The 57,671-nt window shown below is 32.5% G+C and carries 55 protein-coding genes and 1 tRNA gene (2 of these 56 running past the window's edge); 34 read left to right on the top strand and 22 right to left on the bottom strand.

The window, feature by feature from the left end; genetic code table 11:
- From ACFELY_RS07040 to ACFELY_RS07025, 4 genes are all read right to left on the bottom strand, one after another.
- Nucleotides 1–234, bottom strand: partial view of a hypothetical protein gene (locus ACFELY_RS07040; protein ID WP_341758987.1) — the 5' portion only. 312 nt of this gene lie to the left of the window's left edge; the window shows 234 of its 546 coding nt (coding positions 1–234); the start codon lies at nt 232–234; the stop codon falls past the left edge of the window.
- 10 nt (nt 235–244) lie between these two features.
- On the bottom strand, nt 245–712 hold the full coding sequence (locus ACFELY_RS07035; RefSeq protein WP_375329691.1) for an NfeD family protein: 468 nt from the start codon (nt 710–712) through the stop codon (nt 245–247).
- A gap of 229 nt (nt 713–941) precedes the next feature.
- Nucleotides 942–1,469 carry a cytochrome c family protein gene (locus ACFELY_RS07030; protein WP_341753146.1) on the bottom strand — a complete coding sequence of 176 codons (528 nt, stop codon included), beginning with the start codon at nt 1,467–1,469 and terminating at the stop codon, nt 942–944.
- A gap of 56 nt (nt 1,470–1,525) precedes the next feature.
- Nucleotides 1,526–1,600, bottom strand: a tRNA-Gly gene (locus ACFELY_RS07025).
- Between the two features lie 281 nt (nt 1,601–1,881).
- Here ACFELY_RS07025 and ACFELY_RS07020 point away from each other — a divergent pair.
- From ACFELY_RS07020 to ACFELY_RS07005, 4 genes are read left to right on the top strand one after another with little or no spacing between them, the layout of a single operon-like run.
- Nucleotides 1,882–3,504, top strand: coding sequence for a methyltransferase regulatory domain-containing protein (locus ACFELY_RS07020; protein WP_375334035.1), 1,623 nt, complete (start codon nt 1,882–1,884; stop codon nt 3,502–3,504).
- A 4-nt stretch (nt 3,505–3,508) separates the two neighbouring features.
- Complete coding sequence (gene ppa / locus ACFELY_RS07015) at nt 3,509–4,033, top strand: inorganic diphosphatase (RefSeq protein WP_375334034.1); 525 nt, start codon at nt 3,509–3,511, stop codon at nt 4,031–4,033.
- Nucleotides 4,034–4,072: 39 nt separating this feature from the next.
- The gene (gene murJ, locus ACFELY_RS07010; protein WP_375334033.1) at nt 4,073–5,617 is read left to right on the top strand and encodes a murein biosynthesis integral membrane protein MurJ; all 1,545 of its coding nucleotides are present in this window, start codon (nt 4,073–4,075) and stop codon (nt 5,615–5,617) included.
- The gene (locus ACFELY_RS07005) at nt 5,604–6,302 is read left to right on the top strand and encodes a TraX family protein (RefSeq protein WP_375334032.1); all 699 of its coding nucleotides are present in this window, start codon (nt 5,604–5,606) and stop codon (nt 6,300–6,302) included. Before murJ ends, ACFELY_RS07005 begins: the two co-directional genes overlap by 14 nt.
- A 300-nt stretch (nt 6,303–6,602) precedes the next feature.
- On the opposite strand, the gene nuoE is transcribed toward ACFELY_RS07005, so the two are convergent.
- The 11 genes from nuoE to ACFELY_RS06950 form a co-directional block, all read right to left on the bottom strand.
- Nucleotides 6,603–7,100 (bottom strand): NADH-quinone oxidoreductase subunit NuoE, encoded by a 498-nt coding sequence (nuoE, locus tag ACFELY_RS07000; protein ID WP_094649218.1) that lies wholly within the window; start codon nt 7,098–7,100, stop codon nt 6,603–6,605.
- A complete protein-coding gene (gene nuoD / locus ACFELY_RS06995) occupies nt 7,097–8,296 on the bottom strand; it encodes an NADH dehydrogenase (quinone) subunit D (protein ID WP_410521669.1) in 1,200 nt (399 codons plus the stop codon). Before nuoD ends, nuoE begins: the two co-directional genes overlap by 4 nt.
- 224 nt (nt 8,297–8,520) lie before the next feature.
- Complete coding sequence (locus ACFELY_RS06990) at nt 8,521–8,772, bottom strand: DUF3035 domain-containing protein (RefSeq protein WP_341758995.1); 252 nt, start codon at nt 8,770–8,772, stop codon at nt 8,521–8,523.
- Nucleotides 8,773–9,378: a signal peptidase II gene (gene lspA / locus ACFELY_RS06985; protein WP_375334030.1), complete on the bottom strand. Its 606-nt coding sequence runs from the start codon at nt 9,376–9,378 to the stop codon at nt 8,773–8,775.
- Nucleotides 9,379–9,386: 8 nt separating this feature from the next.
- Nucleotides 9,387–10,118: a peptide deformylase gene (locus ACFELY_RS06980; RefSeq protein WP_375334029.1), complete on the bottom strand. Its 732-nt coding sequence runs from the start codon at nt 10,116–10,118 to the stop codon at nt 9,387–9,389.
- 203 nt (nt 10,119–10,321) lie between these two features.
- The gene (locus tag ACFELY_RS06975; RefSeq protein ID WP_375334028.1) at nt 10,322–11,251 is read right to left on the bottom strand and encodes an Rpn family recombination-promoting nuclease/putative transposase; all 930 of its coding nucleotides are present in this window, start codon (nt 11,249–11,251) and stop codon (nt 10,322–10,324) included.
- A gap of 12 nt (nt 11,252–11,263) precedes the next feature.
- Entirely contained in the window at nt 11,264–11,878 is a 615-nt protein-coding gene (locus ACFELY_RS06970; protein ID WP_375334027.1) for an NADH-quinone oxidoreductase subunit C, read from the bottom strand.
- 1 nt (nt 11,879) lies between these two features.
- The gene (locus ACFELY_RS06965) at nt 11,880–12,407 is read right to left on the bottom strand and encodes a NuoB/complex I 20 kDa subunit family protein (protein WP_341758998.1); all 528 of its coding nucleotides are present in this window, start codon (nt 12,405–12,407) and stop codon (nt 11,880–11,882) included.
- Between the two features lie 4 nt (nt 12,408–12,411).
- Nucleotides 12,412–12,786 carry an NADH-quinone oxidoreductase subunit A gene (locus tag ACFELY_RS06960; protein WP_250310787.1) on the bottom strand — a complete coding sequence of 125 codons (375 nt, stop codon included), beginning with the start codon at nt 12,784–12,786 and terminating at the stop codon, nt 12,412–12,414.
- Between the two features lie 19 nt (nt 12,787–12,805).
- Entirely contained in the window at nt 12,806–14,098 is a 1,293-nt protein-coding gene (locus ACFELY_RS06955) for an O-antigen ligase family protein (RefSeq protein WP_375334026.1), read from the bottom strand.
- A gap of 12 nt (nt 14,099–14,110) precedes the next feature.
- Complete coding sequence (locus ACFELY_RS06950) at nt 14,111–14,635, bottom strand: DUF2155 domain-containing protein (protein WP_239832714.1); 525 nt, start codon at nt 14,633–14,635, stop codon at nt 14,111–14,113.
- Nucleotides 14,636–14,927: 292 nt separating this feature from the next.
- Here ACFELY_RS06950 and ACFELY_RS06945 point away from each other — a divergent pair, with 292 nt between their 5' ends.
- Genes ACFELY_RS06945 through murG form a run of 6 tightly spaced genes read left to right on the top strand, consistent with a single transcriptional unit; the run spans nt 14,928 to nt 22,053 of the window.
- Entirely contained in the window at nt 14,928–16,292 is a 1,365-nt protein-coding gene (locus tag ACFELY_RS06945) for a M23 family metallopeptidase (protein WP_375329756.1), read from the top strand.
- 35 nt (nt 16,293–16,327) lie between these two features.
- Complete coding sequence (locus tag ACFELY_RS06940; RefSeq protein ID WP_375334025.1) at nt 16,328–17,389, top strand: Rpn family recombination-promoting nuclease/putative transposase; 1,062 nt, start codon at nt 16,328–16,330, stop codon at nt 17,387–17,389.
- Nucleotides 17,390–17,429: 40 nt separating this feature from the next.
- Nucleotides 17,430–18,422 (top strand): Rpn family recombination-promoting nuclease/putative transposase, encoded by a 993-nt coding sequence (locus tag ACFELY_RS06935; protein WP_375334024.1) that lies wholly within the window; start codon nt 17,430–17,432, stop codon nt 18,420–18,422.
- A gap of 25 nt (nt 18,423–18,447) precedes the next feature.
- Nucleotides 18,448–19,839 carry a UDP-N-acetylmuramoyl-L-alanine--D-glutamate ligase gene (gene murD, locus ACFELY_RS06930; RefSeq protein WP_375334023.1) on the top strand — a complete coding sequence of 464 codons (1,392 nt, stop codon included), beginning with the start codon at nt 18,448–18,450 and terminating at the stop codon, nt 19,837–19,839.
- Nucleotides 19,832–20,980: a putative lipid II flippase FtsW gene (ftsW, locus tag ACFELY_RS06925; RefSeq protein WP_094648599.1), complete on the top strand. Its 1,149-nt coding sequence runs from the start codon at nt 19,832–19,834 to the stop codon at nt 20,978–20,980. The genes murD and ftsW overlap by 8 nt, the downstream gene beginning before the upstream one ends.
- Nucleotides 20,977–22,053 carry an undecaprenyldiphospho-muramoylpentapeptide beta-N-acetylglucosaminyltransferase gene (murG, locus tag ACFELY_RS06920; protein WP_375334022.1) on the top strand — a complete coding sequence of 359 codons (1,077 nt, stop codon included), beginning with the start codon at nt 20,977–20,979 and terminating at the stop codon, nt 22,051–22,053. The genes ftsW and murG overlap by 4 nt, the downstream gene beginning before the upstream one ends.
- A 97-nt stretch (nt 22,054–22,150) precedes the next feature.
- On the opposite strand, the gene ACFELY_RS06915 is transcribed toward murG, so the two are convergent.
- On the bottom strand, nt 22,151–22,987 hold the full coding sequence (locus tag ACFELY_RS06915) for a hypothetical protein (protein ID WP_375334021.1): 837 nt from the start codon (nt 22,985–22,987) through the stop codon (nt 22,151–22,153).
- Nucleotides 22,988–23,167: 180 nt separating this feature from the next.
- On the opposite strand from ACFELY_RS06915, the gene ACFELY_RS06910 reads away from it, so the two are divergent.
- Nucleotides 23,168–23,845, top strand: coding sequence for a hypothetical protein (locus ACFELY_RS06910; RefSeq protein ID WP_375334020.1), 678 nt, complete (start codon nt 23,168–23,170; stop codon nt 23,843–23,845).
- 198 nt (nt 23,846–24,043) lie between these two features.
- Here ACFELY_RS06910 and ACFELY_RS06905 read toward each other — a convergent pair whose 3' ends face one another.
- Nucleotides 24,044–25,558: a peptide MFS transporter gene (locus ACFELY_RS06905; RefSeq protein ID WP_375334019.1), complete on the bottom strand. Its 1,515-nt coding sequence runs from the start codon at nt 25,556–25,558 to the stop codon at nt 24,044–24,046.
- Between the two features lie 716 nt (nt 25,559–26,274).
- Between ACFELY_RS06905 and ffh the strand changes: the two genes are divergently transcribed.
- Together ffh and ACFELY_RS06895 are read left to right on the top strand one after the other, a co-directional pair.
- Nucleotides 26,275–27,627, top strand: coding sequence for a signal recognition particle protein (gene ffh, locus ACFELY_RS06900; protein WP_375334018.1), 1,353 nt, complete (start codon nt 26,275–26,277; stop codon nt 27,625–27,627).
- Between the two features lie 197 nt (nt 27,628–27,824).
- On the top strand, nt 27,825–30,074 hold the full coding sequence (locus ACFELY_RS06895; protein WP_375334017.1) for a tetratricopeptide repeat protein: 2,250 nt from the start codon (nt 27,825–27,827) through the stop codon (nt 30,072–30,074).
- Between the two features lie 55 nt (nt 30,075–30,129).
- Here ACFELY_RS06895 and ACFELY_RS06890 read toward each other — a convergent pair whose 3' ends face one another.
- Nucleotides 30,130–31,296, bottom strand: a complete 1,167-nt coding sequence (locus ACFELY_RS06890; RefSeq protein WP_341759009.1) for a glycosyltransferase family 4 protein — start codon at nt 31,294–31,296, stop codon at nt 30,130–30,132.
- Between the two features lie 16 nt (nt 31,297–31,312).
- On the opposite strand from ACFELY_RS06890, the gene ACFELY_RS06885 reads away from it, so the two are divergent.
- The 5 genes from ACFELY_RS06885 (at nt 31,313) to ACFELY_RS06865 (ending at nt 36,619) form a co-directional block, all read left to right on the top strand.
- Nucleotides 31,313–32,071 (top strand): alpha/beta hydrolase, encoded by a 759-nt coding sequence (locus ACFELY_RS06885; RefSeq protein WP_375334016.1) that lies wholly within the window; start codon nt 31,313–31,315, stop codon nt 32,069–32,071.
- A complete protein-coding gene (locus ACFELY_RS06880; protein WP_094648836.1) occupies nt 32,071–32,832 on the top strand; it encodes a DUF2608 domain-containing protein in 762 nt (253 codons plus the stop codon). Before ACFELY_RS06885 ends, ACFELY_RS06880 begins: the two co-directional genes overlap by 1 nt.
- 13 nt (nt 32,833–32,845) lie before the next feature.
- Entirely contained in the window at nt 32,846–33,844 is a 999-nt protein-coding gene (locus tag ACFELY_RS06875; RefSeq protein ID WP_375334015.1) for an efflux RND transporter periplasmic adaptor subunit, read from the top strand.
- A gap of 277 nt (nt 33,845–34,121) precedes the next feature.
- Nucleotides 34,122–35,108, top strand: coding sequence for an SPFH domain-containing protein (locus ACFELY_RS06870; protein WP_341759013.1), 987 nt, complete (start codon nt 34,122–34,124; stop codon nt 35,106–35,108).
- Between the two features lie 35 nt (nt 35,109–35,143).
- Complete coding sequence (locus tag ACFELY_RS06865; protein WP_375334014.1) at nt 35,144–36,619, top strand: sensor histidine kinase; 1,476 nt, start codon at nt 35,144–35,146, stop codon at nt 36,617–36,619.
- Nucleotides 36,620–36,850: 231 nt separating this feature from the next.
- Here the strand turns inward: ACFELY_RS06865 and ACFELY_RS06855 are convergent, their stop codons facing one another.
- Entirely contained in the window at nt 36,851–40,627 is a 3,777-nt protein-coding gene (locus ACFELY_RS06855; protein ID WP_375334013.1) for a hypothetical protein, read from the bottom strand.
- Nucleotides 40,628–41,138: 511 nt separating this feature from the next.
- A complete protein-coding gene (gene nuoF, locus ACFELY_RS06850) occupies nt 41,139–42,404 on the bottom strand; it encodes an NADH-quinone oxidoreductase subunit NuoF (RefSeq protein WP_375329740.1) in 1,266 nt (421 codons plus the stop codon).
- 283 nt (nt 42,405–42,687) lie between these two features.
- Between nuoF and ACFELY_RS06845 the strand changes: the two genes are divergently transcribed.
- From ACFELY_RS06845 to ACFELY_RS06775, 14 genes are all read left to right on the top strand, one after another.
- Nucleotides 42,688–44,232, top strand: coding sequence for a phage major capsid protein (locus ACFELY_RS06845; RefSeq protein WP_375334012.1), 1,545 nt, complete (start codon nt 42,688–42,690; stop codon nt 44,230–44,232).
- Nucleotides 44,233–44,250: 18 nt separating this feature from the next.
- Nucleotides 44,251–44,892: a head-tail connector protein gene (locus ACFELY_RS06840; RefSeq protein ID WP_375334011.1), complete on the top strand. Its 642-nt coding sequence runs from the start codon at nt 44,251–44,253 to the stop codon at nt 44,890–44,892.
- 19 nt (nt 44,893–44,911) lie between these two features.
- Complete coding sequence (locus tag ACFELY_RS06835; RefSeq protein ID WP_094649739.1) at nt 44,912–45,250, top strand: phage head closure protein; 339 nt, start codon at nt 44,912–44,914, stop codon at nt 45,248–45,250.
- A complete protein-coding gene (locus tag ACFELY_RS06830) occupies nt 45,240–45,674 on the top strand; it encodes a hypothetical protein (RefSeq protein WP_239832760.1) in 435 nt (144 codons plus the stop codon). The genes ACFELY_RS06835 and ACFELY_RS06830 overlap by 11 nt, the downstream gene beginning before the upstream one ends.
- A 152-nt stretch (nt 45,675–45,826) precedes the next feature.
- Entirely contained in the window at nt 45,827–46,123 is a 297-nt protein-coding gene (locus tag ACFELY_RS06820) for a type II toxin-antitoxin system Phd/YefM family antitoxin (protein ID WP_341748838.1), read from the top strand.
- A 5-nt stretch (nt 46,124–46,128) separates the two neighbouring features.
- Nucleotides 46,129–46,395 (top strand): Txe/YoeB family addiction module toxin, encoded by a 267-nt coding sequence (locus ACFELY_RS06815; RefSeq protein ID WP_375334010.1) that lies wholly within the window; start codon nt 46,129–46,131, stop codon nt 46,393–46,395.
- A 122-nt stretch (nt 46,396–46,517) separates the two neighbouring features.
- Nucleotides 46,518–46,694 (top strand): nucleotidyltransferase domain-containing protein, encoded by a 177-nt coding sequence (locus ACFELY_RS06810; protein ID WP_375334009.1) that lies wholly within the window; start codon nt 46,518–46,520, stop codon nt 46,692–46,694.
- Between the two features lie 167 nt (nt 46,695–46,861).
- Nucleotides 46,862–47,014 carry a hypothetical protein gene (locus ACFELY_RS06805; RefSeq protein ID WP_157905688.1) on the top strand — a complete coding sequence of 51 codons (153 nt, stop codon included), beginning with the start codon at nt 46,862–46,864 and terminating at the stop codon, nt 47,012–47,014.
- On the top strand, nt 47,011–47,601 hold the full coding sequence (locus ACFELY_RS06800; protein ID WP_341759021.1) for a TIGR02217 family protein: 591 nt from the start codon (nt 47,011–47,013) through the stop codon (nt 47,599–47,601). Before ACFELY_RS06805 ends, ACFELY_RS06800 begins: the two co-directional genes overlap by 4 nt.
- Nucleotides 47,598–48,371, top strand: a complete 774-nt coding sequence (locus tag ACFELY_RS06795; RefSeq protein ID WP_375334008.1) for a DUF2163 domain-containing protein — start codon at nt 47,598–47,600, stop codon at nt 48,369–48,371. The genes ACFELY_RS06800 and ACFELY_RS06795 overlap by 4 nt, the downstream gene beginning before the upstream one ends.
- A gap of 122 nt (nt 48,372–48,493) precedes the next feature.
- The gene (locus tag ACFELY_RS06790) at nt 48,494–48,667 is read left to right on the top strand and encodes a hypothetical protein (protein ID WP_250310584.1); all 174 of its coding nucleotides are present in this window, start codon (nt 48,494–48,496) and stop codon (nt 48,665–48,667) included.
- On the top strand, nt 48,654–49,100 hold the full coding sequence (locus ACFELY_RS06785) for a DUF2335 domain-containing protein (RefSeq protein ID WP_094649503.1): 447 nt from the start codon (nt 48,654–48,656) through the stop codon (nt 49,098–49,100). Before ACFELY_RS06790 ends, ACFELY_RS06785 begins: the two co-directional genes overlap by 14 nt.
- Nucleotides 49,101–49,333: 233 nt before the next feature.
- The gene (locus ACFELY_RS06780; protein WP_375334007.1) at nt 49,334–51,211 is read left to right on the top strand and encodes a patatin-like phospholipase family protein; all 1,878 of its coding nucleotides are present in this window, start codon (nt 49,334–49,336) and stop codon (nt 51,209–51,211) included.
- 95 nt (nt 51,212–51,306) lie between these two features.
- Nucleotides 51,307–51,864 carry a MepB family protein gene (locus ACFELY_RS06775; protein WP_375334006.1) on the top strand — a complete coding sequence of 186 codons (558 nt, stop codon included), beginning with the start codon at nt 51,307–51,309 and terminating at the stop codon, nt 51,862–51,864.
- A 624-nt stretch (nt 51,865–52,488) separates the two neighbouring features.
- Here ACFELY_RS06775 and ACFELY_RS06770 read toward each other — a convergent pair.
- Nucleotides 52,489–53,769, bottom strand: a complete 1,281-nt coding sequence (locus ACFELY_RS06770) for a glycosyltransferase family 4 protein (RefSeq protein ID WP_375334005.1) — start codon at nt 53,767–53,769, stop codon at nt 52,489–52,491.
- Nucleotides 53,770–53,930: 161 nt separating this feature from the next.
- Between ACFELY_RS06770 and ACFELY_RS06765 the strand changes: the two genes are divergently transcribed.
- Both ACFELY_RS06765 and ACFELY_RS06760 read left to right on the top strand, forming a co-directional pair.
- Nucleotides 53,931–54,845, top strand: coding sequence for an NAD-dependent epimerase/dehydratase family protein (locus ACFELY_RS06765; RefSeq protein WP_341749134.1), 915 nt, complete (start codon nt 53,931–53,933; stop codon nt 54,843–54,845).
- The gene (locus ACFELY_RS06760; protein ID WP_375334004.1) at nt 54,842–57,295 is read left to right on the top strand and encodes a glycosyltransferase; all 2,454 of its coding nucleotides are present in this window, start codon (nt 54,842–54,844) and stop codon (nt 57,293–57,295) included. The genes ACFELY_RS06765 and ACFELY_RS06760 overlap by 4 nt, the downstream gene beginning before the upstream one ends.
- Before the next feature lie 286 nt (nt 57,296–57,581).
- Here ACFELY_RS06760 and ACFELY_RS06755 read toward each other — a convergent pair whose 3' ends face one another.
- Nucleotides 57,582–57,671, bottom strand: partial view of a hypothetical protein gene (locus ACFELY_RS06755; RefSeq protein WP_375334003.1) — the 3' end only. 402 nt of this gene lie beyond the right edge of the window; 90 of the gene's 492 nt are visible here — the last part of the coding sequence; the start codon falls outside the window, past its right edge — the gene reads right to left on this strand; the stop codon is at nt 57,582–57,584.

The following is a 57,671-nucleotide window of genomic DNA, read 5'->3' as shown; positions in this document are numbered from 1 at the left end:
ATTATTACTAATTTCTTGGCTTAAAAAATTAAAAATACCATCTCGTATAAGTCTAATTGCATCCCAAGCAAATTCTGGAATAGGAGTTAATCCATTATAATTTAGTAGTGAAAAAATAGGATTATTGATATGTTGGTTATCACATATACTATAACCAGCCCTTGCTATTTCTTTTGCTATAGTATACTTTCCGGTTCCTGGTTTTCCTATTAGGTAGATAATAATAGTAGCCACTTTGTTGATCTCACTTCTTCAAATTTTCTGCAGTACATATAAGAACATTACCATCAATTTGTATTATGCGAAGCGTGTCTCCTTTATACGCTGATTTTACAGAATCTTTGCTGAGTTTGGCATTCATAATCGTTCCTGACCACAATACCTGTCCCTTTTCTCCTACTAAGAGTTCATTACTATATACTTGTACTTCCTGACCGAACATATCAGAATACTCGTATTTACCATATTTCTTGCCAACATAGAATTTTAATGGATACCATAAAATAATTAACCATATAAAAGAAGCAAAACCAAAAATTATATACTGGTATTTTAAAAGATTCGGATAATTACTCAATATTATTGCATTGGATATTCCACCTAAACCCAAAAATAAAAAACCAACATTTGGAATATTAGCGAATTCTATAATTATACAAATAATGCCAGCGATCAGCCACCATTCTACTATTGAAACTTCAAAGATGCTCATATGATACCTTCAATTAATCTTCGATTCTGAGGTTATTAATTAAGACAATTCCTACTATAACTCCTGGTTAAACAATTGTAAACAACCATATCCTATCTCATCAAAAACAGGAATATTATAATTATTAAAAAATAAAGAAATACACAAAATGACTAGAATAATAACGAATGGAATGATAATAAGCTAAGTTTACTTTGAAATAATTTTAGTTGGTTCAAGCAATTATCATTTAGTCATGAACAAATGTCTTTAAAAACATTATAACATTAGCTATATCTTGAGGCTTATTTAAACCAGCAAAAGACATCTTTGTTCCAGGTATATATTGGCTAGGTTTATGCAAAAAATGAAATAGACTTTCTTCATCCCATATTCCCCCTTTGCTAGATAGAGCAGTTGAATATTTATAATTCTCTGCTTTAGCTTTTTCCGTCCCAACGATATTCCATAGATGTGGTCCAACCTTATTAGCTTTACTATTGTCAAAGGAATGGCACATTAAGCATTTTTTTGCTATTTCCCTTCCCGCCTCAGCATTAGCAGTTTTCATCAATTCCTCTATATTCACTGGTGCTTCCGCAATCGCGTTCGCATCAGATCCATTAGGCGAATCTTCTGTTACTTCTACTTTGTAGCCTCGAGATTCAGGATGTAAAACTGGCTTATACAGAATATCTGTTATAAACCCTACCATCATTGCAATTAAACTTGCTAATAAAATAGAAGCAGCAATTTTATTTAACTCTATTCCAGACATATTTTTAGTGTCGTCTCCGTAGAGAGAATATGTATTACCATAAGATAGTTTTGTACTGGAGCGGGTGAAGGGATTCGAACCCTCGACTTCGACCTTGGCAAGGTAGCGCTCTACCCCTGAGCTACACCCGCTTTTAAAACACTGCAAATTGAAAAATAATTATTTTTATTCCAAATTGAGGTAAAAAGGCTCACTTGTACGAAAACAAATCATAAATATAGGATATACTATAAAAAGATCAAGAAGAAATAACATCAAAAAAAATTTAAATGTTATTCATGATCCTGCACCGAAACAGGGATGACATTAAAACCATAGATATTTATCTTAAAATAATATAAAAATATCTTGCTTAAAAACACTAAATCAACTAAAAATCATTACTTTAATATTAATTAATTTGGAACAAATTATGGGTCAAAAAAACAATCCTAATGATGGTTTGTCAGAGAATCAAACAAATGATATTAACTATGATGATTTTCCTTATGAAAGTTTTCCTTTTGCTTATACAAGACCAGAGCATTTAAGAACTATAGGTCTAGTATTTGGCATGCAACCTCCTATGGTAGAAAATGCTAGGATACTTGATATTGGTTGCGGTGAAGGCGGTAATATGATTGATTTTGCCGAAAGTTATCCAGAATCTTATTCTTTAGGGATTGACTTGTCAAAAGTACAAATTAATAACGGATTGGAAGTAGTAAAGAGTTTAGGTCTAAAGAATATTGAGCTAAAATGTTTATCGATATTGGATATTGATGAATCATTTGGTAAATTTGATTATATAATTTGTCATGGGGTAATTTCTTGGGTGCCGGATGTGGTTCGTAACAAGATTTTTGAAATATCTAGTAAATTATTAAGTCCTAATGGTATTGCCTTTATCAGCTATAATACTCTGCCAGGTTGGAATATGCAGAAAACTATTAGAGATATGATGATGTTTCATAGTGCTATCTTTACTGATAAGCATGATAAACTACAACAAGCTAAATTATTATTAGATTTTGTTAGTGATTCTCTAGAAAAATCAGAGAGTCCTTATTCTAAGTTCTTACAGCACGAAACTAACTTTCTTAAGAAGTTAGGCAATTCATATTTGTTACACGAATATCTCGGAGAAGAGAATACAGCTTTTTACTTCCAGGAATTTGTAAGTAACGCTAGAAAACATAATCTGAATTATCTTGGAGATTCCTCACTTTCTGCCATGTTTGTCGGTAATTTGCCGGAAAAGACGGCAGAAAAATTACAATCGATAAATGATATTGTAAGAACTGAACAATATATGGACTTTATTACTAATCGTAAATTTAGAACTACTTTGTTATGTCACAATAATGTCATGATCAATAGGACAATTGAACCAAGTAAATTATCTGACTTCTATACTACTTTTAATATCAGACCAGTTAGGCTTGAAAGTGAGGTGGATTTAAACAATGCAGTAGAAAATTTGGAATTTTATTATAATAATTCAGAATCCCCTGGTATTTCAACGTCTTCTTCTATAATGAAAGCTGTCTTCTATGTTTATGCCGATAATACTGGTAATCCTTTGACTTTAGATCAAGTCTCTAAACTGGCTATGAAAAAGTTAGAGAAATTCCAACTTAAAGATTTTAAGGAAGAATTAGATTCTGTAATTATAAAACTGGTGTTACAAGGGTATGTGCAAATATTCGCAACAAAACCTAGCTCAATATATGATATCTCATCAAAACCAAAAGTAAGTGAGTTAGTAAGATATCAGGCTCAAAAGTTAGGACAAACTAATTTGGTTGTGACAAATCGAATTAATGCTTTGGTTCCATTGCAATTGCATGAAAAATATATTATTGAACTATTAGATGGTACAAATTCTATCCAGCAGATTGAAGAAAAAATGTTTGAAAAATTTGCTTCTGGACTATTAGTGGCGTCTAATAAAGATGGTATAGTAAGTGATGAAAAACTTTTAAAACCATATATTACACATTGTGTAGGTATTTGCTTACAAAAATTCAAAATGAATTATTTATTAATTGGATAAAATAATGTTAGTTGAAAAAATTACTACCCTGGCTAATCCTGAAGAGATAAATGTAATTATCGAGATTCCGATGCAAAGTAATCCGGTAAAATACGAGATGGATAAAAAATCAGGGACACTATTTGTTGATAGATTCATGCAAACTGCCATGTTTTACCCTGGTAATTATGGGTTTATCCCACATACTCTGTCAGAAGATGGTGACCCAGTAGATGTATTGGTCATAGCACATTATCCTGTTGTACCTGGTTGCGTAATTAGATCACGTCCCATTGGGGTTTTAATGATGGAAGATGAATCTGGATTGGATGAAAAAATTATTGCTGTGCCTAGCTCTAAGCTAGATATTACTTTTGATTCAATAAAAGATTTAGATGATCTTTGCCCAATGTTAAGACAACGAATAGTACATTTCTTTGAACATTATAAAAATCTAGAAAAAGGTAAATGGGTAAAGGTAATTGGCTGGGAAAATGCTCAAAAAGCCAAAGGGTTAATTGATACAGGTATATCAAGGGCAAAGAGTTAGCTTTGATATAGTGGCATATACTCACAATTGGAATAACAAATGAAAGGCGAGGGATATACATTATTTCGTTCTGGAATTATAATAGCTTTATTTACCTTAATTTCTCGTATATCTGGTCTTGCTAGAGAATTATTTGTCGCTTCACTATTTGGAGCTGGTAGTGTTGCTGATAGCGTTAATGTTGCTTTTAAATTACCCAACCTATTTAGGCGTATTTTTGGCGAGGGGGCTTTATCAGTCGTTTTTGTCCCTATTTTTAATACAAAAATCATAGAATCTCGTGAGGCGGCACGCCATTTCACCGGCGTTATATTTACTATTTTACTAATTACTTTAGTAATGGTAGTAGTACTAATGCAACTTATGATGCCTTCCTTAATGTTTATTATTGCTCCTGGTTTTCATGAAGATCCAGAGAAATTTAATTTAACAATTGCTCTGTGCCGTATCACTATGCCATATTTGGTTTTTATTTCGATAGCGGCGATGCTTGGGGGTATTCTAAATTCAGTAAAGAGGTTCGCAGCTTTTGCTTTTTCTCCGATTATTTTAAATATTCTTGTGATTATTACAACGGTAGCATTACAAGAACGTATATCTGCCCCTATATCGATTAGTTTATCTCTGGTGATTGCTGGCTTATTACAAATCATTTTTATGTTTTATTGTGTCATTAGAGTTGGTTTATCGTTTCCACTAGTTTTTGATCCATATAATAGAGATGTCAAAAAGTTTTTGTCCAATATGGGACCGGCGGTTGTTAGCTCAGGATTTCAGCAGCTTAGCTTATTTATCTCGCAATCAATAGCTAGCTTCATCGAAGGGGCAATTTCAATATTATCTTATGCAGATAGAATATACCAATTTCCTTTATCAATAATAGGGGTAACTTTTGGTACTATATTATTACCAGAATTATCGAAAACCTATCAAATGAATGATTTAAAGAAAGCGGCAAATATCCAGAATAATGCTATTAAAATTGGGCTTTTATTATCTTTACCAGCTGCCTTTGGTATTATTGTGCTATCAGAACCAATCATTCATATAATATATCAACGGGGAGCTTTTACCTATGTTGATACCATTAAAACTGCTGAGGCTATTTCGGCTTTTGCTCTTGGTTTGCCAGCTTTTATACTTGCCAAAATTTTGACCCCGATTTTTTATGCTAATCATGATACAAAAACTCCTTTAAAAATAACCTTATATTCCCTTACAGTGAATACTATATTAAATATTGTTATGATGAGGCAATTTGGTCATCTTGGTATAGCTCTTGCCTGTTCTATTACCGCTTGGTATAATGTTTGGTTGTTATACGTACACACAAAGAAATATGGTCTTTCTTTTATTGATGCAAAATTATACACATTTTTTGGCAAGATTTTATTAAGCTGCATAATAATGACACTAGTAATTTGGGTAATTAAACATTATTATGCCCAATATTATTATGCCGAATTCTTATTAGTAAAAGCTTTTATGCTAGCAGCAACAATTATAGTTGGAGTAGCAACGTTTTTTCTAATGGTTTTTTGTTTTAAGCTTTATCCAAAGAAATGTATTAATGATGAAAACTGAGTCTAATTATCAAGATTTTTTGAAGACTATAGCCATGATAACTATGGTAATAGATCATTTGGGGTTATATTTTTTTCCTGAGTACGAAATAATGCGAGTTATTGGTCGTACTACTATGCCGATTTTTTGTTTTTTTGCTGGCTATAATTTTCATACAAAACCAAAAATTAGAATTTTGGTAGTTGGAGTTCTGCTATATATTTTTACTACCATATTATTTAGGGAATTTACTGTAACTAATATACTTATCCCTATTTTTTTAGGACAATGCTATCTTTATTATTTTCGTAATAGCTTAAATAATTTTTTCTATAAAGGCTATTGTCATGTTGTTTTCCTTGGCTCTCTTTGGTTCTGTAGTTGGTTCCTTATTGATTACGGAACCTTATCTATGGCTATCATGCTACTTGGCTATATTGCTAAGCATGATCTAGGTAATCTCAGGCTTACCATTGCAATATCTATAATTTTGTCCATAATGCATACCATATCTATTTTTCAGTTTTCGTATATTTACGTATTTATAGTCATTATATTCGGGGTTCTAGGATATATATTTATGGTCGCAAGAAATTTTGAGCAGAAAATTGCTGTAAATTTACGGATTATCAGTCATAATGCTTTATATATCTACGCTATACATCTAGCAATTTTACAATTTTTATTTTTTAAACTCTACTTATAGCTCAAAATATAATTACTTTAGTAGACTTCCTGTATAAGTCAAAGAAGCCCTCGGGATTTTTAGGAGAAACGAAGCCTGCTACCTTCGTGTACATAGACGATTGTTATGGAGCGGAGGCGAGTTTCGACGACAAAATCACCGACTAGATTGACTTATGCAGGAAGGCTAGTTATTTCCAACAGCCTTCTAGCAGTAGCTTTGCTGTGATGAAGCAATCCATTCCTGGTTTATTTTTTGGATTGCTTCGTCGACCTTACGGTCTCCTCGCCAATGATGAATGGGTTAGATATAAAATAAATATTAAGCAAGGCTATCAATTAACTTAGCCATGCCTTCTTCATCTAACTCTTCAAAAAAATCATCGTTGATTTGGACAACTGGTGCATTAACACAAGCACCCAAACATTCAACTTCTGTAAGGCTAAACTTTTTATCGCTGGTTAGCTCACCGAAATTAATAGCAAGCTTATTCTTACAGATAGTAGCAATTTTATCGCTACCCCTTAGCCAACAGGGGGTAGTACCACAAATTTGTATGTGATATCGTCCTACTGGTTGTAGATTAAACATGGTATAGAATGTTGCAACTTCATAAGCTCTGATGAAAGGTATATTTAGAAAATTTGCCACATACTCTATCGATGCTTTAGGTAACCAACCATTCATTTGCCGTTGGGCAAGGTCAAGTAACGGTAGGATCGCACTTTTCTGTCTATTTTCAGGATATTTCTTAATAATATCTTGAGCTTTTTTTAAATTTTCATCATTAAAACTGAAATTTACTGGTTCATCATTCATCGATCAATTTCTCCAAAAACAATGTCAAGACTGGCAATAATAGTTACCACATCTGCCATCAAATGGCCTCTCGACATAAAGTCTAAACCTTGCAGATGAGCAAATCCAGGGGCTTTAATACGGCATCTATAGGGTTTGTTGCTTCCATCAGAGTATAAATATACCCCAAACTCGCCTTTTGGGGCTTCAACAAATCGATATATCTCGCCTTGTGGTACGTTATATCCTTCAGTATAAAGTTTAAAATGATTAATCATTGCTTCCATCGATTCTTTCATTTGCTTTCTTGATGGTGGGGCAATTTTAGGGTCATCAGTTTTAATACTACCTTTCGGTATTTTTTCAAGACATTGTTGTATAATTTTAAGTGATTGGTACATTTCTTCAATGCGAACCAAATACCTATCATAACAATCACCATTTTTGCCAATTGGTATGTCAAAATCTAGTTCACCATATACATCGTACGGATTGGTTTTTCTAAGATCCCATGCGATACCTGAGCCTCGTAGTATTGGACCAGAAAACCCCCAATCCATAGCTTCTTTTTGGCTTACTACTCCGATATCTACTAGGCGTTGTTTCCAAATCCTATTGTCATTTAACAAGGTTTCAACATCTTGTAATTTTTTAGGAAATTGTTGAATAAAAATATGAATATCTTCTAATATATCATCTGGTAAGTCTTGGGCAACGCCACCAGGTCTAAAATAATTTGCATGCATTCTAGAACCAGATACACGCTCGTAAAATTCCATAATTTTTTCACGTTCCTCAAATAACCATAATAGAGGGGTAGTAGCACCAACATCTAGAGCTTGGGTTGTGATATTAAGGATGTGGTTAAGGATACGGGTAAGTTCAGAAAACATCACTCGAATAAATTGAGCTCGTCTTGGAACTTCGCAGCCAAGCAATCCTTCAATTGTTAAGGCAAAGGCGTGTTCTTGGCACATTGGCGATACGTAATCTAATCGATCAAAGTATGGTATAGCTTGTAGATATGTTTTATACTCAATTAATTTTTCAGTACCACGATGCAATAAGCCAATATGTGGATCTGCTTTATTGATCACCTCACCATCCATTTCTAAGATTAATCTTAAAACTCCATGGGTAGCTGGATGTTGTGGTCCAAAATTCAGTACAACATTAGACCTCTTGCCTAACTCTACTTCTGCTGGTAATTTGGACAATGATGCGGTACTCGAATCTTCACGTACACTAGAGTATGCTGCGGTTCGAGGTGAAGCGTCTCCTTCAAATTCCTCAGCATAAGCGAGTTTTGCAAGAGGTCTATTTTTATTATTATCACTCACCTTATTTTAAACTCCGGCAATTATTGTTTCTCTGTACCTTTGAGTATATACCAAAATTTTTGTCCACTAAGTGAAAAAGTAAAAAAATTATATAATTAGTCTTACCTCTCTATCTCCTCTATGAGGGCTTGTTCACCATCGTTAAGAGTTTTTGGAGAAGAGGCTTTATGGCTTTCTTTATCCTTTCCTTCAATAGCAGGTAAGTCATAGTGAGGAGGCATTTCTAAAGTTTTATTACGCTCAACCCTGTACTCATTGGGACCAGGGGTAACTATCCCTATTGTTTCTTTTACTTTTTTACTGCACGCAGACAGCATTATTACAGTAGCAAATAACCAAAAAATTATACGCACTCAATCTCCTCTTAAATTTATATTTTTCTTAAAATCAAGCTCACGAATCCTATCTGCTTCAGCCTGTATCACAGTGTGATTATATTGAACATCTTGTTGTTGTTCAACAATTTTCTTGGTCTTATAATAATCATGCAATAAGAACATTACACCTAATGAAATAAAGCTATCAGCTAGATTAAATATTGGAAAACCAAAATCTTGATAATGAAAATAAATAAAATCAAATACTGCCCCATTAACAAAACGATCGATCAAATTACCGATAGCCCCACCAATGACAAAACTATAACCAACAAAGCCTGTCATTGTCTTACATTTTAATAAGATATACCATAAATATATTATAACAACAGAGTTAATAACTATAAACAACATATTGCTATACTGATAATAATTTCGGAACATTCCAAAACTAATACCATGGTTCCAGCTATAAACTATATCTAAAAAGCTTGTTACTTTCATGGTTAGACCAATTTTGCCCCTTAGATAATTTATAAACCACCATTTTACTAATTGATCTATAATTACCAATTTAATAACTATACGGCTATTTTGACGAATAATTAGTAATATTCTTTTTAATGTTAATGGTATATGCATATTAAAATTTAATTCTCGATTTTATCTTTTTCCTTAAGTGCCTCTGCTCGTTTTTTTCTATATTCTTCTATACTCATAATCTTGTCTTTTGGAACAAGGTCTATAAATAATTTACCATCAAGATGATCTATTTCATGTTGAATGACCCTAGCTGTAAACCCCTCTGCTTGTCCTTCTATTATTTTGCCCTCTTGGTCAAATGCTCTGTAATTTATTTTCTCATAACGTTTTACTGAACCAGTTACATCTTTTACAGAAAAGCATCCCTCATAATCTTCATGCATTTCAGTGCCAATCGGTTTATAAGATGGGTTAATCCACAGAGTTTTAGGCATAGTTTGAGTTAAATCTGGTCGCCATTTCTTTAAAGAAGGATCATCAGGTACTGCAAAAACAATTACTCTTTTAGAAATTCCTATTTGTGGAGCTGCTAAACCAGCACAATTTTCCTCATTATCAAATTTTCTTATAAGTATTTCTATATCCTTTTTGTCTTCCTTAGATAAAGGGAATTTAACAGAACTTGCAGGTATTCTTATTGATATTTTTGACGATGCTTCTAGATTAGAAATATCTGCAGTTACATAATTTGGCAATGAATCTTCTAGTAATACTGTTCCGTTAAATTTGTTAGGCATATCGTCTCTTCTATTAACTTTAGTTGATTTTTCTGCATATATTATTGCTGTATTACCCCATAAGGCTATCATGATTAATAATTTAGTCAGTTTCTTGACCATAATGTTAGATTCTCCTATTTTTTGTTTGTAGTCTTTTATAAATTATAGCTAACTTGATTAGTATTAAACACCGTGACAATTAAAAAATTGTAGAAAAGTACAAGACGCCTATTAGCAAGACCGCGTAGTGGTCGTGGCAACCCACATTCATTAGATTGCTTCGTCACCACCAAAGTGGCTCCTCGCTAATAAACACCAGTTTATTATACTTTCAGTAGTTCATTGATTCTTGCAATAGATAATCTAGTCATTCTTGCTACTTCCTCAATAGAGTTGCCATTTTTTATCATCATTTTTATTAATTTAGCTTCACCCTCGGCTCTACCCTCGGCTCTACCTCTAGCTTCTCCGATTTGAATCCCTTCTTCTTTCCATACTTGAGCTATACTAGGCATAAGTTCTTCTCCTTTTTCTTTAGTTAAACTATTTTTTAATATTTTTTCTAACTCTATTTTATCATTTTGCTCAATAAAGGTCAAAGTATACTGTAATAGATTTCTTATATGGTCATATCCTATTGTTATTTCACTCAATTTAGGCAAGAGATGAGAGATTTCTTGCCATCTTTTCAGTAATTGACGTTCGTGGATGTGCTTGAGGAAAAATAACAAAATCCCAGACCATACTTTTTTCTTGAGTTCTTCATCAGGAATATCATGTACGTTAATAAGCTGACAATCATTTGTCCAAAAACCTCTGGCTAAATTTGGATGGCTAAATAAATTCCATATATTGAGCGATGCATTATATTTCTTCTTGCCATTATAAAGTATTAGGGGATAAATTACTGGAAGGCTTTTAGCTTTAGGATTAGTAGTTAAATATAGATCACAAATATTAATCATATATTTAAATAATCTAAATGCCATCATTTTATCAACAGTACTTTGATGTTCCAATAGCAAAAAAATATAGCCATCTTGATCATTAAACTTAACAGAAAATAGTACATCTGAAATAGTTTCAGAAAGGTCTGACTCAATAAAACTATCTTTTTCTAATTTTAAAGATGTGCTATCGATTAAAGCCAACACATCCTTCGGCAAATGAGTTGCCAAAAACTCTTTAGCAACTATGGGATTCTCCATAGATTTGCGAAAGATTTCGTCATGTTTTGGCTTGTCTGAAGTCATAATAAAATTTACTTATATAGTATGTTTATTTGCTTTCTCATCTCCAGGTAATATATAACTAGCTCCTTTCCAACTTGATGAAAAATCAAATTCTCTATATGGCTGATCGAGCTTAACTGGCTCGTATACTACTTTTGCTAGAGTTTCATCATATTTAACTTGTACATAACCAGTTAATGGGAAATCTTTTCTAAGAGGATGACCAACAAAATCATAGTCTGTTAGAATACGGCGAATATCATGGCTCCCAGCAAAATTTACCCCAAACATATCATATGCTTCACGCTCATACCAGCAGGCAGCACTAAAGATTTTGGTAATTGAAGGAATTATGTCATTTTCTCCAACCTCAACTTTGACTAGTATACGTTTATTTAATTTAAGACTTAGTAAATTATACACTACTTCAAACCGTTTCAAACGGTCTAAAAAATCAGCAGCAAACAAATCTGTCAACACGGTAAAACGTAAATTCTCAGATTGCTTAATTGACGATAAAAATGGTAACAAGCTTTCTATAGTAGATTTATAAGCAGCAAAATGTATATTTGAACCATTTGACTGTACAGGTAACACAGCTATTTCAAGCTCTTGATTTTTTATCAATTTATCAATAATCTCTTCCATATTATACACTAGCACTCTTAATCTTAAATCTAGTAGTTCTTTTAATTTTCTTTTGTAACTGCATTAAGCCATAAATCAAAGCCTCAGCCGTCGGAGGACAACCTGGTACATATACGTCTACTGGTACTATTTGATCACAGCCACGCACTACTGAGTAGGAATAATGATAATAGCCACCACCATTGGCACAACTTCCCATTGATAGAACCCATTTAGGTTCAGTCATCTGGTCATAAACTTTTCTAAGAGCCGGAGCCATCTTATTGGTTAAGGTTCCTGCAACTATCATTAAATCAGATTGACGGGGGCTTGGTCTAAACAACATACCAAAACGATCCATATCATAACGGCTGGAAGCAGCTTGCATCATTTCTACTGCACAGCAGGCAAGACCAAAGCTCATAGGCCAAAGTGAATTAGCTCTAGCCCAGCCTAGCAAATCATCAAGTTTAGTTATCAAGAATCCTCGATTTGAGATTTCTTCTGCAAGTATCTTGTCTTGATCATATAAATCTATTTCTGCTTTCATGTAATTACTCCCAATCTAATGCTCCTTTTTTCCATTCATATATAAAACCAACAGTAAGTACAAATAAGAAAAACATCATTGAAAAAAAACCAAATTTACCAATTTTCCCAAGCGTAATAGCCCACGGCATCAAAAAAGTTACTTCTAAATCAAAAATAATAAATAAAATAGCTACTAGATAAAAACGTACATCAAATTTGCTCCTAGCATCACCGAAAGGATCAAATCCGCATTCATAACTATCCAGCTTAGCCTTATTATATTTCCGAGGACTCAAAAGCCTCGGTAATGTGACTATTATCAACGACAAAACTGATGCTATAGCAAAAAATACCACTATAGGCAAATATTCTTGTAATATGTGCGATGTTTCCAACATTAGTAATTACCTTAAAAAATTAGTTAGAAATAGTCACTGATCGACGTAATAGTAATTTAAGCAAAATAATCGCCCCAAAGGCACTGCAAACCCACCATACTTGCCAAATATTAAATGAGATCATACCTATTATATAATAATTTATAAAGCAAGCATAGGCAACAGACTTGTAATTTAACGTATCTATATCTATTTCCTTACTTGCTAGATTCATCTTATCATATTTAGAGGACTGCACTAAGCTTATATTACTAATTTTTTGAATATATTTATAAATTAAAGATAAAAATAGTATCAAACCTATTAAGCCCATTTCAAATAAAATTTGCATTATATTATTATGTGGGTGTAGAGGTAATGGTGACCAAGTCCATTGATGATAGCTAACCATTTGTTCTTTATCAACTTTAAAATTTCTTGACGAAGCAAATCCATAGCCCAAAATTGGTTTCTTGATAATTTGCTTGGCAACAAAGTGCCAAATAAACACCCGATGCTTAGCAGTATCAGGTAGAAATTTAGCATAGTTCTCTAATGCATAATATGGTTGTATTTTATAGCTAATTATCGGCATCATTATCGAACCGGTGAGCATAGCCAAGGTAAATAATTTCAAAAAAATAGATTGCAATGCTTTGGTTGCTAACAGCCTATTTGTTAAAAATACTAACCCACCTACGGTAAATGCTAAAAAGCTTGCCAAACTATCTGAGATAAATAATAAATAAAAAATTAACAGATAATATATTAGTGCCAATAGATATTTATGATATAGTATCAGTATAGCAATGAGTAACCAGGAAAGAACTGACAATAAAGAACAGCCCCGATCAAGAAGGAATAAAAAGAACTGACCGGAAGAATTTGGCTGAAAAATAGTACGAAAGGTTCTTGTTATAATACCATGAGATAGATATTCTATAAAGAATAGAGCAATTGCTGCCACTATTCCTATAATAAAATATATTTTTATTTTGGTTGCATTGATCGGTAATTTGTCAATATTGCTATTTACGATAAACCCTATTAGAACAACTAAAGAAACTTGTAGATAATTAACTAAAGAGGCAGGATAGTTATGTGAATAAAAATTTGTTACAAGACACCAAAGACAAAATAGTAACTCCAATTTCCAATTGGATAGCAAAGTTTTTTTAACAGCAGCATATTGCAAATTAACAAAAATTTTACCTCTTAAAATGGTTAATATAGTTAATAACCAAATAGGAACTATTACTGCTGCAGAGAAACCGGAAATTAATCCAACTGCTGGAAATAACATTACTAACACGTAAATCATGGATTGTATCATTCTTAAATATCCTTATAAACAATCTTTAGCAAAAATTTCATAAATTGGATGCTCAAAGGTGGAAACTGAAATGCTTGATGAGATAAGCCATCCTTGAAAAATTAACATAGGGTCTTCATCAATCTTATGTTCTGTAATGGTTAATAGCATGTAATTATCTCCATTGTAAGGATCAAGATTTTTTATACATTTATGCAATTTAATTTGAATGTTACCAAAATATTGTGGTTCATTAAGCTTTAATAACATTTCCTTTGATGTTGCGGTAATTTTATTTAAAGCAATAATTTTGCCCTGCTGGCAAATTTTTAATTCTGAATTTTCAGCATTATTTGGTATATTGGATAAATTATTGTCGTTAACTTGGCGGTCTTTAATTTCTAAGGCTTTAATTTCTAACTCGTTACTATCTTCATCGGTAGTATCGAAGAATTCTACATCTTGAACGACGTCTTCGGCTTGTCCATAAGGAGAGAGAACACATAAAAAACCGATTATACTAGTAAATATAAGACGTTTCATCAATTTTTGTAGCATTCGGAAATAATAATTCTTTGAGTTATATTGGAGTGGTAGTTATACTACCTTGTAATAAAATTGTATATGTAAAAATTTACATTTTTTTATTGTAATTTATTTTTCTATACTCCATATTGGTAGAGTAACTAATATATAATTAGAGTCAATTGATGAGAAGTTGGCTATATCAAGACTTCTTTTAGAAGTCACTTATGTTGAGGAATTTGAAGGAAACTATCCATCCCAAGCCAGATTATGGATAAATTTTTCCTGAACCACCTAAGAACCTAATACATTTGAGTAAGACTTAATGCAAGCTATTATCCAACTTATATTAACCAATCCACAAATTAAATCTAAATTTAGGACTGGTTTTTCGTACTTGTCTATATTTATTTTTATGGGCTTTGCTACTTTTGTATCTTCATCGATCAATAAATTCGTTAATGATACTATGTCAATTACCATAGCGGAACCAGAAATAGTTGACCCCTTAAAAGAACTATCGGATGAAATATCCCAAATTGTTACAGTCAAAAAAGGTGATACATTAAAAGCAATACTTTTGCATCAACAAATTCCAAGTAAAGAAATAACCCAAATTATAAAAATAGCAAGAGACAAAAATATTGAATCATCTTTAAAGATAGGGCAACAACTGGTTTTTGATTATGAAACAAAACTTATCGAACAAGATGATCAAGACCTTGCTTCCGAGTCACGTACATTGAAAAAACTAACTATAGCGTATGATAAAATCAAATCTCTAGAAATTATTAGAGAAGGTGAAGACCTTCTTGCGAAAGACGTAACCAAAGTTTTCAATAAGCTCCTAACCAAATCGTCGGTAGTTATTAATTCAAACTTTATGTCAGCTTTAAAATCTTTAGGGTTATCAAGTAATAGTATAAGTGAAATGATTAATTCGTATAGTTATCAAATTGATTTTCAACGTCAAATTAAAAATGGTGACACGGTAACTGTTATCACTGAGAAATTTGTTACCAAAGATGGTAAATTTTCCCATCATGGTAAGGTTCTATATGTATCACTTAATTTATCCGGTAAGGAGTATAATATTTTTCGATATTCTCCAAATAATACAGCAAATAATCATGATTTCTTTTCCGAAGATGGTAAAAGTGTTAAAAGAAGTTTGCTTAGAACCCCTATCAAATTAGTTAGAGTTTCCTCACATTATGGTAATAGACATCATCCTACTTTAGGTTATACCAAAATGCATAAAGGAGTTGATTTTGCAGCTCCAACTGGTACGCCAATTTATGCGGCAGGTAATGGGGTGATAACTGAGATAGGCTGGAAATCTGGTTACGGAAAATTCATACAAATTAAACATAGTCAGAATTTATCAACTGCTTATGCCCACGCTTCTAATTTTGCTAAAAACCTTAAACCAGGAAGTATAGTGAAACAAGGGCAAGTAATTGCATATGTCGGTAGTACTGGTAGGACTACTGGAGCACATTTACATTATGAAGTTAAAATAAGTGGTAAGAACGTAAACCCTATGCATGTTAAATCTACCCCTGGTATAGAACTTAGCGGCAAGCAATTGGCACAATTTAAGCAATTTAAAAATAGTATAAGGTCTTTAAGTAGTGAACTTGATAGTAAATCAGAAATTACTGAAAATTCAGCAACGAAATTTCTTTAAAATTTTATCAAAGAAGCTCTATAATTTAAGTTATTATGACTTCAGACAAGCCAAAACATGACGAAATCTTTCGCAAATCTATGGAGAATCCTATAGTTGCTAAAGAGTTTTTGGCAACTCATTTGCCGAAAGATGTGTTGGCTTTAATCGATAGCACATCTTTAAAATTAGAAAAAGATAGTTTTATTGAGCCAGACCTTTCTAAAACTATTTCAGATGTATTATTTTCTGTTAAGTTTAATGATCAGAATGGCTATATTTTTTTGCTATTGGAGCATCAAAGTACTGTTGATAAAATGATGGCATTTAGGTTATTTAAATATATGATTAATATTTGTGATCTATATTTAACTACTAATCCTAAAGCTATAGTCAATTCAGGAGAGTTTGGGGCTAGGAACGATGGAGCGACGCCTATAAGTAATAGGCGAGCGACGAGTGACGACGTCCCCAACTTCTCATCAATTGACTATAAAAGCCTTCCATTAATTTATCCCTTAATAATTTATAATGGCAAGAAGAAATATAACGCATCGCTCAATATATGGAATTTATTTACCCATCCAGATTTAGCCAGAGGTTTTTGGACAAATGATTGTCAGCTTATTAACGTACATGATATCCCCGATGAAGAACTCAAGAAAAAAGTATGGTCTGGGATTTTGTTATTTTTCTTCAAACACATCCACGAACGTCAATTACTGAAAAGATGGCAAGAAATCTCTCATCTCTTGCCTAAATTGAGTAAAATAACAATAGGCTATGATCATATAAGAAATCTATTGAGCTATACTTTGACCTTTATTGAGCAAAATGATAAAATAGAGTTAGAAAAAATATTAAAAAATAGTTTAACTAAAGAAAAAGGAGAAGAACTTATGCCTAGTATAGCTCAAGTATGGAAAGAAGAAGGGATTCAAATCGGAGAAGCTAGAGGTAGAGCCGAGGGTAGAACCGAGGGTAGAGTCGAGGGTAGAGTCGAGGGTGAAGCTAAATTAATAAAAATGATGATAAACAATGGTAACTCTATTGAAGAAGTAGCGAGAATGACTAGATTATCTATTACAAGAATCAATGAATTACTGAAAGTACAATAAGTAATGAATTATTAGATTAGCTATATAAGCAAATTTTATTATGACTCTAGACAAGCCAAAACATGATGAAATCTTTCGCAAATCTATGGAGAATCCTATAGTTGCTAAAGAGTTTTTGGCAACTCATTTGCCGAAAGATGTGTTGGCTTTAATCGATAGCACATCTTTAAAATTAGAAAAAGATAGTTTTATTGAGCCAGACCTTTCTGAAACTATTTCAGATGTATTATTTTCTGTTAAGTTTAATGATCAGGATGGCTATATTTTTTTGCTATTGGAACATCAAAGTACTGTTGATAAAATGATGGCGTTTAGGTTATTTAAATATATGATTAATATTTGTGATCGATATTTAACTACTAATCCTAAAGCTAAAAGCCTTCCAGTAATTTATCCCCTAATACTTTATAATGGCAAGAAGAAATATAATGCATCGCTCAATATATGGAATTTATTTAGCCATCCAAATTTAGCCAGAGGTTTTTGGACAAATGATTGTCAGCTTATTAACGTACATGATATTCCTGATGAAGAACTCAAGAAAAAAGTATGGTCTGGGATTTTGTTATTTTTCCTCAAGCACATCCACGAACGTCAATTACTGAAAAGATGGCAAGAAATCTCTCATCTCTTGCCTAAATTGAGTAAAATAACAATAGGCTATGACCATATAAGAAATCTATTGAGCTATACTTTGACCTTTATTGAGCAAAATGATAAAATAGAGTTAGAAAAAATATTAAAAAATAGTTTAACTAAAGAAAAAGGAGAAGAACTTATGCCTAGTATAGCTCAAGTATGGAAAGAAGAAGGGATTCAAATCGGGCTGCAGGATGGTATCAAAATCGGAGTGCAAGATGGTATTAAAATCGGAGTACAGGATGGTATTAGAATCGGAGAAGCTAGGGGAGAAGCTAGAGGAGAGGCTAAATTAATAAAAATGATGATAAATAATGGTAGCTCTATTGAAGAAGTAGCGAGAATGACTAGATTATCTGTTACAAGAATCAATGAACTATTGAAAGTAGAGTAAATAATGGATTATTAAACTAAAAATTATGTCATTATTTCTTTCACAAAAAAATAAGACTATAGGGATAGTTGGTCTTGGTAAGACTGGTATGGCTGCTTATCAATCGCTAAATAAAGTAGCTAGGATAATTTGTTATGATCAACTAGGTAGTAGTAGGGATGCTTTCAGTAAAATCTATGGAAACGATAATTTGGTTAGCTTGTCTGATCAGCGGTGGCAGGATATTGATAAGATATTGTTAAGTCCAGGTATTCCCTTATCGCATGACATTGTTACCATGGCGAATGTTCGTAATATATCAATAACCTCAGATATAGATTTATTATTTGAGGAAGTTAAGTTTAGAGGGGGGAAGAAAGCTAATTTTATCGGTATAACTGGTACTAATGGTAAGAGTACTACCACTGCTCTAACTGGTCATATTTTACAGTTTTGTGGTTTTGATTATCCAGTTGGCGGGAATATTGGTGTTCCTGCCTTAAGTATGGGATTAGATTGTCAAGGGTATGTATTAGAGCTATCTTCCTTTCAGTTAGACTTATTAAGCAGTTTTAAAGCTAAAATTGCTGTGCTACTTAATATTACCGAGGATCATTTAGATCGGCATAATAATATGCAAGGCTATATTGTCGCTAAAAAGAAAATCTTTGATCGAATGGATAAAGATTCATTTGCCATAATTAGTGTTGATAATGAAATTACCAACAATATTTTCTTAGAGTTACAAAAGGAGAATACCACAAATTTAATACCAATCTCTGTTGGTAAAATCCTTGATAAAGGAGTATCAATTTGTAATAATGTTGTTTATGACAATATTTTTGAACCAATTACTATTAATTTGCCAAATAATAGCTATCTACAAGGCATCCATAATCAGGAAAATATTGTTGCCAGTTATGCGGCTTGTCGGATTATAGGGGTAAGACCAGAACAAATAATTGCTGCTATCGAGTTGTTTAAGGGGTTGCCGCACAGGATGCAATATGTTGGTACAATATACTCAGATCATTCGAGTATGATAAAATTTTATAACGATAGCAAAGCTACCAATAGCATTGCTGCTTCTAAATCCCTTGCTGCACTTGATAATATATATTGGCTAGCTGGAGGAGTGGCAAAAGAAGGAGGAATAACAAATTTAGCTCCATGGTTTGATAAAATTCATAAGGCTTATCTTTTTGGTCAAGATAAAGAACTTTTTGCATCGTCACTTAAGGGTAGAGTAAATTTTCAAATTTGTCAAAATTTGCAGGAGGCTTTTAATGTTGCAGTTAGAGATGCAATGCAAGATATAGGGAGCATAAAAAATATTTTGTTAGCTCCAGCTTGTGCCTCTTACGATCAATTTAAAAATTTTGAAGAACGCGGAAATCTATTTATAGAATTATATAATATTATTGCTAACCATGATTAAAGATAATCATAATAATGAATTATCTAACAATTACCTAAAATGGTGGTGGCGTAGTATCGACCAGCAAATGATTATTGCTTTAGTAATCCTGTTTGTTTTTAGTATGATGTTGGTTACTACAGCTGGACCAGTAATAGCAAATAGAATAGGACTCAATGAGCATTATTTTGCCTCTAGACAATTATTTTATCTTGCTAGTGCATCGCTATTGATCATTCTTTTTTCCCTTTTTTCCAAAAAATGGTTAAAGAGATTGTCAATTTTAGGATTTATTGTCAGCATATTGTTATTAATTTTAGTTAAATTCTATGGTTATGAAGTTAAGGGGGCTATTCGCTGGATTAATATTTTAGGTTTTTCGATGCAGCCTTCAGAATTTATAAAACCATTTTTTGCGGTAGTGGCTGGTTGGATATTGTCACTGAAATTTGAGGGGGAATTTCCAAGTTTTTCTATTTGTATAGTTCTGTATGGTATCATTGCTTTATTATTAATTATCCAGCCAGATTTTGGTATGTTAGTGATGGTTACTGCAGTTTTTGGTATTCAGCTTTTTGTTGCTGGTATGCCAATATTTTGGATTATGCTTGCTGCTTTTATGTTGTTATTTGGTGTTACAGCAGCTTATTTTTGGCTGCCTCATGTAGCGAAAAGGATTAATAGTTTTTTTGATCCAGAGAGTATTAGTAATTATCAAGTTAGTAAGTCAATCAGAGCATTTGAGCATGGTGGTTTATATGGTTGTGGTCCTGGTGAAGGAGCGGTAAAACAAGTATTGCCGGATTCTCATGCTGATTTTATTTTTGCTGTTGCTGGTGAGGAATTTGGGGCGATTATCTGCTTGATAATTATAGGAATATTTGCTTTTATAGTGATTCGTAGTTTACTGAAACTCATTAACGAAGAAGATAAATTTGTTCAATTGGCAGCAAGTGGTATTGTTGCACAGATAGGTTTACAAGCCTTAATTAATATAGGTGTTACCTTGAATTTATTACCAACCAAAGGGATGACATTACCATTTATTAGCTATGGTGGTTCTTCAACTTTTGCCATAGCTATTGCTACAGGGATGCTGCTTGGTTTTACCAAACATAAAACTTCCCTTACTAACTATAAAATTCAAGATATTGACATATGAAGAGTATAATTGTTGTTGGTGGTGGTACGGCAGGTCATCTATTTCCCGCTATTGCTTTGGCTGAAGAATTGGTGAAACGCGGGTATAAATTACACCTTATTACTGACGTTAGATGCCAAAAATATTTAACTGAAGATTTACCGCTCATTCCACATATAATAAATTTTAGATTGCCACCGAAAGGGTTGTTTAATAAGTTTAAATTATTAATTTATTTATTATTTATGATTTTTAAGATGTTATTGCTATTAGTGCAGGTCAAACCTTGTGTTATAATTGGGTTTGGTGGCTATCCCTCTGCTCCTCCTTTGATAGCAGCTGTATTGTTACGTATTCCTATCGTAATTTATGAACAAAACTGCTTTATTGGTAAGGTCAATAGATTATTCTTAAAATGGGCCAGAAGAGTTGCGCTTACCTATGAGGAAACTAAAAATTATAATATTGTTGACTATAATAAGAAATTAGTTATAGGAAATATAGTACGGGATAATGTTAAAAAACTGAAAGTTAAGGATAATTTTAGCAATGATATTTTTCGAATATTGATTTTTGGTGGAAGTCAGGGAGCAAAGGTTTTTTCTACTTTAATACCGGAAGCGATTAAGATATTAGTGCAATCAAATCCTGATATTAAACTACATATTACCCAACAAGCTCCTCCAGAAGATTTAGACAATATTGCTAAAATTTATAGTGAATTAAACATCCCACATAAAGTAGCCGATTTCTTTTATGATATGGATCAGCAATATGCCAATCAAGAACTAGTAATATCAAGGGCTGGGGCATCAACTATTTCTGAGCTTAGCTATATTGGCTTGCCGGCAATTTTTATTCCGCTACCTTTTGCTACTGAAAACCATCAATTCTATAATGCCAAGGCACTGGAAGATAGTGGGGCAGGGTGGTGTTTTGAACAAAATAAAATTACTGCAGAAAAATTAGCCGGTAAACTCTTAGTGCTAATAAAAAATCGTGATATACTGGAGCGGGCATCTTGTGAATTATTAAAGCGGAAAAATGACGGTAGTAATATTTTAGCTGATACAGTAGAAGAAATAGTAAACTGATTTCTTTGGGTTGATAGTCAATTTAAGGAAAAACGCAAGCTAATCGTCTTATTAGCGGGAGGAGAAGACGTCTAGGAAGTTGCCTTCTAGCGGGAATTTATTGTATTTCTATAGGAACTTCTATGATTCCTAGAGGGGTGATGGTGTGATTATCATCAATATCAACATGCTTACTAAAGTTTGCATCGGAGGACTTTAAGTGCAAAAAATCTTCATTTAATATTTTTGGAGGGGGGAGAGAACTTAAATAATAGGGATTTCCTGAATTAAGATACTTCTTTGATATTTTAAGAATAATATCAGGTAATTCTAAAAAATGCTCTTGTATAAATGCATCTATTTTTTGGCAATCTAAATTCCCATTATTTTGTTTAGCAAATAAAGCTATTAATTCTTGATTCATCTTATAAAATATTAGATACCTTATATCATGAGACTCAAGTGCCATTTTAGTTATTTTGTTAATTTTAAAAATGGAAAGAGTGTTTGGTAATTCGCCAGTTAGGTATTCATAAATATTGATAACTAAATTTAGATTCTCTATGACTAATTTTTTTGAAGTTGTGTTTTCTAAATGATAGGTAATATTGTTTTTAGTAAAGCTGACTTTAGTACCTATAGGGAGTAGAAGTGAGGTAATAGAATCTTTATTTAATATAGAGACATGATCACAAAGAGAATCTAAGGAGCTTTGATTTTGAAAAGTACAATAATCTTTCTCTAAAGGTAACTTAACTGCACCTGCTAAAGGTAACTTAACTGCACCTGTGGGATTTAAGGCAACTACTATATCAATTGGATATTTTACAGTTAGCGTTATATCTTTGAGTACTTCGAAGTAATAACGTTCAGGTCTGCTAATATATGGCATTTTATTGCAAAAAAAGGTTCTGTTTCCGGTAATAACTAAGTGATCTTTAGTAGGTTTTGGCATATATAAAGTCCTTTATTTACTTATGAATAGGCTTTATATAATATTTATTAAAAAGTACAAGATAAATTTGGGTCAATCAGCTTGTTTTTTCCCTATAACTACTTCCTGGTTAATTGATCCTTGCAACTTGGGTGATTTTGTGTCATTAATTATGTTACTATAAAATTATCGGACTAATTTATGTTAAAAAAAGTTATTATTATAGTTTTGGGAGTATCCCTACTTTCAGGTTGTACTGATGGGTTTAGAGGATATTTCAAAAAATCTGCTAATAATAAAATTATAGATAGTAAAGGTTTTGCCGGTGGCAAACGTCCACCGCTTTATAATAAGAAATATATAGCGATGGCAAAAAGAAATGTTATGGAAGAAAATTTTGATGATGATGAGGGGGATTTGTTTAGTGAATATGATACTGAAACAATCAATCCAACTTTAAGAAATCGTCAAATGTATATTAAGATGGTAAAACAAGATGCAGAACGTAATGAAAAACGCAAGCAAAATCAAGAAAAAGAATATCCTTCATTGAATTCGGCAAATGATAAGCTGAAGAAACAAAATAATGGTAAGAATGATCAAGCAAACAATAATTTGCACAAAGAGCTAGAGCAAATTAAAGCTATGTTACGTGAAACTAAAAAAGATTTAGAAAAATATAAATGTCCTGCACGACAAACTACTAACCAACAAACTGTTGATAAAGTTTTACCAAATAAAGTTTTACCAAGTAAACCTAAAGCAAATAGTCATAAAAAAATTAAAAGGGTAGAAACTAACAAGGCAGTCGGTAAATCAGAGATGCAGAAAAAATTTCTCAGTGAAGATGATGATATAAAGGCAACTGGTACTAATTAATTCGTCTTTATGAATAAGCCTCGTGGCAATTTAAAAATTGCAGAAAAAATGCATTGCTTCGTCGGCTATGCCTTCTTGCAATGATACTGTAGGTAAATTTAAAACACGTCATTGCGAGACCACTGTGTGGTCGTGGCAATCCATATTCTTATAGATTGCCGCGTTACTAGTAAAGTAATTCCCCGCAATGACGGCGGGTTAGCTATAACTTTGTTTAGTTAAAACTCTATGTAAGAAAATAGAGCAAAATATGGTGAATATAACAACTATGCCTAAATTAAAGAAGGATATATATAAAAAACCTTCTTTATATATAGATAGTGACTCCATAAAATCTACTTCTCCTCCGATAGACGGTACCGACATAAATTTTGCTATTACAGTGCCTAGTAAATTTGAAAATGCCAGTGATAGCATTAATATACCCATTATAAATCCACGTAAGTGTTTTGGAGCAAGTAAAGTTGTTTTGGACTGTACTAATGGTCCTATGCAAAGCTCTCCTAAACTCATAAAAGAAATAGCAATTACTAAATATAAATATCCTACTTTGCCATTACTATCAGCATTTACGCAACCGATATAAAGAATAAAGAAACACACAACTAAGGTCAAAAGACCTAAAATTAACATTAAAGTTGCATATTTCTTATCAAACTTCATGTAAGTGCCTAACAAAGAACCAAATATTATTATAGAGAAAGGATTTATTGCTTGTGATACTGAAGCAGGAATCATGATGCCAAATACTTCTTTGACCACATTCCTTTCAGTAAATAAGTTAATAAGAGACCCAAGTTGCATTTCTAACGCAAAAAAGCACATTAATAAAAAAATCATCATCGATAAGGCAATTAGATTTTGTCTTTGAATTGTTGGAGACTTAAATATAATATAGCCAAATATCCCAAATACCCCTAAACCTATAATGCTAAGCATATTAGCAAAAAATTCAGCAAATATTAACATTTCAGAAACAAGAAATGCTAGAAATAGAGTGCTTACTATTATTATAGTAAAAGGATTCAACCTTAAGAAAAATCTTTTTTTCATGAGGTGTGGATAAGGTGATAAACCATTATTACCTAGTAAATTCTGAAATTTAACAAATATAATAAGACCAATTAACATACCTAGACCAGCTAAACCAAATCCGTAGTCCCAACCAATAGTACTTGCCACATAACCACAGGAAATAGAAGCTAAGAATGATCCTAAATTTACTCCAACATAGAATAAGGTAAAGCCCCTTTCTCTATCCGGATCATTCTCTTTATAGCAGCAACTTAACAAATTTGTAATATTACCCTTAAATAAACCTGTTCCTAATGCTAATAGTGATAAGCCTAAATATACAAAATTTGGGTCTGATCCTACTAAAGTCATACAAATATGACCAATTGTTATAATTATACCGCCAATTAGTACCATATTACGAAATCCCATTAATTTATCAGCTAAAAAGCCTCCGAGTACCGGACAGGCATAGCCAATAGCAGCAAATAAAGAATAGGTGGCATAAGCATTAGCATCACTAAATCCTAAATGTGATGTAAGAAATAGCACCAGCAAAGCTCTCATTCCATAATAGCTAAAACGCTCCCACATTTCAACGAAAAATAGAAGTTTTAGGTGTTTAGGAAATATTTTAGTTTCTTTAATATTATCAATATCTAGATTATCTATATCTAGTAAATCAACACAATTACTCATCGTGAACCTCAATGCATTTTTATATCAAACCAATTGTTAATGATTTAATCTGATATATTAAGTTTAAAAAAGTCACTCTTAGCAGAACATTTAAGATTTATTATTTTTAAATGAGGATTACCACGCCCCTCAAGTGTCTATTAGCAAGACCACGCGAGTAGGTTGTGACAATACCTTCTAGCGTCATTGCGAGCGAACGTATGTGAGCGTGGCAATCCATGAAGCTTGTTATATGGATTGCTTCGTCACTAAGTAGCTCCTCGCAATGACGTTTGAGGTTTGTGTACTCCTCGCAATGACGTTGGATGGTTAAACTTCCGCAATGACGAGAGGGTAAAACAATTAAAAAAAACAAACAAATGCTTGCTAAAAGCAAATAGTAATAAAAATTTTAAAAAGTAGAAAAATATGGATTAATGGCTAAGACACCAAAACATGGTGGTATGATAAAATGAGGATGTTGGATAAGAAAAATTTAAATTTTTGGAAATTGCCGATAATTGTCGTTCTAACGATAATCTTAAGTCTTTTAACATAATAACTCCTTTTATAATTTTGAGTGTTAACAGCATAATAATTATACTGGACTTTAAATTATAGCATAAATTTATCATAAGGTAAATTAATTAGTTATTTTTTTTAATAATATGCTTAGTGCTTATTAGCAAATATGCTAGAATAATAAAATTAAAGTAACTTATTAAATTTGCATTTTTATGTTCCAAACATTAACTCAAAATCTAACAAAAATCTTTGATCGTATCAAAAGAAGCGGCACTTTATCTGAAGCCCAAATAAACGATACTATGCGTGATATTAGGATTGCCCTTCTTGAGGCAGATGTGGCACTACCGGTAGTTAAGGACTTTATTGCTGAAGTAAAGTTAAAAGCTATGGGGCAGGAGGTGATAAAATCAGTCTCTCCAGGGCAGATGATAGTAAAAATTATCCATAATGAGTTAATTAATATATTATCCTCTTCTCCAGAGGATACTGTATTACAACTTAAATCTGCCCCTCCGGTAAATATTTTGATGGTTGGGCTGCAAGGAAGTGGGAAGACTACTGCCAGTGCTAAATTAGCACTTAGGCTAAAAAATCAGAATAAAAAGGTGTTGTTAGTTTCTCTTGATACTTATCGTCCTGCTGCTCAGGAGCAGCTAACCATCCTTGGTAAATCGATAGAGGTAGATAGTTTAACTATTATCCCCAACCATAATCCTATCGATATTACTAAAAGAGCCTTGCACGAATCAAAATTAGCCGCCTATGATGTCGTTATTTATGATACGGCAGGTAGGTTGCAAATCGATGATCAAATGATGCAAGAAGCGGTAAATATAAAAAATTTAGTAAAGCCAAAGGAAATAATTCTGGTGGTTGATGCAATGATCGGGCAAGATTCAGTACTTATAGCTAGCAATTTTGACCAACAACTAGGAATTACCGGGGTGATTTTATCTCGTATTGATGGTGATGCTAAAGGTGGAGCGGCTTTGAGTATTAAGCATGTTACCAATAAGCCTATTAAGTTCCTAAGTACTGGTGAAAAATTGGCAGATTTAGAGTTATTTGATCCAGAACGTATCGCCTCGAGAATATTAGATATGGGAGATATTATTTCCTTTGTTGAAAAAGCAAGTAGCCTAATAGATCAGGAAGAGGCGGAAAAAGCAGCTGCTAGACTAAAAAAAGGTAAATTTGACTTAGAAGATTACCTAACGCAAATGAGGAGTATAAAAAAACTAGGTGGATTGAGCAGTATGATAAATATGTTACCTGGCATTAATAAAATTATCGATAAGGTCGATCAATCGAAATTAAGTAGCAAATTAATAGACCACCAAGAAGCAATAATTTTGTCAATGACTAAAAAAGAACGAAGAAAACCAGATTTGCTAAATGCCTCACGTCGAAAACGTATTGCTGAAGGCTCAGGAACATCAGTCCAGAAAGTCAATAATCTATTGAAACAATTTAAGCAAATAAGCGATCTCATGAAGAAGGCAAGCAATATGAATCCCAAAAGCCTAATGCGTAGCGGTCTAGGCAATTTATTCAAACCATAAATTTTCGCTTTAAAGATAATTATCAAAAGTCATATTTGAATAAATAGAATCTATAGCTTAGCAAATTGATATTTTAATAAAAGAGAATAATGTACTAACTGCTAAAAAAATGTCTTAAATTCGTATTAGTAGATAAAAATAGAATTAAACAGAAAGAGTAATGTAACTTTCCTGAAATCGTTTGTTAGGAGCAAAAAATGGATAAATATTTAACATTAATAATATTATTGATAATGCCGCATAATTCATTTGCTCAACAACAAATATCTAATTTTGTTACACCAGTTACTTATTTTGTCAATCATGTAAAGCAACTAAATCTACTCAAGAATAACTTAACTAAATACAGACAAACAAGCATAGTAGGAACTAGTGGCATGGGGAAAACACAGCTTGCTAGAATGTATTGTTATGAGAATCAAAATAATTATAAACTTATTTGGTTTGTTGATTGTAATTTAGATATTAATCAAGAGTTGCTAAAGCTAGCAAAAGCTATTAATAGCACCGCTAAATCTAATCTAATATCAGAAGATATGAGATTGGTACGAAAAGAACTAATGAGTCATTTATCGAATCAAGATAAATGGTTGTTGATATTCGATAATCTGAAGATAAGTGAAAATAAAAAAGTTCAAGAGTTCGTTGATTGGGAACATAATGGACACGTTATATTTTGTTCCCAAGATAGCGAAATATTGCCTAATATAGTCAAAATGACTGCCTTTGAAAAAAGTAATGCGATTACTCTGGCTAATAATATTATAGAAAATAATGACGCTAAATTAGCAGAATTCTTGAGCGAAAAGTTTGCTGGTTATCCTATCCTGATAGTACAAGGGGCACAATTATTAAATAATGTAAAAGATTTAGATAGAAAAGAATATAAGGATAAAATCCAGCAATCAACAGATAAAATTCAATTAAACATTACATTAGTTATCAATGAGTTAAAGCCAAGTGCTAAGAAACTTTTAAATAAAATAGCCTTAATAAATAATCAAGGTTTCTCGAAAGAACTTTTAAAAATTATTACGGATAATCAAAATACTCTTGATGATGATCTATATCAATTATCTAAATTTGCTTTAATATCTAACATTGACTCACATGACACTAACCCTGTCTTTGAAATGCATGATGTTATTGTTCAGAAAATAATAGAAATGAATGGAGTAAAAATTAATAAACCTTACTTAGAGGATATTGTTGTTAAATTAATTGATGCTACCCCAAAAAGTGGAATAAAAGGTCGTATTTTTAGAACTGCTAAGACTATATCTGAAAATTTTGAAATAATTTTAAAAAATTCGGAAAAATACAAAGTTAATATATATAAAATTCTGGGATTAAAGTTATATTTAATACTACAATATCTTAATTCTTGGGATAACTATAATGCAAAGAAATTAGTTGATTGGTTTAATAAAAATGATCAAGAAGGGAAGTTTAAATTATGGTTAATGAATAATGATGAAAAACATATATATGCAAGATATATAAAGTTTATAGGAAGGTATTATAAGAACTGTTCTAACAATCAAGTGGCAATTGAATATTACATTAGAGCAAAAGAAGTTTTTGACAAAGTAAAAGATTACGAAACTTTTAAGTGTAACGTATTTTATGCGTTGGCAACATCTAATATTGCATTAGGTCAAATTCAAGAAGCAAAAAAAAATATACAAATTATGAAGCAAATGTTTACTAGTAACTTGGTAGATAAGAGTGATATAGGGTTTCTACATTGTGTTAAATCACAGTTATTTCTTATACAAGGAAAATATCCTAAGGCATTGGATCAAATTAATCAAGACATAACAGAAAGTATAAAACAGGGATTAAAACCGGATGATTTTTTTCTTACAAGCCGTTATATGCTTAAAGCAGAAATATTAAATTATCTTAAAAAATACCAAGAAGCACGTGTTGTAGTCGAGCAATTATATGATATGCATAAATCCTCTAAAAAAGAAGAACATGAAATATTTGGTCGCATTTTTATCCAAATGGCAAGAAGCGAGTTAGGGCTTGGTAAGTTAGACCATGCCTTAGAGCATGTTAATAGGGCTATCACCATATTTTTAGCCGATGAGCATAGGAATCCTAAAGGTGCAGATTATTCCGAAGATATAAACTTAGCAGTGAGTTATGTAGTACAAGGTGATGTTTTGTTTGCTCAAGATAACATAAAAGAAGCAATAAAATCCTATAATAAAGCTTATACCATATGTTATTATTTATATAGAGATAATCGTAAAAATGTGGCACAAGTTAGTGAGTTGTATAGTCAAGGAGCTAAAGCAGCATGTAGAGCAAAAGACTTGCATAGTTATAAGTTTTTTGGTAAACAGCAAGTAAAAGAGTTCGGAGTAAATCACACTAATACTGTATCTATGTTTGAGTATTGCAAACAACATAATATGAATTTATGGGAAAAAAAATAGATTAGGCTTTTATATTAGATTTTCAAGATATAAGAATCTAGGTTCTGTGAAAATATTATGTTTTTTTGAGCATTTCCTTATATAAATTTAAGGTTTTACTGAGCATTAAGTCAAGGGAGGAATTATCGATTACTGATTTTCTTGCTGCTTGTTGTATTTTTTTGCCTTCATTGGTTTTAAGTATAGATAAGCAATGTTCAATTTTTTCTGCCAAATCGATAGGATCGTTTGGGTTGACGTGAAATCCAGTTTTTGTATTTGATATTGTTTCAATAGCCCCACCAATATTTGTAGCAATTACTAATTTTTCCATTGATTGTCCTTCAGTTATAGTCCTACCAAATGCTTCTGGTTCAATCGAAGTAGATAATACTATATCTGAAACACCATAAAGACTGAGCATATCAATCTCATTACCAAAAATTTGAATTTTACTTTGTAGTTTCAATACGTTTATAAGAGATTTTACTCGATCTGTAAAATTTGGGTGTTTAGATAAATCCCCAACCATGAGACAGTAGAAATCTAGATGCTTTAATTTGCCAAGTGCTTCAACAAGGGTAAGGTGTCCCTTCCAACTGGAAAATCTTGATGGTAACAATATTATAGGAGTACTGTTAGATATACTATATTTCTTTTTATATTTTAATAACTTTTCTTCTGTAACATTTTTGGGATCAAAATAACGATAATCTACTCCTCGACGTATTACAGTAATTTGATTTTCTAGAATTTTATAATTAGCTAATATATGTTGCTTTACAAAATTAGATACAGCTATGACTCTCTCGCCTTTAATCATCACACTATTATAGAAATGTTTGAACAAATTCGAGATGTTGTAAATGCCATGAAATGTTGTTAAGAATTTAGTATTAGTAGCCTTTGCTGCCATATAACAGCTCCAAGCTGGAGCTCTCGATCTTGCATGTACTATATCTACACCATATTCCTTAATTATTTCTGATAAAATCCTTGCATTTTTCCATATTGAAAAGGGATTCTTAGTAGCACTATTCATAGAAATATGTGGTATATCTGCAACTGCTAACTCTTCAACTAACGAACCACCAGATGAGACTACAATAACATTATAATCAGCTTTTTTTAACATTTTCGCCACTTCAATTGTCCCTCTCTCTACTCCACCAGAGAATAAAGCTGGAACTACTTGCAAAATGGTTGGTTTATGGTATCGTTTTGGTGAATCTGATGAAATCATTAATTAACTAATTTAAATGGAAAAAATATATAATACAGAAAATAAAAAATTTATCACTTATAATCATTATAAAAGTAGTAAAAAAAATATGCCTTCCGTAATGTTTTTGCATGGCTTGATGTCACATATGAATGGTACCAAGGCTGTATTCCTTGAAAATTACTGTAAAAAACAAGATTATAATTTTATCACATTTGATAATTTTGGTCATGGAATATCGTCAGGTGATTTTCTTGATGAAACTATTGGCTCTTGGCTTATGGGAGTTGAGATGGTGTTAAATAAACTTGTCCTGCAGCCAACTATTATAATTGGTTCTAGTGTGGGTGCCTGGCTTGCTATGCTGGCTGCTATAAAATTTCCTAGTAAAATTTGTAGCGTTATTGGTCTTGCTCCAGCAATAGATTTTACAGAAAACATTTGGGAAAATTTAACTGAAAGTCAAAAAAAACAAATGCAACAGCAAAAATGGCTTGATGTTAGTGGGCGTAATTGCAATAATACATACCCAATAAGCTATCAATTAATACTTGAAGCCAAAAATCACTTGTTACTAAACTCAAATAGTATTAATCTTAAGAAACCTGTTCATTTAATTCACGGGATGTTAGATATTGATGTACCTTATAATATTTCAAATAAGTTAGTAGAAAAAATTACTAGTGATATAGTAGTAATGAAATTAATAAAAGATGGGCATCACAATCTCTCAAGAGAATCAGATTTGGCTATAATTGCTAATTCTTTGGAAGAAATAATAAAATATAAAAACTAATGAATAACCATAAATTTGCTAAAACAGCTAAAGTCTCAGATTTTTTAAAAGTTGCAGAAGTAATAAATAAGCTAGATCAAGATAGTTTGGTGCTTTTTGATGTGGATGACGTACTGATCATGGCTCAAGATGAATATCGCTTAACTCATCCTTATAGACGCGAATGGTGTGTTGAAAGCAAAAAACGCTTTACTAGAAAAGAAAGGCAACTTTTTTTTAGTATTATTCTAAAAAATCGTACTATTCGCTTAGTGAACCCCAATATAAATGATATATTGAGTAAATTATGGGAGAGGCAAATTCCAACTGCTGCTTTAACCAAGCTATATACAGGTAGATTCGGGGTTATTGAAGATTTTACCAATTGGCGTTTAAAAGAGCTTAAAGGAATAAATATAGATTTTATGAAATCTACTCCAATAAAAGAGGAAATATTAATTGATGAATTACATAGTGAGAATGGTATGCCGATGATGGAAGAAGGGGTGATTCTTACTGCCGATATTGATAAAGGTGTAGTATTAGAGAATATTTTACACAAGAAAAATTATTACCCTAAAACCATAATATTTGTTGATGATGTTTTAGAAAATATTGAGTCGGTGGAAAAAATATGTACTAAATTACAGATTAATTTTTATGGTTTTGAATTTAGCGGAGCTTCTTTAGTACCGGAAGCAGAGCTTGATAAAAAAAGTGAAAAAATTCGTTTTGAAATTTTAGAGAATGAACATCGTTGGCTAACAGATTTAAAACTTTAATATGGTATTTGAAATGTTGAATAAATTAATTGTTTTTGTAAGTATATGCATTATTTCTTGCTGTGCTATCGCTGAAAAACAAGAGGGCATTCCGGTAAAAGCTAGTAAAGTGCAAATGGCTGATTTGCATAATGTTTTCAGCGTTGTTGGACAATGTAAAAATGATGCAAGCCGGGATTATTATGCTAATATTTCTGGTACGGTTGATGTAGTATCTGATTCTCATGGTAAGGTTAATAAAGGAGATATTTTGCTTATTATTGACAAAGATTTAGCTACGTCAACTAAGTCACAAGCAGAAATCTCTTTAAAAACGGCGATGACTGCTTATGAACGTGATAAGGCATTATTTGCCAAAAAATATATTAGTAGTGATGTACTAGAAAAATCAAATAGTGATTTAGAAACAGCTAAGCTTGCTTTTTCCAAAGCAATGAATAGTTACAACGATATGGTTATCGTAGCACCATTTGATGGAAATATTGGTATAATAAAGCTAAAAAAAGGGGATAAGGTAGAACAAAAAAATTATCTTTTTAGCATTATTGCTCAAAATTCTACCACTAAGAGTATTTTAATGGAGTTACCTGAGGAGCTTTATAATCAGGTGTCAGTATCTACTGATTTAGTGATAACCGATAATAATGGTGATAAGATTAATGGAAAAATTGCTGAAATCTCACAATATGTTTCAGATAATGGTACTATAAGTGCTAAAGTTATCGTTGATTCTAATAGTAATATGCTACATAGAAGCTATGTGCCTATAGATTTAATTCTTAACAAACATCGGAATTTAGCAGTAGCTAGTCAATCAGTGCAGAGTAATAGTAAAGGTCAGTATTTTGTATATAAACTTAATGATAACAAAGTGCAGCAACTTTATGTTAAGCTAGGTACTAGTCTAAATGGTCTAACAGAGATTATTTCAGACGAAATCAAAGAAGGAGATATGGTAGTAGTGGAAGGAATTACTAAGATTAATGACGGTAGCATAGTGAAATTATTATAGCTACCCAAAAAAGGTTTTAGCCATGTGAACTGACGTCATTGCGAAGAGCCGAAGGCGACGAAGCAATCCAAGAATAATGGATTGCCACACTCACATATGTTCGTTCGCAATGACGTGTATGCATCTCAAACGTCATTGCGAGACTACGTAGTAGTCGAAGCAATCCATTTTTATTCACTTTCCTGGATTGCTTCGTTGACCTACGGGCTTCCTCACAATGACGGTTTGTATGGGTAAATACTAATCGGGTTAGTTATAGATTTAAAAAGGAGAAAATATGGAATATATATTATTAGTTTGTAGTATCGTGGCGATCCTTATTATTATACAGATGGTTAAGGTTGTGCCACAACAACAAGCATGGATTGTTGAAAAATTTGGGAAATTTGATAGCATCTTGCAGCCTGGCTTGAGTATTTTGATACCAGTGATTCAGAAAGTAGCCTACAAACACACTTTAAAGGAAGAAGCGATTGATGTGACTGCTCAAACAGCCATTTCCAATGATAATGTTACGTTACTAATAGATGGTGTGTTATATGTAAAAATTGTCGATCCAGTTGCTGCATCTTATGGGGTTAATAGTCCGTATTATGCTATCACTCAGCTTGCACAGACCACTATGCGTTCAGAAATAGGTAAGTTACCATTAGACAGAACTTTTGAAGAACGAGAAACCTTGAATATCGCTATTGTTTCTGCTATTAACCAAGCGGCAGTCAATTGGGGGATACAATGTATGCGTTATGAAATTAAAGACATTCAGCCACCACAAACAATACTTAAAGCGATGGAGTTACAAGTTGCGGCAGAACGTCAAAAACGAGCCCAAATTTTAGACTCAGAAGGCAATAGACAAGCAAAAATAAACCATGCGGAAGGCGAGAAGGCTCAAGTTGTATTAAATTCTGAAGCTTCCTATATTGATCAAGTAAATAGGGCTAAGGGTGAGGCTGAAGCAATAGGATTAGTAGCCATGGCTACTGCTAAAAGTATTGAGCTTATAGCAGCCTCTATTCAGAAATCTGGAGGAAACGATGCAGTATCTTTAAAAATCGCTGAACAATATATATCTGCTTTTGGTGAGTTAGCTAAGGATAGTAATACAGTAATTTTGCCGGCAAATCTTTCTGAACCAGGAAGCTTTATAACTCAAGCTTTGAGTATTTTTGATCAGCTGAAATCAGCGAGTGATAAGAAATTGCCTAAGGAATCAAATATAAAGGAATCATCTACAAAGAAAAAACTTAGTGCTAGTGAATAACCGTGGTATAACCTAAATGAATATGTGCAAATCTAATGATTCAAAATAAGTATATTGTTAGACTGGCATTCTTTGGGTTATTTATAAATATCATTGTCAACATGATTTACTATCGTTACTTCATTATCGAAGAAATGATTTTAAAGCAAGTTGGAGAAGCAAATATTAAAATAGCTGGTGTTTATACAAAAAATGTCTGGAATAGGAATAAAACGGCTGTAAATAAATTACATGAATTTGGTTATATAAATTTATTGCAAGATGCCGATTTTATTAAATTTGCAACTACTTCAGTTGATATTTTTGTTAATCTCAATGCCTATATTTCTTTATATGATCTACAAGGTCATAAAATTATAACCAGCTCTCCAATTCAAATAACAAGTCAGGTGAATTTTCCTGAAGATACTTTGTATCAAAGAATTATTAGCCAATTTGACAAATATTTTTTAAAAGAGCTGGTTGTAGAGCAATCCTTTAACAAAGCTTTTAAAGGAATGACAAGTCATATATTAATTCCTAGGGCTCTATTCCATATGTCAGGGAAAGTAGAGAAAGCATCCTGTATAACAAGTTATATTCCAATAATAAACCGCGACTTATCTAGGTATCCTGTTGATGGTGTGTTAGAGATTAATACTAATATTACTAGTTTATGGTCAAGTATTATAGAGCTGGAGAAAAAAGTATTACTAACATTTTTTATCATTATGCTAATATTCTTAATTATCGTAATTAGCAACACAAATTATGCACAGAAGATTATAGATCAACAATTTGAGGCTAATAAAGCGTTAGAGGAAGCGGTAATTAAGGTTAGAAATGAAAGTTCTGCTCATACTAAATTTTTTGCCAATGTTAGTCATGAACTACGTACCCCTCTAAATGCTATTATAGGTTTTTCAGAAATTATGATGTCTACACCTTACAATAAAGAGCATGATAATTATATAAAAGATATTAACAGTGCAGGTAAGCATTTACTTAGTATAATAACTGATATATTAGACTTATCAAAAGCATCGGCTGACAAGCTATTAGTTGACTTTGTCGAGTTAGATCTCAATAAATTAATTACTTCTACTGTAAGGATAATGAAGCCAAGAGCTGATCAGGCATCAGTGCAATTAATTGAAAAATTACCAAAAGATCATATTGTGATAAAAGCAGATATCAAAAGACTTAAACAAGTATTTTTTAACCTTTTATCTAATTCTATAAAGTTCACCAAAGCATCAGGTACTATAACAATTTATGCTGAGAAAGATGAGCCTAAAGGGCTAGTTTATATACAGGTTATAGATACTGGTATAGGAATTGATGAGAGAGATATTCCCAAAGTACTATCAACCTTTGGGCAGATTGATAGTACCGTTGGCAGAAAATACCAAGGAACCGGTCTTGGTTTACCACTTACTCGCAAGTTGGTTGAATTAATGAAAGGTAAATTTGAGTTACAAAGTAAAATAGGCATAGGCACTACTGTAACATTAACTTTTTCTTCTGATTAGTATAGTCAATTGATGAGAAGTTGGGGACGTTGTCACTCATCGTTCGCCTATTACTTATAGGCGTCGCTCCATCGTTCCTAGCCCCAAATTCTCCTGAATTGACTATAGTATTATAATGGAGTAATAGAATGAATCTCCTTATTGTTGTTTAGGATTCATTTCCTATAGAAGATTAGTATCTGCTCCTCATTTTGTATATAGGGTAGATACATTCCATTAGTCCTTATACCCCTACCTGCTTATCTTTGTTAATCCAGAATTCGGGTTGTGTGGGTCTGTTTTTTTCATCTGATTCTTCGTTTGTCCAACTACGTCTGTGCTAATATGCTTCGATATACTCTCTTTTATTGCTTCTACGTTTGGAGGAATATTTTTATTATCTTGCACACTTCTTGACATATGATGTGCTATATCTTTACCTATTTTTTTTGCATGATCCGTATGGTTTAGCTTACTTTCCATTGCCAACTTAGCTACTGTTATATCTGCTCTATTGTTCACTGATACACCTTTGAAAGATAATTTACTTATATCACCGGTGAATTGTATATTATCTAAAGTAATAGGATCTTTTTTATGGTTTTTATTATATTGCTTAATTGCTGGTAAAAGAGTTTCTAAGGATTTTGCATCAATAGTAGCTCCAGTAAAACTTATTTTCTCTTTGAAATCTGTCCCCTTAAATGAACAATTACTAATTTCACTATTTTGAAAAGAATTGTCCATAAACGTCGCATCATTGAAATTAAAACCATTAATTTTGACATTCTCAAGAGGCATGTTCGTTTCATTGTTAAAGATAAGACCGCTAAAATCCCTGCTAATTAAAGAATATTCCAATGTTTTTGACCTATTAGCAACATGCATGTTATCGGCTTGTTGTTGTAGTAACTCCCCTAAATCTGCTTTCTGCCCATTGATTGTAGGAATGTGCTTACGCACTTTATCTATAATTTCACCTGCATATTCATGCCACCTTTGTCTACGTTTCTTGTAAGAGGTAAAGCTTGTTTGTACCTTATATTTAACTCCCTCAACTAATAATTTTGTTACCATTCCTCTTGCTACTGGATCAGATGATAATAACTTAAATGTACCAGTAATTACGGATAGATAATTACCCTTATTATATTCCATCGCTATCTCTGTTAATGCAGGTACTTTTTCGCTAATTTTTTCAATAATTTCTTGACCTTTGATTTTCAAATTTCTTCCTATGAAAGTGCTATTCAGGAATTCATCTACTATAGGTCCCAGGATCGCAGAATTTTCGTTAAGGAGTTTTGGAATATCTTTTATGATAACGTCTTTTACTGCTGCATTTCTTTCTATAAATTGTACAACAGAATCTGCCAGTTCTTTACCTTTAGAGTCTTTTTCTTGCTCGGATGCATTGAGAAGTTCCTGAAATTTGCTTGCAATAGCAACAACTCCATCTTTATCCGTTAAAGATGCATTAGCAAATTTGGTAATTATAGGTAGGAGATGTGGAGTGATATTGATAGCAGTATCGACCATTCTGAAAGCTAGATCAGAGGAAACTCCTGCACTATCTAATTGCCTCTTAAGTTCTTCCTGCTTAATCATATTTTCTGTCAAGGCTAAAAGACTATCCTTATTTGTTTGCAGATATTCTGGCACAGAGTGTTCTAATATAGGAGAAAGGCTCTGGACTATTTCTCCAACATCATCGATTATTTTAGTCAAAACCTTTTCTTTTGCATCAGTGTCTATATCGGCTCTTTGGTATTCTTGCCAATTATCATTAATTTTCATAAGCGTTGGCATCTTACTTAGACCAGTATCAACTACTTTAATTGCTAATGATGTTGTAGCATTTATTAACTCTGCTGATAAATCATATTTCTTAAAATCCTGGTTATTACTGACTATATTATTTGCTATTACTGCTACTACCGCTTCATTATCCTTAATGATTTGAGGTAGATTTACAGCAATATTTTGCTGTAAATCTTTGTTTTTAAGTAATGTGATAACATGCTTGTTTAATCGCTCTGTCGCTTGGTCTTTCTGTTCTACATCCTCGGTTTTAGCTAAGGTTTGCATATCACTATATATCTCTTTTATATCCTCCACATTTAAAACAGTCATAGTATTTTTTAGTAAATCAATAGATATAGGTATAATTGACTCATAAAATTTGTGATCCACTCCGTTAAGCATTGGTACAATTGGAGATACTACTATTTTGTGTACATCTTCTTCTTGGAAAGTCTTATTACATTCTTTTGCTAAAGTGCGGGCATTATTATCTAGCATTTCTAGCAATTTTGGTATAGTTGTAGCAGCAATTTTTGCAATTTCCCCTTTATGTTTTGTCAGAGTTGCCGGTAATTGATCGTGTAGTAATTCTAGCATTTCATTTTGTAGTAGAATCTCTGGTAGTTGTTGTACTACGGCAAGTTTTTTAATGCCTCCTGCTTTATCTAAAGCTGCGACTTCCTGCAAACTGTTAGCTTCTCGTATTTTACTATCAGTATCATCTAATATAACAGATTTTAATGTTTCATATAAAGCATCCACCTTTTTAGGGTCTTGCAAAGCTATACCAGCAAATTCTGAAACTATAGGTACTACATCACGCAATAATTCTTTCCCTACACCAAAATCTTCTAGTCTTTTATCTAATGCCATATTTGATGAAATAATTACTTCTGCTGCGGCTTCTACATATTTTTTCTCCTCAATTAGAAATTTAGATAGTTTACCACTTTTTAATAATGAACTAATATCTATTGTATCTAATATTTTACTCTGATAGTCTTTTTTGGTTTCAGGATCTTTAATAATTAACATATCTACAGATAGGTTAATTATTTTTAATAAATCTTCTGGTTTTTCTAACATCGAAATAGTAATGTCCTGGACAATGGGCAGTAACTTACTATTGATATAATCTTTATCAAGACCAGCCTCTTTTAAATTGTTGAATAAAATTGCTCGATCATAATTTTTTTGTAGAGATTTTAGATAATTAACCTTCTCTTCTAATTTGGGCATTTTAGATACATCTTTCTTGTCTTTTAGAATCTGTAATTCTTTTTCCAATGTCGGCAGACTATCTATATCCTTTTTGTGTTCATCAAATTCTTTTTTTATATTATTTATTTCTCCTAACTCTTTTAGCATTACAGTAATTAGCATTGGGGCAAGATGCTGAACTAAATCGTTAAGAATTACAGTATTGTCAGTAAGAAATTGAGAAGTGTCAGGATCTTTTAATAATCTTATGAAGAAAGGAGGATGAGATGGATCATATGGCGTTTCACCATTGAATATTTTCTGTATTTTGGCTACTTCTTCTGCGTAAAATGATACTGAGGTAGCAATGGCAATACCCTGAGATATATGACTTGCTGCAAATCCAATACCTTTCATAGCAGCTTGAAGCTTTTGACCTGCACTAATAGTGTCCTCCTGCTTTTTTGACGATAGTAAAGGAGTCAGGATTTTCTCCATACCATCTCTATCCTTTAAGATATCCTTAGCTATTCTAAAAGCTTTATCCTTTTCTTCTTGATATGAACTTTCCGTTTTTTCTTCAGCTTTCTTCTCTTCAATCGTTAATTTCTCAATTTGTTTCTGTTCTTTTTTCTTGTATTTATCAACCAACTTTTCATAATTACTTAATTCATTCTTAATTTTCTGTAACTCTTGGTTCCATGAGTCTAATTGCTTTTTAGCAGCTTTGTCTTTATTTTTCTGATTTCCTTGGTTAATAAGCTCAGAATAATCTTGATTTTCTTTCAATAATTTTTCTAACCTATTATTTAATAGATTTTGATATTGTGCTATCTCTTTTCTTTTTTCTGCAATTTGATTTTTGTTTTCTAAGGTAGTTGCTTTTTGTTGTAATTTTAATATATCTTTCTCTTTCTTATAAATATCTTTTTGCAGTTCTTCCAAAGTAGGACCGTCCGGCTTTACTACCTTTTGAAGTTTTGCTCGTAATTTGCTAAGCCGAGATTGTTCTTTATCCTTACTCATAACCTTTTTACCCTTCTTTCGAATTGTTTTGCTTATCTACTAATATACTATATTAGCAGCAATTATAAATTTAAAATAGTGTAATAACATTTTAAAATGACCGTTTTTTTGTAACAAGGTAATTATTCGTTTTGTTGTGAATATTTTATCTTCTATTTATATTTTTTTAATTTAACTTGAATTCGATATAACAAGTTACTCCAAATTCAGTTATATCTATAAATATAACAGATTTTTTTGTTTTACTAATAGCTGTGTTCATTATTTTTGCGGTATTGCTTATTTTCTCACCTTACGCATAAACCCCATGACAATATTAAAAATTATAGAATAAGTACAAGACGTCATTGCGAGACCACGTAGTGGTCGTGGCAATCCACATTTTAGATTGCTTCGTCGCTACTAAAGTAGCTTCTCGCAATGACGCCAAGCTATTTTCTATATGACTTTTAATGCCATGCGTAAGGTGAGTTATTTTTTTAGAATATAACCCATCTAAATTAAAAAACTTTTACATTTTTTTTGAATAAATCCTCTCTTCAATCTCGTGACGAAAATGACGAATTAAACCTTGAATAGGCCAAGCAGAGGCATCTCCAAGACCGCAAATAGTACGCCCCTCGATCATTTTAGTAACGTCTAACAATTGATCTATTTCTTCTGTTTTTGCCTGACCTCGTACTAATCTCATCATAATTCGCCACATCCACCCTGTGCCTTCTCTGCATGGGCTACACTGACCACAAGATTCATGCATGTAGAATTTACTAAGCCTGGCAATAGCATAAATAATATCCGTAGAATTATCCATAACAATAATTCCACCAGTCCCAAGAGCCGAGCCAGCTAATTTCAAACTATCAAAATCCATTGCCAAATCTTCACATAGTGACTTTGGTAACAATGGTACTGACGAACCACCTGGAATAATAGCTTTCAGATTATCCCAACCACCACGTACACCTCCAGCATATTTTTCTATCAATTCCTTTAAAGGTATGCCCATAGCTTCTTCAACATTACATGGTCTATTTACGTGACCAGAAATACAGAAAATTTTCGTGCCGGTACTGTTAGGCTTTCCGATTGAAGCAAACCAATCCCCCCCACGTCTAAGTATAGTAGGTACAACGGCAATTGACTCAACATTATTAATAGTTGTTGGACAACCATATAAGCCGAAATTAGCTGGAAATGGTGGTTTCAGTCTAGGAAATCCCTTGTTACCCTCTAAACTCTCGAGTAGAGCTGTTTCCTCGCCGCAAATATATGCCCCAGCCCCTCTATGCAAATGAATGTCAAGTTTATACCCAGTACCACAAGCATTATCACCTATAAAACCAGCATCATAAGCTTCATCTATAGCCCGTTGCACATTGGATGCTTCGTTATAAAATTCACCACGAATATATATATAGCAAGTATGTGCGTTAATAGCAAAACTAGCAAGCAAACAGCCTTCAAGCAATTTGTGCGGCTCATGTCTTAAAATATCACGATCCTTGCATGTACCAGGCTCTGATTCATCAGCATTAACTACTAAATAGCTAGGTTTCGGGTGTTCTTTAGGCATAAACGACCATTTGAGACCAGTTGGAAATCCAGCGCCGCTCCGTCCTCGCAAACCTGATTTTTTTATTTCATCAATTATCCATTCTCTACCTCTAATAATAAAATCTTTTGTATTATCCCAATCTCCACGTTGCTTGCTACTTATTATATCATATTTTTTCTGTCCACTAAGATTAGAAAAAATTTTATTGCTAGTTTGTAACATAATTTACTCTTAGAATATCTACAAATGAGAGTATAGATGAAGGTAAATAATTGTGAAGAATAAATTTAGGAGATTTGTTTATCATAATGGTTTAAAAGTCATATCTAGAAAGTGATAATATACTATATATGGTATACTTAAAAACACTCAAAATCTAGGAAATTAAAATTTTATTCACAGAACCTAAAAATATTTGATAAAAATCAATATTTTTTTTCTAAAATACTTAGTGCTAGAGATTTTTAGTATATATTACCTATAGTTATTGCAATTATGGGGTAATATGTATATTGAAAACTTACAGCAAAATAAAGCGATTCAAAATTTAATCATAAAATCTGTTACAGATAATAGCGTAGTTATTTCAGGTTATGCTAGTGTTTATAATATTTCTGATCAGCATAATGACCTGATTGCTAAAGGGGCTTTTGCCTCAGCAGATCATTCGTGCATCAAATTTCTTTGGCAACATGATTGGCAACAGCCAATAGGGGTGATTAAGTCTTTGACAGAGGATGATTACGGCTTAAAAGTTGAAGCTATAATTAATAATAAAATCGAAAAAGGTAAAGAGGCTATAGAACTTGTTCGCCAAGGGGCGGTGGATAGTCTTTCCGTTGGTTTTAATATAAAACTAGCAAAATATAACAATTTAAATCAAAGAATTATCACTGAGGCTGAATTAATTGAGGTTAGTATCGTAACTTTCCCAGCCAATTATCATGCCAAGATTTCGCATATCACCAAACAAATTTATAATAGCTCTTCTTTAAATCAAAAAAACATGGAGAATAATATGAACACAGAATTAATGACAAAACAAAATGATAATGAAATAAAAATCAATGAGTTACAAGAAAAAGTTTATAATTTAGAAAATTTTCTATCTCGTCCAGAAATAGGGGGGATGCAAGATATTGAGTATAAAACTGCTTTTAATAATTATATTCGCAAAGGTAGCCAAAGTGAATTAATCGAAAAATCTTTAAATAGCGGACCTGAGGAAGGTGGAGTATTGTTAGTACCGGCTTTATATAATAGTATCATTACTGAGATTAACGCTAGATCACCTATGCGACAATTAGCATCAGTCGAAATAATTTCTAGTAATGCTCTTGATATAGTAATTGAAGAGGGGAATTTTGCTAGTGGTTGGGTTGGTGATTTGCAAGCAAGAGAAGAAACAACTGCCTCTCGGCTAAAGCAACAGAGAATTTTTGTACATGAGCTTTATGCTCAGCCAAAAGCCAGTCAAACTTTGATAGATGACTCAGCTATTCGGATAGAGAATTGGCTGATAGAGCGTTTAAGAGATAGTTTTGTTAAAGCAGAAAATGAGGCGTTTATTAATGGTGATGGTAAGAAAAAGCCAAGAGGTATCTTATCAAGAGCTCGTGATAAAATAGAGCTATTTGAGATGGGGGGACAAGTTACTGCCGAAAAATTATTAGATTTCATTAATTTACTTGATGAAGAATATTTGGCAAATGCTACTTTTTTGATGAATCGTACGACTTTATCAGAAATTCAAAAACTTCAAGATAATAATGGTCGGTTTATTTGGCAACAGTCACTGTCTGATTCTTTAAAGCAAACAATATTTGGTATATCGGTGCTTTGCTGCTCTGAGATGCCGCCTATCAAGGAAGGTAATATGGCAATTGCTATAGGTGATTTTAAATCAGCCTATAAAATCATAGATCGTGGTGGTATTAGTATAATGAGAGATCCTTATACTGATAAGCCATTTGTCAAATTTTACGCAGTTAAAAGGGTAGGGGGCGACGTAGTGAATCATAGTGCTATTAAGCTGGCTATGTTTAGTTAACCTATGTGAAGTAGTTATATGTATAAAAAAAATACTTTTAGGATTACTGAATTAATGCCTCAGGCTATTTGGACTCTAGTAGAAGTCAAAAATTATATGAGAATAGAAGGCGATTATGATGATGATTTAATTAGCAGCTTAATAGATGCTGCAATTATGGCTGCTGAGAATTTTACTAAACTTACAATAATAACAAGGCGGGTAGAGTTTGTTTGTAATATTAAAAATCAACAAAATTTTCAGTTAAAATACCAGCCGATAAAGGAATTAGTGAAGATTATAGTCAGTTCAGGAGAATTTGGGGCTAGGAGCGACGGAGTGACGCCTATAATTAATAGGCGAGCGACGAGTGACGACGTCCCCAACTTCTCATCAATTGACTATAATCTAACAAATAACAGTCAATCTATGAAGCTGCAATCTGATCAATATTACCTAGATCACGATCGATCATTATTATGTTTGAATAAAAAATTAGAAAATTATCAATTAATGATTGAATATATTGTGGGTTATGATAAAATTAATATTCCAGCTTCAATAAAGCATGGCATATTAATGCATATAGCAGAAATGTATGATAGGGAAAGGCAAAATGCTACTTCTTTATCAACAGAAATTAAGAATCTGTATCTACCATATAGACAATTAAGAATATAAGGCTTTTGGAAAGGTAAGAATGAAAAAATCAATAGCACGTACTTTACAACATCAGGTGAAAATTCTAGAGAATTTTTCTGTAAGTGAGATAGAGCAAGAAAAATGGCAAGAGAAACTTTCTACTTATGCTGAAATAAAACCTATTTCTGATAATCGATTTACCTCGATAGAACATTTGAATTTTGGTCATATTATGACTGAAGGGTTTTATGTGTTTAAAATGAGATTTATCACCGGCATTACCACCAAAATGCGTATATCGTTTAGAGATAGGCAATTTGAAATTAAGCGGATTATTAATGTTGAAGAAAGAAGTAAATTCTTGAATATTATAGGGTTAGAAATATATGTCTGTTAATTTTATTCATGATTTTCACATGAGCATATATAACTTATTATCTGGGGAGCCGGATATTAGGCTTAGTGTTGACCGGATTTACATATCGGTAGTCCAAGATGCAAAATATCCGTTCTTACTAGTAAATATTTTGAAAGTTGAAAATATTTCAAGATTAGGGCAGGATATTTACCAAGTGGAATTTGAGATAAGTGCTTTTGCTAGGGATAAAAATCAGGGGCTTTTAACTTTACTGGCGGAGAAAATTACTAATAAATTAACAGCTAATTCGTGTATTCTTCAAGATTACATTGTTGCTGGTATGAAAGCCTGTAATATAAATTTTCAGCGTAGTTCTGACCTTATTACTACTAAGCTTACTATAGATTACAAAGCCTTGTTAAAGGAGAACAGAATTAGCAAAAATTGCAATAAAGGGGGTTAAAGATATTAGACCTCTTGCAAAACTCGCTTATGCTGAGGAATTTGAAGGAGACGCTTCACCTCGAACCGCAGCTTACTCTAGTGTACGTGAGGAGCAGAGTACCGCTATCACGTACAAATTGCCAGCAGAAGTAGAGTTAGGCAAGAGGTCTATTGATTAACAGTGCCATATATAGTACTGTTAATCAACATTTTATAGGAATAATTATGGCATATTTGGTAGCTAGTGAGGCTAGGAAGAACTTATATAAATTAATAGATATGGTAGCAGAGGAGCATGAGCCAACAATAATAAAAGGCAAAAGAAATACAGCAGTTTTAATTTCAAAACAAGACTGGGAAGATATTCAAGAAACATTATTGGTAGCAAAAAATAAAGAATTAAGTCAATCAATAATCAAAGGTCTTACTACTGATTTTAAAGATTGTAAGACAAAATTGGTGGATTAGCTTAAATGTATAGTTTGTATTTTACTAGCGATGCTTGTAAAGATTTTAAAAAGATTAAGAAATCACCTTTGCAGAAACAAATATACAAATTACTAGAAATTATAAGCAATGATCCATTTCAAAATCCCCCACCTTTTAAAAAGTTAAGGGGTATGTATTTGGGAGCTTATTCGAGAAGGGTTAATTTGCAACATAGATTATTTTATGAGGTAGATATAGTAGATAAGAGAATAAAGATACTACGCATGTGGAGTCATTATGGAGATAATTAAGAACTATAAGTTTGAAAAACTTCTATTGCCAAGAATGAGGATATAGAAACTATAGTCAATTCAATTCAGGAGAATTGGGTAGCAGGAACGATGGAGTGACGCCTATAAATAATGGGTGAGCATTGAGCAACAACGTCCCCAACTGCTCATCAATTGACTATATTGCAATCTGTCTTAAAAAATATCCTTATACATTTAAGGCATACGGTTCACGTGTTAAAGGTCGTCATAGAAAATTTTCTGATCTTGACCTTTGTATTATGGAAGCAGTAAGTGATCAACAATTGTGTAAGTTGTAAGAAGAATTGGAGGAATCTGATTTAACTATTAAAGTGGATATAAAAAGATGGCTTGTTGATATGGATAAGGATTTTAGGTCGCTAATAAAAAATGATCTTATGCTATTAGAATGATATAGGTTAGGAGACTGCCTACGCTAATTAATTAATAAAATCAAAGGTAGATTATGAAAAAATGGCAATTACAAGAAGCTATATTTAATTCAGAAGAATTGGCTAGCAGGAGCAACGACGTCACCAACTTCTTATTAATTGACTATAATGATGAGGAGAAATTATTTGAAAGAGTTCAGGGTAAAGCAAGGGATATTGAATTATGAATTTTCATGATATACGTATGCCGGAATTTATTGAAACTTTTGCTGTTGGTAAACCGGAATTTGCTATTTCTTGTGCTATGACATTATCAGGTAGAGAAGTAAGAAATTTAGATAGAGAATATGCTAGACAAAGATATTTGATTAAAAATTGTCGTCTGAGTAGTTTTGAATTTGAGCAATTTAGCTCTTTCTTCAGAGCAAGAAGGGGAGGGAGTTTTTCTTTTCGCTTCAGAGATAATGTTGATCATCAAGTATCAAGGCAATTCATTGCTGAAGGCGATGGAAAATTAACCCAATATCAACTGATTAAATTATATGATGACCCAATTTTACCCTATGCTAGAACAATTAATAAACCGGTAGCTGGTAGCGAAGAATTTTATGTTAATGGTGTAAATTTGGATGTTCAGCTTGATTATAATACTGGATTAATAACTTTACCAAACCCATTAGATAGGGAGCAAATTTTGACAGGTAGTTTTACTTTTGATGTAGCTGTACGATTTGCTAATGATAGTTTTGAATATTCGTATTCTTCTGATGGGTCAATAGAATTATCGCAAATAGAGTTAATGGAGGTTATATGACAGAATATATTGATAATTCCATAGCGGTACATAATTTTACTTATTGTTTCCATCTCACGCTACAAGACGGTTTGGAGTTGTATCTTACTGAATCTGATAAATCTTTGTCAATTGATGGGATAAGATTTATGCCAAATTCTGGAATAACTTTAAAGGAAGGGGTTTTTAATGATTCTGCACAGAATTACATTATCTTAGAAGGAGTTTTTGAGAATAATGGAGTAGAGCAACATTATGATTTGACCCAGGCTATGGTCAGAATTTATACTAGTTGTGCTGATTCTTATAAGCATTTTGTTACTTATTGCTGTAGCCTTTATACTAAAAGGGATTTAGATTTTACTTTACGTTTAGAGCCAAATATGGGATATAATCAGTCGTTACTGCAATCTTTTAGTAAAAAATGTCGTGCTAATTTTGGAGATTTAAAATGCAAAATAGATAAAACAGTTTATAGTCAGATATATAATATTCAGGAAATATTTGGCAGAACTATAGTCATTTCAGATATTGATAAAGAAAGTGGTTATTTTAATTATGGGGATGCTATTTTAGCTAATGGTCAATTTTATAGTAAGATAATTAGTCATTCTGGAAATGTAATTATATTGGATCAATTAATTCCTGATAGTATGAAGTGTAATAAAACGGTTGATCTTACTATAGGTTGTGATAAAAACTTTATAACTTGTTGCAATAAATTCAACAATGCAGTAAATTTCAGAGGAGAGCCATTGATTCCTGATGATAATTTTATAAAAGTGATTTAGAGGAATTTAATCGTCTATTAGCGATGCGGCAATCTAATGAGTGTGGATTGCTACGACCATTACATGGTCTCGCAATGGCGGGAATGACGTAATAAATATGAAAATTAAATGAATAAAACCAAATGAGTAAAGATTTTGTAAGGCATTTCCTAACTGGTTTTTTTAGTATATTTAAAATATCTAAAACAACAATAAGAAAGAAGCCAGAGACAGATTTGTCTGAGTATTTTGTTAAAATAGAAAAATATATTAATTCAACATTTCAAGAAATAAAAAAAGAATATGAAAGAGAGTAAAAGCTTCTTTGCTAGTAATAATAGATTGAATAAAGGATATTCAAAAATTAACAATAATCCTAGAGAAAAAGATAATAGCTTCTATCGTAAGAAGTTTGAGCATGTTATGCCGCCTATAGATTTAATGGAAGAATATGAAAATCTTCATCCAGGCACCTTGGCAAAATTAATTGTTATGGCAGAGAAAGAACAAACGCATAGACAGCAAATGGATATTAAAAGTATTGAGGTTTATGAAAACATAACAAAAAAAGGGAGAGTTAGTGCGGTTATATTTATGATAATGGTCTGTATTACTACGCTAATTTTAGCAATGTTCGGGCATTTTATGATAGCTAGTATTTTTACTGTTTCAGTATTTTTAGTTATAGGAGCTGGATTATTCATATCTTCTACTAAATTTACCAGGCAGAAAGATTATCATAGAAGATGACAATAGCTACCCTGAAAAATTGTGGTTTCCGTACTCCTTGCAATGACTATAAGCCTATAACTCGTCATTGCGAGCGAACGTATGTGAGCGTGGCAATCCAAAAAAGTAACCCAAATGGATTGTTTCGTCGATCTAAGGGCTTCCTCGCAATGATGCTTATGCACAATGACGAGATATACATGATCTGTAAATGTCATGAGTAAGGTGGTAAAATTAAATATTGAGTAAAATTTATGGGTAATATAGAAGAAATGCTGGAAAGGCAAAAAACTCCTTTTGAGTATTTGGTATTTAGTGGGGGAGGAGCCAAGGGGGCAATATATTCCGGTGTTTATTCAGCCTTGGCAGAATCTGGAGCAGTTGGAATGGTTAAGGCGGTTGCAGGCTCATCTGCTGGGGCGATAAGTGCGGCGATGGTTGCCTGTGGTATCCCCCCTGAAGAATTTGAGAAAATTTCAAAAGAGACTAACCTTAAAGGTTTACTTGGTACGCAAGGATTTTCAGCTGGTCCGGTGCAGATTGGCAAGGATGGTACCCCATTATATGGTCTTTTAGATAAAACAATCAGAACAGGGGTATTTAATTTTTTGAAGGGCAAGAACTTTGGGGAGCTTTGTCAGTCAGGTCGTGATAGGATTGTACAACAGCAAGAAGAGTTAGAGCAAAAAAAGCAAGAGCTTTTAAACTCGATTGAACAATTAAAACAACAACATGGTGATAATAGTCAACAGATTAGTGATATAAATGAGAATATTCAAGGATTGGATTTTCAAAAACAACAGCTAAATAAGCAATTTGATAAAATTCAAACTATCATAGACTCTAATGGTAAAGAGTTCAGTGAATTAATGGAAAAATGCCAAGCTGGTGGGAAAATCCTTTTTAAGGATTTAGCTCTTTTAAGACTTGTTGACTCAGAGCAATTTAAAGATTTATTAATTACTGCAGTAAGGCGAGATAATGGTACGTTGCAAATTTTTAGTGCGGAAAATAGCCCTGATGTTGAAATTGCTTTAGCTTGCCGTGCCTCTGCTTCAATTCCTATAGTTTTCCAACCGGCAACAATTGATGGGGTTGAATATGTTGATGGGGGATATAGGGACAATGTACCTATTGGATATTTTCCTGAAAATGAGAGTAAAGTGGATTCTTCTGAAGAATTAGAGGATTCTGCCGAAGAATTAGATGGTTTTGATAATGTTGCTCTAGCAAAAAAACAGGGTAGGGTACTGGCTCTTGCTTTTGGTAGTGGTATGGATGCTTCAACAAATGTGGCAATATATAGTGCCAAGCCTTTTGACAGTCCAAGTGCTCTAATAAAATTTTTAATGGATGTAGTATATAAAACTCTGGCTCAAGTTGGTGGACATTTTAAATATACGGAAACTGATAAAGCTACTCTTACTAATTTACGTGAGAATGCATTAAACACGGTGACATTAGATACTCAAGGTATATCCACTCTTGATTTTGATGATGCTCAGAAATATGCAGGTTACTTGCATATTAAAGGACGTTTTCAGACGTTGGAATATTTAGATAATTACGAGTTAGGTAAGGGGGTAGATAAAAACTTTGAACAGCAAAAATTCCTTCTAAGCGTCTATGAGTTTTATGATAATGACAATTTGAATAAAACATTTGCTCATAAAATGTTAGACCATATAATTCCGGCAAAGCCAACTGAGAAAAGTTGGCAAGATCGTGATGCTACTCTAAGTCATCAAGCAAAAGCTGAGGCACTTTTATCTTTTTGTACTTCAGAACGTTGGGAAGGAAAAGATAATAAGAGTCCCTTAAAAGATTATGTTATACTTGCAGCAACTAACCGCAATAAAGAAGTTAGAAATGATACCAAGGCATTAGAATCGCTGATTAACACTTTAAACTCTCCAACAACATCAAGTAAAATTAAAGAAGATTTTATACAATTACTATCTATTGATAAAAAACAAGATAAAAGATTGAATACAGAAAAAAGTCCAGCAAAGAATATTGCGGAGTTTAAATTTACGAAAGAAGATTTTAGTGGTTTTTTAAGCAAAAATAAAAGTGAAGCTTTTCGTATTAGTAGTCAAGGGAAAGGAGTAGGGCGGGCTAAAGGTGGATAACGCTGAATATAGAATTACTTTATATATAGGTGCTGTTCTATTGCTCCTACTACCCAATTCTCCTGAATTGGGTATAACAAATCTGTGGGGTATTTGTGAATAATCTTATTTGTAACCGTACCAACAATTCTTGGAGTACTAATGATTTAATTCACTCGGAACTTATTGTATCGAGAGATTTAATATATAATCCATGTCAGTTTAGATGCTCTGAACCAGTAATAGAAAAGGAAAGTGCTGAATATGGAGCCTACATATTCAAACTAAATTCTATGAATGTTAGATTTCGTGTTGCTAAGATTACTCATACAAAAATTGGTCAATTTGTAACACTATGGAAGAGAATGGGGAATGGACCAATTCAGCCATATGATACTGCAGATTCAATTGATCTTTTTATTGTGACAACACGTAAAGGAGATAATTTTGGTCAATTTATATTTCCACAATCTGTTTTGTATAAATATGATATAGTTTCGCACAATAACCAAGGTGGTAAGAGAGCGATAAGGGTATACCCACCTTGGGATATTGTTATAAACAAGCAGGCTAAAAAAACTCAAGCATGGCAATTAGAATATTTTTTAGAGATACCAGGAAATAAACCAATTAACTACGAGAGAGTACAAATGCTTTATAATCATGTTAAATAGTTATTACTAATTTTGGATTGCATCAATACCACTAAAGTGCCTCCTTGCTAATATACGCCTTGTGCTTTAACTTTTTTCTGTGACCGCTCACATTCTAGGCTCTTATATCACATTTTCAAGATATAAGAGCCTAGTACTACAGTTGTAGTTTAGATGTGGGCATTCACAATTTTTTTGCTATTTTTTTGTGATGAATAAAAAACCTTATCACCAAGCGTCATTGCGAGGAGACCGTAAGGTCAACGAAGCAATCCATTTCTAATCACTTTCCTGGATTGCTTCGTCGGTCTGGCAACCTCCTCGCAATCTGATGTATCCCCACGAAATTGTTGTAAAATAATGCGAGTTGCCAATTAATTGATTTTAGTAAACCCTAGACTTCACAAGGTTTGAAGAACATTTAATCAGGTCAAAAAATGCAATAAATTCTCAAAATTAGAAATTTTTTAAAATACATAGCGTTTTGATTATACTTTCCACGTGTCAAATAGTTCGTAAACTGCTTGACATCTATGTTCCATGTAGCAAGAATTTCGTGGGGATACATCAGCTCGCAATGACATCTTATACTTGTAACCTTTTTTCCGTGAACACTCACATTCAATCTACAACTGTAGTACTAGGTTATCCATAAAAATTAACCATCTTCTCAGAGATTAATTGGTTATCATATTTTTCTAAAATATCTTGTCGAATTTTTATACCAAGATGTTTTCGTAACGAAGGCATAGTGATTAGCAGCTCCATAGCTATTGCTAAATCTTCTATATTTTGAGGTTTGACTAATAACCCATTTATTTTGTCTTGTATTAATTCTCTGCCACCTGGAGCGTTAGTAGTAATAATCGCTCTACCATATGCCCCAGCCTCTAAAAGGGAGCGGCTTAGTCCTTCACGATAGGAGGGTAATACGGCGATGTGGGCTTTTTTCCATATTTCTTCTATATCTTTCTGATATCCAAGATATTTGATATATCCTAGATTTTGGTAGTCTTCCAATATGGATTGTGCTATTGATTGTTTATTATTTTGTTCAGGCTGACCAACTAACCAGAATTCAGCATCGATATTTTTCTGTTTTAATATTTTTGCGGCATATATAAATTCATATACACCTTTATCAATAAGCATTCTAGCTACTAAGGCAACTACTATTTTATTACCTAACGGTTCTGGTAGGAGAGGGAATTTCTTGGTTTCTATACCGACACTACATTGTTTAATGACTAAATTTGGGGGAGCAATATGGCTAACCTGATTAGTACCTATCCATAGCAAACTGGGGTCATTGCGAGAAGGCATGAGCCGACGAAGCAATCCATTCCTGACCATTTTGGGATTGCCGCGTCGCCGCAAAGCGGCTCCTCGCAATGACGTTTGTGAATTTGCTGTAATGCTAATAGAGTTTGCTATACCTAATTTCACCACTAAAGCTAAATCATCATCATTTTGTACAACAAATAACATGCTTTTATAATAGCTTATTAGGGATAATATTTTAACTATGATCTTCCTAAGGCATTTTAGTAAAAATTTATTGCTGATAAACAATAAACCCATACCAACAAAAGTGTTAATGATTTGTGGTGTATTGCACAGAAAAGCACTGATACTTCCATAAAAAATTGGTTTTATAGTGAAATTATGTAATATATCAGGTTTTTCCTTATTTAATATTCTGATTAGCTTGATTAATAATAGTAAATCAGTAAAAAGGTTAATACTTCCACGCTTTATTGAAATTGGAATTACTGGTAAATTATGCTGTTCTATTTTATCTTTAAATTCACTAATATCTGTTAGTACTTTAACTTCATATCCTTTAATTTTAGCAGTCAAAGCAATTGGCAGAAGATGGTTATAAAAGTGCCAATCTGTATTTGTAAAAATAATGATTTTTTTCATTTATTTTTCTTTATAATAACTCTATAACATAAAATCATACTCAAATGATTTGGGAAATGGGGACAATAACCAAAGGGTGAGTACGCGAATTACCTACAGTCTTGCGGAGCAAACTCTTCAAATCATTTTAGTATAATTGAATTAAACTTATTATATAGTATATGTCAAGATATTTAGTCACTGGTGGGGCTGGTTTCATTGGTTCGCACCTTGTTAAATTATTAACCAAAGAAGGACACCAAGTTGTCATATTGGATGATCTTTCAACTGGTACCTTTAATAGTTCACTTGATAAAAATATTGAGTTTATTCAAGGAAATATTTTAGATCAAGATATTGTGAAGAAAGTATTTAGAAATATCGAGGGTTGTTTTCATCTTGCAGCAGTGGCAAGTGTGCAGGAATCAATTAATAATTGGCACTATAGCCATCAAGTAAATTTAACAGGAACCATTAATATCTTCCTTCAGGCAAGTAAACAAAATATTCCTGTGGTATATGCGTCATCTGCTGCTGTTTACGGTAAGATCAGTGATTTTCCTCTACAAGAAAATGGCAAAGTGAGTCCACTTTCTCCTTATGCGGCGGATAAATATGCCTGCGAGTTACAAGCTAAGGCTTTTGGCGAGGTTAAATCTCTTAAAAGTTGTGGTTTACGCTTTTTTAATGTTTATGGTACAGGACAACCTAAAAATTCTGATTATTCTGGTGTAATATCAATATTTAGAGAACAAGTGAAAGATGGTAAAGAGTTGGTGATTTTTGGTGATGGAAATCAAAGTCGGGACTTTATACATGTTTCAGATGTAACAAATATGTGTGTTAGAGCCTTATCTATGGCGGCATCATCGGCACCAGTACTAAATGTTTGCACAGGACGTGCCTATTCTATAAATGAACTTATTCAATTAATTGATAAAATCGCTGTTATCAAAGGAATAAAATATCTACCACCTCAAGTTGGTAGTATAAATACTTCTGTTGGCAGCCCAGAATTGGCTCAGCAGATGTTAAATTATAAAGCAACATATGAGTTAGCAACTGGATTATTAGAGTTATTTAGCGTAAATTTATGAATTCCAAAGAAACCCTGATTTTAGTAGCGGATATTAGGGGGTGGGCTTTTGATAACGTTGCTTCGTTTGTTCAATCTTTGTTAAATGATCAATATGATTGTCATATAATTTATAGTTGTGATTATAAAACATCGGAGGAGTTTTTAATTAATTTAAACCAATATAATTCTATTAAATTAATACATTTTTTTCATCGCGGGTATTTAACGCACTTACTGCAAATTATAGCAGATAATGGTATTAACACTAATAGTAATATTGAAAAATTATTAAATATTGCCATTACCATTAGCATACCTGATCATTTATTTATTGAAAATGAATCTGACATACTAAAAAATCTACCAACTTTCCGATTTATTGACAACTACTACACTAGCTCTAAAAGATTGTATGATATTTATGCAAATATCCCAGAATATCCAAAACCGTGGCAAGTAATTTATGATAATGTATTAATTCCAGATTCACAAATTGCTCCTGATCCTAAAATTGGTTTAGCCTCTAGTCAGCTAGTTATCACATGGATTGGTAATAGTGCTTGGGAAAGTTGGTATAGTACTATTGACGATTACAAAGGTCTAAAAACAGTAATTATGCCAGCCCTAGAACAGCTTGAGCATGAGAAAATTCATATCAAAAAATGTATAATAGATAAAAATAAGCGACTACACTCAAAACAAGAAGTTTGGGATACTCTAAAAGAAACAGACATTTTGCTAATAGCCTCAGTGCAAGAAGGAACACCGTTGACGCTTATTGAAGCAATGGCATTTGGTTGTGCAATTATTACTACTGACGTGGGGATTGTCCGGGAGGTGCTACCTGATATACAACATCAGTTTATAATCAATAGAAATCATCCGTATCTTACGGAGGCAATAAAAAAATTAGATGTTGACCGAGATTTACTAGCAAAAATTAAACAGCAAAATTTCCTTGCTTATCAAAAAATCTTTGCCGATAAAGCCCATTTGCAAAATTTATGGCTTTCGTTTATAGATATTTCAGTAAAAAATCATAACAAAAAACAAAATTTACAAATAAAGCAACAAATTTTAAGAGATATCAACCTTGTTAATAAGGGCGAAGCTCCATCGATAATTGATAAAATCCGTTCTATTCGTTTGTTAAAAAAGATAGCACAACCTCTTCTAAGATATTATTGGGTTAGATTGCTTGCTAGACGAATAATTACAATGCTTTATTCTTGTTCTTCAGAAAATGATTATGATAATTTTAAAAATTTTATAATCAAATACCAAGGACAGCAAAAGGATATTAGACCTCTTACAAAACTCGCTTATGCTGAGGAATTTGTAGGAGACACGGAACGCAGAACCGCAGCGTACTCTAGTGTATGTGAGGATTCGAGTACCGCATCATTGTCCAAATTACCAGCAGAAGTAGAGTTTTACAAGAGGTCTATTGACGATATCTACGTAATATATTCTAGTACTTTTCCTGGAGTCGCTAACTCCACTAAAGAATTATTTGACCAAATAATTCCTTTTCCTATAGGCAAAGCAAATATTTTGCTAAATTATATTAATGCATATTTACCCAACAAAATTATCACTAAAATAGCTCAGTTAATTATCAAAACAGGCATTAAAAAATTAGTTATATCGGGTGGGATTGATGTTCATGCTCAATTAGTAGAAAAGTTGCATGAGCTTAAGGCTGATAATTATTTAGATATTTACTTTTTATGGCATGGTTCTCCTGCCCAATGGGTAGATTCTCATCATTGCCAAGATTTTTATAAATGGTTAAATTTATATAAACAAAATAAGATTAAGGCTATTATCACCCTGAAGAAAGGTCTAGAACAATTTTTGATAGCTAATGGTATTCAATCTTATTTATTACAAAACTTCATACCATCAATGCCTGAAAAAAAGGTGATAGCTATAGAGAATAGTAAATTTACAATTGGTATATGGAGTGCTTCTAGCATATGGATAAAAAATCTCTATCCTCAATTTGCTGCAATAAGTATGTTGAAAGATAAGGTTTCTTGTTACACTAATTGCCATTTTAATGACAATAAACATGCCTGTTGGATGATGCAGGATGTAGAGCTTAAAGTTTTTCCAGAGCAATTACCACATCAAGAACTAATAAAACTTATTGCCAATACTAATTTAACTTTATACATTACTAATTCAGAATGTTCACCTATGATAGTTTTAGAGAGTCTAAGTTTAGGAGTGCCTTGCTTAGTTGGTCCTACAGCAGATATTTATGATGATCAATTTTTACGTGATATGTTAACTGTTAATCGCGTTGATTGTCCGCTGACCATATTTAAAGCAATAGAAAAGGTTCAACAAAATATTGATATGATACGTTCCAAACTACCGGAGTTTATTAGAAAATATAATAAAAATGCTCTTGCTTTAAAAAACTATTTGCTAACAGTCATAAATAATGATCATAATAGGTGAGGGGAGTGATAGGCTTATGGATTGCCACGCTCACGTGCGTTCGCTCGCAATGACGTATGCATATAACTCGCTTGTCATTGTGAGGAGGCGTAAGCCGACGAAGCAATCCATTTTTGGATTGCCGTGTCGCCGTAAAGCGGCTCTTCGCAATGACGTTAGTTTACATTGATAAATGCTAAGCTAATCGGGTTAGCTGTAGTTACTTACTCATTGATGCTTGTGTCCCTTTACCCATAGCAGCCTCTTTTATTGCCGAACCTAGATTAACAACACTCTTGGCAACGTCTCACATGGCTATAGCATTGTTTAAACTACTTTTAACTATAGTACTAACTGCCTTACATGAACATTTTATTACATTCACCACCGCATTTAA

The sequence above is a fragment of the Candidatus Tisiphia endosymbiont of Xenochironomus xenolabis genome, assembly GCF_964264705.1.
In the GTDB taxonomy this organism is placed as follows: domain Bacteria; phylum Pseudomonadota; class Alphaproteobacteria; order Rickettsiales; family Rickettsiaceae; genus Tisiphia.
This window is presented reverse-complemented; position numbering and strand designations above follow the sequence as displayed.

Excerpts from the sequence above, each read along its gene's own strand:
- ACFELY_RS07035 (WP_375329691.1), bottom strand. The coding sequence starts at position 712 with ATGAGCATCTTTGAAGTTTCAATAGTAGAATGGTGGCTGATCGCTGGC.
- ACFELY_RS07030 (WP_341753146.1), bottom strand. The coding sequence starts at position 1,469 with ATGTCTGGAATAGAGTTAAATAAAATTGCTGCTTCTATTTTATTAGCA.
- ACFELY_RS07020 (WP_375334035.1), top strand. The coding sequence starts at position 1,882 with ATGGGTCAAAAAAACAATCCTAATGATGGTTTGTCAGAGAATCAAACA.
- ppa (WP_375334034.1), top strand. The coding sequence starts at position 3,509 with ATGTTAGTTGAAAAAATTACTACCCTGGCTAATCCTGAAGAGATAAAT.
- murJ (WP_375334033.1), top strand. The coding sequence starts at position 4,073 with ATGAAAGGCGAGGGATATACATTATTTCGTTCTGGAATTATAATAGCT.
- ACFELY_RS07005 (WP_375334032.1), top strand. The coding sequence starts at position 5,604 with ATGATGAAAACTGAGTCTAATTATCAAGATTTTTTGAAGACTATAGCC.
- nuoE (WP_094649218.1), bottom strand. The coding sequence starts at position 7,100 with ATGAATGATGAACCAGTAAATTTCAGTTTTAATGATGAAAATTTAAAA.
- lspA (WP_375334030.1), bottom strand. The coding sequence starts at position 9,378 with ATGCATATACCATTAACATTAAAAAGAATATTACTAATTATTCGTCAA.
- ACFELY_RS06980 (WP_375334029.1), bottom strand. The coding sequence starts at position 10,118 with ATGGTCAAGAAACTGACTAAATTATTAATCATGATAGCCTTATGGGGT.
- ACFELY_RS06975 (WP_375334028.1), bottom strand. The coding sequence starts at position 11,251 with ATGACTTCAGACAAGCCAAAACATGACGAAATCTTTCGCAAATCTATG.
- ACFELY_RS06970 (WP_375334027.1), bottom strand. The coding sequence starts at position 11,878 with ATGGAAGAGATTATTGATAAATTGATAAAAAATCAAGAGCTTGAAATA.
- ACFELY_RS06965 (WP_341758998.1), bottom strand. The coding sequence starts at position 12,407 with ATGAAAGCAGAAATAGATTTATATGATCAAGACAAGATACTTGCAGAA.
- ACFELY_RS06960 (WP_250310787.1), bottom strand. The coding sequence starts at position 12,786 with ATGTTGGAAACATCGCACATATTACAAGAATATTTGCCTATAGTGGTA.
- ACFELY_RS06955 (WP_375334026.1), bottom strand. The coding sequence starts at position 14,098 with ATGATACAATCCATGATTTACGTGTTAGTAATGTTATTTCCAGCAGTT.
- ACFELY_RS06950 (WP_239832714.1), bottom strand. The coding sequence starts at position 14,635 with ATGCTACAAAAATTGATGAAACGTCTTATATTTACTAGTATAATCGGT.
- ACFELY_RS06945 (WP_375329756.1), top strand. The coding sequence starts at position 14,928 with ATGCAAGCTATTATCCAACTTATATTAACCAATCCACAAATTAAATCT.
- ACFELY_RS06940 (WP_375334025.1), top strand. The coding sequence starts at position 16,328 with ATGACTTCAGACAAGCCAAAACATGACGAAATCTTTCGCAAATCTATG.
- ACFELY_RS06935 (WP_375334024.1), top strand. The coding sequence starts at position 17,430 with ATGACTCTAGACAAGCCAAAACATGATGAAATCTTTCGCAAATCTATG.
- murD (WP_375334023.1), top strand. The coding sequence starts at position 18,448 with ATGTCATTATTTCTTTCACAAAAAAATAAGACTATAGGGATAGTTGGT.
- ftsW (WP_094648599.1), top strand. The coding sequence starts at position 19,832 with ATGATTAAAGATAATCATAATAATGAATTATCTAACAATTACCTAAAA.
- murG (WP_375334022.1), top strand. The coding sequence starts at position 20,977 with ATGAAGAGTATAATTGTTGTTGGTGGTGGTACGGCAGGTCATCTATTT.
- ACFELY_RS06915 (WP_375334021.1), bottom strand. The coding sequence starts at position 22,987 with ATGCCAAAACCTACTAAAGATCACTTAGTTATTACCGGAAACAGAACC.
- ACFELY_RS06910 (WP_375334020.1), top strand. The coding sequence starts at position 23,168 with ATGTTAAAAAAAGTTATTATTATAGTTTTGGGAGTATCCCTACTTTCA.
- ACFELY_RS06905 (WP_375334019.1), bottom strand. The coding sequence starts at position 25,558 with ATGAGTAATTGTGTTGATTTACTAGATATAGATAATCTAGATATTGAT.
- ffh (WP_375334018.1), top strand. The coding sequence starts at position 26,275 with ATGTTCCAAACATTAACTCAAAATCTAACAAAAATCTTTGATCGTATC.
- ACFELY_RS06895 (WP_375334017.1), top strand. The coding sequence starts at position 27,825 with ATGGATAAATATTTAACATTAATAATATTATTGATAATGCCGCATAAT.
- ACFELY_RS06890 (WP_341759009.1), bottom strand. The coding sequence starts at position 31,296 with ATGATTTCATCAGATTCACCAAAACGATACCATAAACCAACCATTTTG.
- ACFELY_RS06885 (WP_375334016.1), top strand. The coding sequence starts at position 31,313 with ATGGAAAAAATATATAATACAGAAAATAAAAAATTTATCACTTATAAT.
- ACFELY_RS06880 (WP_094648836.1), top strand. The coding sequence starts at position 32,071 with ATGAATAACCATAAATTTGCTAAAACAGCTAAAGTCTCAGATTTTTTA.
- ACFELY_RS06875 (WP_375334015.1), top strand. The coding sequence starts at position 32,846 with ATGTTGAATAAATTAATTGTTTTTGTAAGTATATGCATTATTTCTTGC.
- ACFELY_RS06870 (WP_341759013.1), top strand. The coding sequence starts at position 34,122 with ATGGAATATATATTATTAGTTTGTAGTATCGTGGCGATCCTTATTATT.
- ACFELY_RS06865 (WP_375334014.1), top strand. The coding sequence starts at position 35,144 with ATGATTCAAAATAAGTATATTGTTAGACTGGCATTCTTTGGGTTATTT.
- ACFELY_RS06855 (WP_375334013.1), bottom strand. The coding sequence starts at position 40,627 with ATGAGTAAGGATAAAGAACAATCTCGGCTTAGCAAATTACGAGCAAAA.
- nuoF (WP_375329740.1), bottom strand. The coding sequence starts at position 42,404 with ATGTTACAAACTAGCAATAAAATTTTTTCTAATCTTAGTGGACAGAAA.
- ACFELY_RS06845 (WP_375334012.1), top strand. The coding sequence starts at position 42,688 with ATGTATATTGAAAACTTACAGCAAAATAAAGCGATTCAAAATTTAATC.
- ACFELY_RS06840 (WP_375334011.1), top strand. The coding sequence starts at position 44,251 with ATGTATAAAAAAAATACTTTTAGGATTACTGAATTAATGCCTCAGGCT.
- ACFELY_RS06835 (WP_094649739.1), top strand. The coding sequence starts at position 44,912 with ATGAAAAAATCAATAGCACGTACTTTACAACATCAGGTGAAAATTCTA.
- ACFELY_RS06830 (WP_239832760.1), top strand. The coding sequence starts at position 45,240 with ATGTCTGTTAATTTTATTCATGATTTTCACATGAGCATATATAACTTA.
- ACFELY_RS06815 (WP_375334010.1), top strand. The coding sequence starts at position 46,129 with ATGTATAGTTTGTATTTTACTAGCGATGCTTGTAAAGATTTTAAAAAG.
- ACFELY_RS06805 (WP_157905688.1), top strand. The coding sequence starts at position 46,862 with ATGAAAAAATGGCAATTACAAGAAGCTATATTTAATTCAGAAGAATTG.
- ACFELY_RS06800 (WP_341759021.1), top strand. The coding sequence starts at position 47,011 with ATGAATTTTCATGATATACGTATGCCGGAATTTATTGAAACTTTTGCT.
- ACFELY_RS06795 (WP_375334008.1), top strand. The coding sequence starts at position 47,598 with ATGACAGAATATATTGATAATTCCATAGCGGTACATAATTTTACTTAT.
- ACFELY_RS06790 (WP_250310584.1), top strand. The coding sequence starts at position 48,494 with ATGAGTAAAGATTTTGTAAGGCATTTCCTAACTGGTTTTTTTAGTATA.
- ACFELY_RS06785 (WP_094649503.1), top strand. The coding sequence starts at position 48,654 with ATGAAAGAGAGTAAAAGCTTCTTTGCTAGTAATAATAGATTGAATAAA.
- ACFELY_RS06780 (WP_375334007.1), top strand. The coding sequence starts at position 49,334 with ATGGGTAATATAGAAGAAATGCTGGAAAGGCAAAAAACTCCTTTTGAG.
- ACFELY_RS06770 (WP_375334005.1), bottom strand. The coding sequence starts at position 53,769 with ATGAAAAAAATCATTATTTTTACAAATACAGATTGGCACTTTTATAAC.
- ACFELY_RS06765 (WP_341749134.1), top strand. The coding sequence starts at position 53,931 with ATGTCAAGATATTTAGTCACTGGTGGGGCTGGTTTCATTGGTTCGCAC.
- ACFELY_RS06760 (WP_375334004.1), top strand. The coding sequence starts at position 54,842 with ATGAATTCCAAAGAAACCCTGATTTTAGTAGCGGATATTAGGGGGTGG.